Here is a 57,671-nt window from a genome sequence, read left to right on the forward strand (position 1 = left end):
ATAATTAAGAAGAATGGAGTGAAGGCAATGCAATCTCAGCCTATTAATGAAGTAAAAGGATTACTGCTGGAGGAATTGGAGCATATCGCGAAAACCTCTTCCAATTTGATTCGCAAAATCTCAACCGATCATTGGTCATATAGACCGCATGATAATATGAGGACGCTGCTGGAGCTTGTCCAACATATCGTATCTATTCCTTCGGTTGATCTGCTCATTCTTCAGGAGAACGATGAAACCGTCATCCGCAAGCTTGAAGCGGATATAGCTGCCGATCAAGACCACGAGAAACTAATTGCTTGGCTCACGACTGGTTTGCATGAAGTCAGAGCTTATATGGAAAGTCTTCCGGATGAGGATTTCCTGCACAAGAAAACAAAACCATTTTATCTAGAACACGGTTCGGTACAGGCAAAATGGCTGATTGAGATTACGACCCATATTCAGCATCATCGGGCGCAGATGTTTACATATTTGAAGATACAAGGCTATGAAGTCAACATGTTCGATCTATACTAAAATAATTCAAATGCATTTTACCGCACCTATAAAAAAAGCTCTCAACTGTCTACTGACAGCGAGAGCTTTTTTGCATCTTCACTCCATTGAGCGTAATTCAACCGATACTTCTGCTAAAAGATTTTTTTCTCCCGAACGATACCTTCGTATCCTTCTGGTATTTTAACATTCACTTTTACCGATGCCGGGGATTGAATGGAAACCTCAATAATTTTCTCATCGATCACTTTCCACGATACATCGATTTGCCCTGCATCGGAGAGAGGAACGCTTCCCTTCGCCCATGTAAGACCACAAGGATTAGGACTAATTTCTACCTCAGTCCAGCCCATTGCTGTACTCCGAATGCCAAGCACCTCGCGTCCAAGGAAATAAGCTGGCGCTGCCGACCAAGCATGACAATGACTTCTAGTCAGCATATTCGGATTCGCTCTATTTTCCGAGAAGTTCGGATACATCTCCCAGCAAGTTGTCGCGTCATGCTCGATCATTTGCCCGTAATTGCGACGGATATCTTCAACAATCGTAGAATACTGTCCCGATGCCGACAATGCTTCATAATAGAAGAAAGACATGAATGGACTGCCGATTTGAACAAAATGGGAAGGCGATTCCAGCAAATACTTCTCCATAATGCTTCTACGTTCTCCTTGCGCAACACCTGTCAAATAAGCGACCACCTGTGTTTGCACGGAGAAGATGTCTGATCTGCGTCCATCCACATGGATACAATCCAAGTAGGCAGACTGTTCCTCGGACCACAAATGCTGATTAATCGCCGCTTGAAGATCATCGGCTGCTGCCGCAAAACGTAAGCGCCCTTCCTCATCACCGGAAAAACCAGCCATCTCAGAGGCAACTCGCAGCGTCTTCACTAAGAAGCAGTTCTGATGTGTGACAATGCCATCGTTAGGCTGATCAATCGGCGACCAGTCGAGCAGGTTCCAGCCCTTAATAGCGAGCAATCCATCCTCATTGATTTCCTTCAAATAATGCTCTAGCGTAAAACGGATATGCGGATACATCTCTTGGGCAAAATGAAGATCTGCTGTTTGCTCAACATATTCACGGCATGCAATAGCCCAGAAAAAGGTCCAGTTCGGAATAACGCTGCTCCAACCGCTCGGAACCTGATTTACGTATAAAGGCGTTTGATCCTTCGATCCCGGTACAAGACGCAAGCATCGTTTTACCATATCATTTACGCCGAATAAGTAATTGCTGACCAGCGCTTCATTGCGGCTATCCCCCACCCAGAAAACTTGCTCATAGGCTGGGCAATCCACAAATGTATCTTCCATGCATAGCTTCGTCGTATGTCGGCTAATCTCCCATATGTCGTTCAATAAAGGATCTGAGCTTTGGAATCTACCAATCTCTGCTACTGGGTAATGGCTCGCTATATAATGAACATTTTGTATTTTGACCGGCGTATTCGCATTTCGAACAGTCAACATCAAGTACCGCAGGCCTCTGCGAATTGGAGAGACATGAATCTGTCTTCCTTCTTTACATACATAGCGCACAGTATTGTCCAGTCCAAACGTATCTTGGCGATAATCCTCAGTCATATACTCAAATCCGTAAAAATCTAAAATAGCACCCGCTTCTGCCTCAACCTCAAATGATAGATAACCCGTAAGCTCCTTGCCGAAATCAATTATAATTTCTGTATCTAGACCTGGATACATCGGAATAACTCCTGGCGATGCATTCGGAATAACAAGATTTTGCAAAGCCACCGGAATAACATGCGGAGTTCTTTCCTTCTTCCACACAGAGAGACCGAATACATCCACTTCACTTACGAGACTCTCATCGATAGAACGAATATATGAAGAATACGCATCCAAATCTTGAACGGAAGATACCTTATCTATCACTTGCTTATAATATGCATCCTCAAAATCAATCTGTCTCGATTCCTGATGATCCAAATATACAGTACTGTCAAAAGGTCCAATACTAATAAAAGCAGATGCTCCCTCTGGCTGTTGCTCAGAAGCTAGCGGTGATCGAACCTCAATCGGAACTTCACTGTAGATGCCCAGGTGCAGTTGAGCTGTATGCATGCTTCCACTCACATCAATTAAGAGTAAATGTTCGCCTTTTTGAATTGTCACTTCCGCATAGCGTTCAGGAAGCACTCCCGTGAACTGATCCGAATCCAGCTTCACCCCATTAATTGAGACTGCTCTTACGCACTCACTCGCAAATGGGAACCCAAGTATGATATCCGTGTCTTCTTGGACAGACAGTATGGTAGCCGCATAACCCGTGAAGCCGACAACATTTGCATGGTCCTCACTGCCCTCAACCATTTGATTGCGTATATCAATTGACGTAGAGAAGCTGAAGGACTTAACGCTGCTCAGAGATAAAATGCGTGAAGGATAAACAGGGTACTCTGCTAACAGCGGAATGTCCCGCTCTATTAGCGTCTTCCACGGTCCAGTGCCAACAACGCCTAGTAACGCCGCTTTCTCCCATGCATCACCACTACCCGCGGATGTAGTCCAATCGCTGTCCCACGAACCAGCATCAACATACTCAGAATAACCTTGCTGACAAGACATTCGAGGCGTACGTGTATGATAGCCTTCATGAATAGCTGTGCTCCAAGTACCATCTGACTCAAGCAGCGTTTGCGTTCCTTCTTCACTGCTTCTATCCAACTGCACAAGCAGCCCGCCGCGGCCTCTTAAATAGTAAAAGGTCGATACTCCAAAATGATGTACGAGCACCGCAATCGTATTCGACTGCCCAGGTACCAGCAAATGGCCAATATCGTACACATCATAAAATTGCTCAACCGTCCAAGAGCGTACAGGGCCGCGCCCTACCTGCTTGCCATTAATATAAAGAACATAGCGAGAATCCGCACTAATTCGCAGTGTTGTTTGAGTATTTTGGTCAAAATCATCCGATGATGGTGCAACATCAAAGCTCTTTTTGAAGCAACGCCATTCATTGCGAGGGCTTTCAACTTCTCCGCCCCAAATCCAATTCGCCTTCCAATTCCAATCCATCATGTTATTCCGTCCCTTCTAAGCGAGTAATCGTATGTTTTCACGTGCATTCTACCTCTAATTATAGTAAAATCATGCTACTCAATTACCCCTGTTTCGGACATTTATTCCCTGAAAAACGACATCGGATGAAAGGAATGAGAGCTGATGACAAGCAAGCATACGCTGCTTTATGAGAGCGAGCAATATTTTCAAAAGAGTAAATTCATCTTCGTAAACCGCGCCGAGGAAGACTTTGATCTGCCGCTACACAATCATGTTTTCATTGAGCTTGCTTATGTAGCTGAAGGCAAGGGTTTTCATCATATAGGGGATGAGGTCGTCCCCGTTTATAAAGGGATGTTATTTATTTTGCCGCCTGGCATTCCGCATGTCTTTCGTCCTTCAACACCTTCACGCAACAACTCGCCATTAATTGTATATAATTGCGTCTTCATGCCCTCGCTCCTTCAATCTCAGAAAGACTGGATTGGCGATCAGGAGATCGTTGATTTTCTGGTAACCTGTTTTAATGATGCATCCACTTTCCACTCCTTGTTCGACTCGGATAGTGTTATCGAAGATTTATTTCGCAGCCTGCTGCGTGAATATGAGCTCCCGCGGAGTGGATCATCGGCTTATTTGCTAACGCTTCTAGTGCAGCTGTTTCTATCCGTCTATCGATTAATGAAGGATGCTAAGGAGCTGTTATTAGAAGAGAATTCTTCCGCCCGCTTCCATCATGTGCTGAACTACCTTGAACAGCATGCGCATGAGAATATCACCATTAGCCAGCTTGCAAATCGCTGCGAGTGGAGCGAACGGCATTTCAGCCGCGTGTTCAAGCAGCATACCGGACAAACCTTCCTGCATTACCTGCAGCATCTGCGCATAAAAAAAAGCTGCGAGCTCCTTAGGAACTCCCAGCTAAAAATTAGCAGCATTGCGGAAGAGGTCGGCTGCAAAAATATCGATGCATTCCTCACCCATTTTAAACGAATTGTCGGCATGACGCCGCGCGAATATCGAAAAATCATACGTGACAATAAATAATCTGTATAGTCGGTTCATCCTTTTCGTTTGTCCGCCATACGATGCCCTTCTTCTAATTCTATTTCGAGGAAACCAGCCATTTCCCGTGATTGAAAGCTGAGCGTTTTGTTACTGCCGACGATGATCATATTACGAGTATCGGCTAGATCTTCTGCAGGCAGAGAGAAGGCTTTCGTATACGGATAGATCTCTTTCAATGTTGAATAAATTGAATTAATTAATTTATCGTTTTTGACTTTTCCGAAGAGATTCATAATAATCGAACCGCTTGCGTTCAGCTTCGCTTTCGTTAACTCAAAAAATTCCAATGTCGTTAAATGATACGGTGTCCCCTCTTTCGTGAAGGCGTCCAAAATAATATAATCAAAGCCGCCGGACGCCTGATTTTCAAGGATCAGCCGCCCATCTCCAATTACAACATTGTCCTCGCTATAGCTAAAATAAGTTCTGCTCAGCTCTACTACCTTCTCATTGATTTCCGCTATCACAAATCGTTTATCGGAATAGTGTCCGGCGATAGTTCCAATTCCATGACCAATCATAAAAACATCTTCGAACGATGGAACGTTATTTTCCATCAGATGCATGATCGCACGCGGATATTCCATGACGACTCGATTCGGCTCCTTCAAATCGATCGCTCCTTGAATCGCATGATTAGAGAACTGCAAGAAGCGATATTTTCCGATCTCCCCAAATAATTGATTGGCTTCATAGACGGTAATCTCTTGAGAGCCGCTAAGCTCCTTGGCTAACTGATACAAATCATCAAACTCCTTCAGTACATGTGAGAGCGAAATTAATTTAATGTTTTTTGGAAGGAGGTTAGCGATAGCCGTTCTTCCACTTTAATAACTCCCGTTTCAACATATCCGCTTTGCTTGTAAAGATTAACCGCAGGTGCGTTTTTAGATCCCGTTGATACGACGATCACGCTTCCACTGACTCCAACGCTTTCGATGTGTTGAAGAAGCTGCTTTGCGATTCCTTTTCTAAAATGGTTAGGGTGGATAATGAGCCGATGAATGTCTATGATGTTATTTTCAATCATGATGGCAATGGCTCCGCACAGCTCATTATTAATATAATAACCATAGAAGGTCTCGCCGCAATTACACAGCGTATCAATGGTGTCTTTTAATGGCGGTATCTCATAAAAATCAATGAGTTCTGCTTCTACCCTATAGGATGGAAGCTGTATACGCAATACTTCCTCTGCTATGGCAGCATCTGTGATGTCTATTTTTATAATCAATGTTAATCCCTCTCTAATTCCTTATAGAATCCTTTAATTATTTAATATCTGTTCGTACTTCTCCCTCAATTGGTAAAATGACGACATTAGCAAATTCTTTATTCGTATAACGATCGATAGAGCCTAGTTCCGTCTTCTTTCCATTGCTGTCAATTGTCCCATAATTCAGCCAATCCGCCATAAAGTTATCTAAGAAATAGACGGAATCACCAAATGGCTTTGGTTCTTTGCCCGCTTCTCCGTTTTTCCCCAATAAATCCTTTTGCCATTTTCTTTCTGAAATACCGCTATCGTTGATTTCATAATAGGTGATTAACCCTCTATATTCCATGGTATATCGCAGTGCCTCTCCTTGAGGGAAAGTATATACGAATGTGAAGCCTTCACCATATGGCGCAATATCCATGCCATTGTCAACTCCAGGAGTACGAATCGCAAGCTTTCGCGCTTCTGTAAGATCGCCATTTCTCAGCGTTTTAAACCGCTCTTCACCCGACGGTGTTCTTACAATAATCCGTTTCCCTGTACTGTCGGTTCCTACTGTTCCACCAAGTGTTTCCGTAACAAACCGAACTGGAACGTAAGTACGCCCTTTCTTTACGGTAACTGGGGCATCCAGAGGAACTTTTTCCCCATTTACATCAGCTGATTTTAGTCCGTCCTTTAATCGAACAGTCAATTTCCGAGCTGGATTTTGGATCACAATTGTCTTCGTAGCCGTTTCGTAGGAATATTTAAGTTTTTCAGGATCATTAAAGGCTGTGAGCTGCACCATCGTTCTGCCGTTCACGTTGAGCACATCATCCTGGAGCCTGCCGTCGATGAACATTTTAATGGTTGCCTTGGGTGCAGATGCCGCCATCGTTGCAGAACCCGCACTAAGCACACCCGCTATTGTTAGTGCAGCTGTCGTTGCTTTTAACCATTTTTTCATCATTAAAACCTCCTGCGAATTTTATTAACTTTGCGATTCCACTTCACCAACTTTAAAAGCGTCATCCTCCCATTTGTAAACAAAAGTGAGCAGCGGTAAACCGTGTTTCGAGACCACTTCTTCGATGGCATCTCCGTCTACATCCACTTCTTCCGCATGACCCGTGTCTACGAGCAGGAATGGAATGGGGCTTCCATCTTTCATTTCAAAATAATTGTGTATCGGTGCATTTGCCCCAAAGACACCGTCGATTCGAATAAGCGACTTACCATAAAGCTCTAGCTCTTTGATCGATAGAAGCTCATCATTGTTTTGTGAGTGCATGCCTCCGACTGCCCCAAGCTCATAAAGACCAGCTTCAGATTCGAAAGCACCATACACTTGCTCAACGTCGCCCGACTTCGAATAAATACTAATTTTTCCGCCACTAATGTTCTGTTCTTTAATAAGCTGCTCCATTTGAAAGTGATCTACCTTCGCAACCTTCTGATCGTTTTGAACCTTCTCATAGGCAAGCGGCATAACGAACTCACTCTGCTCAGTGAGCTGTGAGTCCTCTTGAATGATTTGGAGTAATTCATTCGTCGCTTCCTTTGTTAATGTAAAGCTTTTATGTGTATCTTTCACATCCATAATAACGCCCTGTTTAGAACTCTCGTTTATCCAAAGGTTGAAGGTGTTTTTCACGATTGGCTGTTTCACCGTAATCGTAAATATCGGTTTCGACATATTTAAAATACCTTGCATTTGTACTGCCGTATTTATAGCGCTGACAAAAGCCTCCAGCCTCCATTGATCCGTGTACACTGACTCAACGGACTTGGCACCCGCTGCTCTGGAAATAGATATTTCTTTCGCATCTGTGATGTTAAATGAAGGACTAGTCTTCTTATCCAATAACCCTGTTAGTTTAGCTTGAACCCGTTGCTGCTCCTGTACATTAGTTGCCTTTGGGCCAACACTTTCGGCTGCACAACCAGCAAGAAGCAGCATTGTAATGACAGCTGAAACAAATGTTCCTTTCACTTTTTCGTCAGTCCTTTCATAAGCAAAAAGCTGTTCCATCGCAACCTCATGTATAGTGACGCCAGATACTGTAAAAAAGTTACTTTTTTAAATCGAATTTAATAAGTAGATGTATGGAAGGATTAGACAGGAGAAAACTAGAATAAAGGAGTAAACGTTATAAGGAGTGTATATATGAGCATTACTACTTATCCAGAGTTCGTAAAGCTAGTCAGTCAATATAAGATATTTCCATTCTCTGACCTTATCCCTGAGCATCCGTCCCTCACTGCCGTGGTTCCTAGTGACAGCTGGCATACAGAAACTGAGTTTGATCCGTGGATATGGCGGGTTAAAATCGTAAAGGATGAGCATGCGGCATATGGCAAGTTTTTTGGAAGCAAACTAACCTTTATTCACGTTGACTTGTTTCCTCATATCCCGTTTTTGTTATCCCAAGGAAAAAGCGTTGAGGAACGCTACAGCAGTGGGCTTATGTCCCAAGAAGCTAGAAATATTTATCATATTATCAAGGAAGCAGGCAATATCGACTCACGCAATTTACGTAAGGAAAGCCGGCTGACCGCTAAAGAACAGAAGAAGGACTACGATAGAGCGCTTGTTGATCTTCAAAACTTTGCTGACATTGTGATTACCGGGGCACAGGAAGCTGACTTCGATGGCGGTTGGAGCAGCATGTGCTTTGAAAGCTCAGATCACTGGCTTCAAACCACACTTGGTAAAGAGGCTGTTGCTCACGATAATCTAGCAGAGACAAGAGCTATCGTCAAAGTAGAGCTGAGCGATGTATGTACGGAGAAAGCTCTTAAATATTTGGATAAAAAACTTCATCTCAATAAATAAAAAAGATGTGACTCGTTGATTACCTCGACTGTGCTTAAGTTCCGTCCTTACGGACATAAAAGCCTTTATTTCTCAAAATAAAGGCTTATTTGCTTTCTAACGGACATAGGATCCTCTATTTGCCCAAAATGACCCCCAAAGCCTTCGAAAATCATGAAATAAGAGATCCTATGTCCGTTAGATCGAGAAAAAGGATGATTTACGGCAAATAAGGTCTCTCATGTCCGTTACTGGGGTCATGTTTAGGTTCTGTGGTTAGGTTTTTTGTTTTGGTTCTGTGGTTGGGTTCTGTGTTGGGTTCTGTGTTGGGTTCTGTGTTGGGTTCTGTGGTTGGGTTCCGTGGTTGGGTTCCGTCTGTAGGTTGTGTGTTTAGGCAGTGTGTTTAGGCTATGTAGTTAGATTTTAGTCTCGACTTCGGTTTAAGTTTAGGTTTCACGTTTAGAGTTAGGCTTAGCTTCGGTCCTTACGGACATAGAAGCCGTTATTTCTCAAAATAAAGGCTAATTTTCTTTTTTACGGACATAGGATCCTCTATTTGCTCAAAATGACCCCCAAAACCTTCGAAAATCATGAAATAAGAGATCCTATGTCCGTTAGAGCGAGAAAAAGGACGATTTACCGCAAATAAGGTCTCTCATGTCCTTAAGTTGAAAGAAGAGATCAAAAATCGTCTTTTAAATGATAACTAGCACTCGTCATCATAAAAACTGTACATCGGTCATCATAGATACATAGCACTAGTTATCAAAAACCATTGCTCTCGTCATCATAAAGCATAGACAATTAAGTTATTAATTTGTCATACCCTTTGGGATCAAGGCCTTCTGGCTTAATCTCGCTCATTGCACTTGCTTCTTTTGTTGTTTTGGAATGACAAGACTGACAAATATAATATTTCGTTTGTTTTTCAATGAGCTTTCGATATTGAGGATCACTGTGATTAATATCAAATGGTTTTCTGCACAACATACAGTTTACATGCATTCCATAATCACCCTCTCATAGACCAGCATTCATTAATAGTATAAATGAACCCGTTGTAAATGAGAATTTAGAAATATCTTTTTTCTGGAAATATTGACCTATATTTGCCTATTGCCTATACTTATAATAACTTTATAAGAAAGCGAGTGGTTATCATGCAAAAACTACATTCCGGTACGTTCATTATTAAGGTGCGTAAGGGATAATCATTACGATCCCTTCCGTAAACATCTAATTATCGGAGGGAATTACGTATGTCGTTTAGTTATTATGGAGAACTTTGTACAGTGGTCTATGATTTATCCAAGAAAACAGGTCAATCTATCGGTGGCGATTTAGAATATTACGAAGATCGACTAAAAGATTGCAAGGGTCGTATTCTCGAAGCAATGGCCGGTTCTGGTCGTGTTCTCGTTCCGCTTCTAGAAGCAGGGCTGCAAGTCGATGGTGTTGATTATTCAGCGGAAATGCTCGCATCCTGCCGTCAACGCTGTGAGGAACGCGGGCTCGTTACTGAGCTGTATGAGTCAAATTTGCAACAGCTTGATTTGCCTCATCGCTATGAAGCCATCATTATCCCAGGCGGTTCATTCCTATTAATAGAGAACCGAGACGAATCACTTCTGGCTCTTAAAAATTTGTATAATCATCTTGAGCCAGGCGGACGTATCATACTTGACCTGTTCCTGCCTGACAACAATTTCAGTTGTGGGCAATACAGCGGTACGTCGACATTCAACCTGCCGGATGGAGACATCATCACCATGGAAGACAAGCTTGTTGAAGCCGACTTATACAATCAATATAAGATTTCATATATTAAATATGAAAAATGGCACAACGGCGCTCTTATCCAAACTGAGCTGCAGCGCTTTGCTATACGTTGGTATGGTGTCGAAGAGTTTAAGCTTATTTTAGAAAACATAGGTTTTTCCGATGTGGTTGTGTCAGCTGATTACAACTATGGCCAAGCTCCATCAAACGGCAAACAAAATTACGTTTATGAAGCGATTAAGCCCTTAGAAGCTTAAGTAATAAGTAAATATGCAAATAAAAAATAGGCTGCCAGCATTGGCAGCCTATTACTTGTTTAAATCAAACATTTACCTGAGCAATAGCTTGTCTCATATCCATGGTATTAGAGCTTAACACCACAGACACTTCATGTACTTGCTTCATCATGTCCAGCTGCTGTGCAGTCAGCATTTGAATTTGCTCCGTTTGATCCGATACATCTCTTGCGATATGCGCAATACTGCTTACGGTAGCGGCTACCTCCTCAGAACCAGCTGTTAACTGCTCCGTCGTCACCGATACCTCCATAATTTGCTCACTCACAAGTCGGAACGATTCAACAGCATGCAAGAATGATTCTGCTGCTTCACCTGATAATGAAACTCCGTCCTCAATATCTTTCGAAGCTTTCTCCATCTCTTCGCTAATTTTCCCTGATTCTATTTCAATATTGCCAAGCAGCAATGAAATTTGCTGTACGGAGGAAGCAGAAGCTTCCGCTAGTTTGCTTACTTCTTTTGCTACAACCATAAAGCCTGTTCCATGTTCCCCAGCCCTCGCTGCTTCAATCGAAGCATTTAACGCTAGAAGCTTGGTTTGGGAAGCAAAATCGCGAACGGAGCCAATGACATGACCGATTTCACCTGTATAGCTCTGCAATTGCCTTGCAATATGCAGTGTCTGACCGGCAGAAGCCGAAATATTTTTGATTTGTGTGTTCAGTTGTATCATCGCTTGTTCGCCCGATTGTGCGATTTCTAGTGACTGTACCGCTGCGCTCGAAACGGTGGATGAAGATTCCGCAATCTTAACGATTCCCTGCGCAATTTCCTCCATCGCAAGTGCGCTGTCATCTGCACTTTTTTTCTGGGCATGTGCACCCTCAAAAATATGCTGAACTGAACCATTCATCGCCTCGCCCATTTGCAGCATATGATCAGCACTGCTTGCAAAGGATTGTGTAGATGAAACGAGCTGCTCAGACGTCTTTTCAACATTGACAACTACTCCGCGAACTCGCTCATTCAAATGCTCGGACATCGTAAGCATCGCCTTGTATACCGTACCTATTTCATCAACGGATTTGACTGGCTTTGCTCGCAAAATCGCATTCGCTTCCACCAGATCACCTAAAGCCATCTTCTCAGCGCTGGCAGTTACCGTCTCCAAAGGCTGAAGCGAACGACGGACAAACCAGATGATCGCCCCGATTAAAACAAGCGTGATGACTAGCATCATGATATAGAGTGGGATGCTTTCCTTTATGACACTCTTAGCCAGCTGTTGAAATACAGCTGCATCCGTATCAATGCCAATCGCTCCAATCACTGCGCCACTGTCATCTTTCAAAGGTACATAGGCAGACAAGTAAGAACCATATACCGGGTTTTCAATTAGTGGAGAGCTTGCATTTCTTCCAGCAAAAATATGTTCAACCGCCGAAGCCGGCATATCTGTTACTTCATTAATAGGGGAAGCTGAGCTATCATCTTTAGGCAAACCGTCGATCATAATTCTCGGTTCACGATTTTCATCAAAACGAACAAAATAGACGTACCTTGCTCCAATTTGCGATCGGAAATAACTAAGTTCCTCACGAATAGACCAGTATAGCTCTGTTTCCTCAGGCTGCTTGAGAAATTCCGTAAATTCCCCCGACTCAAGCGTGGCCGCATAGCTCTCTGCAATTCGAATATTGTAGCTGTTAATCGCCTCTTCAACTGCAGAATTGGTTTGCACTACTTGTGTTCCTATGTAGCCTCCCGCGATCAATATCATAACTACGGTCATAGCGCATAAAACACGGACAATCAGATGCTTTTTCAATAGCGTTATCATTCGTTCGCTTCCCCTCTGTTCGCTCACTAGCAAGTTATTGCTCTTGAAAGCTTTGCCTGATGAATATGGTTATATTTCTCATCATACCACCGTATTTCGACATTGGGGAAAAATATTACAAAAGGGAAACTAGCGGCCTCTATTAGCTTCCATCCATTTTGCTCCGTAATCAACTAAAGCTTTAACTGGCATGAGCAGCGCGTCCGCATTGCCGACCTTTCCTCTGCGAACATGATCCGTTTCTTTCTCAAAACACTCGCCTAAATGATTAAAATCATCCGTATCAAAATCAACGTCGCGCAGCGCAACCCATTTTTTCTCTCCGTCTACAAGCATCGGTGCTTTATTAATCGTTTCTGCTTTATTTGCATACTCAGCTCGATACTCCGCTAGATGAAGAGTAGTGTTTTTATTATGACCCACGCCCAGCAGCAGCACCCAGCCTTCCAAGTCATAAAGCCTCGCTAACGGAGATTGTTCACTCAGACTGTATTCCAAGCTATGATTTGCAGTTATCCTATCCTTCTGAGAGCCCCACGCTGCAAAAGACACCTGTGGATGATTGCTTCGAACGACGCCATTTTGTTTTCTAAAACATTCATTTATAACTCCCATGTCTAAGCAAGGAGTCAGGTCTATTTCAAAAGCAGGCATTGTATCTCTTATCGGCTGCCACCATGATTCCTTCACTGGCGGGTATCGCCAAATTTCAGGATCAGACAAATCAGGCGTATGCGTTGGCATGACAAGTGTACCTTCGCTTGTCAGACATGACTCTATCGCCAAAATCACCGCAGTCGGCCCGCCGGATACAAATCCGCCAAGCGCCTTCATCGAGGTATGCATCATGATCGTCATTCCAGGTTGTATGCCGAGTTTAATCAAATCCGATTTCAACGTTTCCGATGTTAATAAATCCCCTTGTATTTCTTCCATTTTGAGCCCCACCTTAATATGCTTTATCTTTTATCTCATTAAATAAAATCTCTGGCTGCTGCGCAACTCTATTTAGCTTTCAAAAAAGATACTGCATCCTCCAAACGGTCTGTTTTTAGCGCTAGTTTTTCAGTATTGAATACTAAGATGACTGGAAATTGCTCGATATTAAACATCTTCTTTATATCTAGCACGTTGTTTGGATTGTACGCCATCATGCTGTAGCCGCCCTTAAGCATGATGCTTGCTTCTTTCTCGATCTCATTAATATCAAAAGGCTCTCCCTTACCATCCTCGTATATAACGGTCGTTCGGTAGCTGCCTTTTTTGCTTGCCAACAAGCCTGCTCTCTTAAAAAGCTGCTCATTAGACATCGATAAAACAATGAGCTCATCCGGCGTATCCGTAATCTTCTCCGTACGCGAGGGATTGATCTGAACCATCTGTCCTTGCTTCAAGTCCTCCCACTTCAGCTTATCGCCTGCTTCATTGTTTATTCTGGTACTTGGAAGCACGAGGGCCTCATATTCTACGCCCCAATCTTCTATAGCTGGACCCGGCTCATCGCGCTTCGTCCACTCGGAAATATCGAATACGATTTTTTTCTCCTGCTCGTTCAAACCATTAATAAAACCAATCATTTGGTCATCACGGTAATGACCATACGGCTTACTGCTGCAGCCAGCCAGGAGCATCCCTACTGTCAAAAATAAGATGAGGCCTGCACTCGTCCATCGTTTCATCATACCCCCCCTTTCAACTAATAACGAGCATCACGATTTAAATGTTCCGGTATTTTACAATTCACTAACAGTGCATGCCTATCCTTTAATGCTAGCGATCTACAATTTATTATTAATTTCAAAACATTCCTCGAACATTCTAAATCTACACTAAATGGAGAACATGGATGTGAAAGGATGATAGGGAATGAACATGCAAGAAGGCAAGCTTACTCTAGCCGCTAAGCGTACACATAGCTCTCGCGCTGCTAGTCGACTACTCGCTAAAACGAATCGATTGAGGGAGAACGCACTTGGTTATATGTTTTTGGCTCCTTCACTTTTGCTATTTACAGTATTTTTATTTTATCCATTGCTGAAATCAGTCTATTTAAGCTTCCAATTAACAGATCCCAGAGGAAGAGTCGCTGAGTATGTCGGGTTCGATAACTACACGCAGCTGTTTTCATCGGAAATGTTCTGGAATAGCCTGACGGTTACAGGCCTATTCACACTATACACCGTTCCTGTCGGCATTGTACTTGGCATCGTTACAGCCGCGCTCACGCATATCAAGCTGCCAGCCATGCGTATTTTTCAATTCATGTTCGCAATGCCGCTCGCGCTGTCCGTAAGTACTGCAGCCGTCATTTGGATGATCCTCTTCCACCCCAGCCTCGGAATGCTGAATTATATCCTATCAACGCTAGGCATTGCCCCCATCCAATGGCTTACCAATCCATCTACAGCTTTATTATCGATATCCATGATGACCATCTGGATGCAATCGGGCTTCAATTACATTATCGTGCTCAGCGGTCTCCAGAGTATTCCGGATGACATGATCGAAAGCGCAAAGATTGATGGCGCAGGCCCATTCCGTGCATTTTTGCAAATCGTACTCCCACTGCTGTCGCCTACTCTATTTTTTCTAGCAGTTATCTCGATCATCGGTTCCTTTCAATCCTTTGGACAAATCCATCTTCTAACCAAAGGCGGACCTGCCGGATCAACAGAGGTATTCGTATATTCCATCTATAAAGAAGCGTTCATTAACTACCAATTCGGAACAGGAAGCGCCCTGTCGTTAGTCCTATTCGCTATCATTCTTATTTTGACGATTATCCAGTTTGTCTTTGTAGAAAAGAAGGTGTATTACCAATGATCGGATTAAAGCCATTTTTACGCCGCTCTAGTGTGTACTTGCTGCTCTCATTGCTTTCCATTGCCATGCTGTTTCCTTTGATTTACACATTTCTACAGGCATTGATGACACCTGAGCAGTCTCTTCAATTTCCGCCTGACTTGTTTCCCGATAGCGTGTATTTGGGCAGCATCTCTGCCGTATTTGAGCTTATTCCCGTTGGTGCGTTCATAGCGAACAGCTTTCTTATCGCGACCATTATTATGGTTGGACAAGTTTTTATCGCGAGCATGGCTGCTTACGCCTTTGTATATATCCGTTTTCCAGGCAAAAAATATTGGTTTTCCTTATTCCTCTCCACCATGATGATTCCGTGGGAAGTCACCATTATCCCCAATTATTTGACTGTAAAATCATGGGGATGGCTGGATTCCTATCAAGGATTGACGATTCCTTTTCTCGCGTCTGCGTTTGGCGTGTTTCTTCTGCGGCAATATTTCTTACAGCTGCCTCGCGAGCTTTTTGAAGCAGCAAAAATAGATGGCAGCGGGCATATCCGCCACTTCTTAGTTATCGTACTGCCACTTTCACGTCCAGCCATAGCTTCATTATCTGTCTATGTGTTTCTGAATTCGTGGAATATGTACCTTTGGCCCCTGCTCATAACGAACAGCGATAAGATGCGAACGGTACAGATCGGCATTAGCATGCTGCAGTTCGAAGAAATGACAAGCTGGAACATCGTTTTAGCCGGCGTAGCTATTGTGCTGTTGCCTTCCTTATTACTGCTCATTGTTGGATTAAAGCAGCTCGTACGAGGGATTACTGCTGGTGCTGTAAAAGGATAATGAATGAGGTGGCTCCGTCTTTATAGACGTTTCCATAAATGTACTGTAAACAAAAAAAGTAGTAGAGAGGGAGAGAAAAAGAATGAAAGCAAGGTTTAGGTCTGGTTTGACGATTATGATGGCGGTAATGTTGTTTGTAGTCACAGCCTGCGGAGGCAACAACTCTGGGAACAAAGGCAATGCAGAGGCGCCTTCTGCTACGAACTCAACTGAAGCTTCAGCAGCTCCTACCGAAATGGCAAAAGAACCTGTTAAAGTTGTTTGGTGGCACTCCATGGGCGGAGAACTTGGCAAAGCAGTAACCCAGCTCGTTACAGACTACAATGCATCACAAAAAGATGTAGTCGTTGAAGAAGTATTCCAAGGAACCTATGACGAGAGTTTAAATAAAATGAAAGCATCGATGGATTCCAAATCTGGGCCATCACTCATTCAAGTATACGAAATCGGTTCAAGATTCATGATTGACTCCAAAGCAACTACACCTGTTCAAACTTTTGTAGATGCGGAAAATTATGATCTTTCTCAGCTAGAAGAAAATATTACAAATTACTATACATTTGACGGCAAGCTTCACTCCATGCCTTTTAACACATCAAACCCAATTTTGTATTATAACAAAGATTTGTTCAAAGCTGCTGGACTTGATCCAGAAAAAGCACCAGCAACTTTTGAAGCGGTGAAGGAAGCTGCTGCTAAGCTTACGCAAAATGGTCAAACAGGTGCTTCATTCGCAATTTATGGCTGGTTCATGGAGCAATTTTTTGCAAACCAAGGCGTAGAATATTTAAATAATGGCAACGGACGTACGGCTTCCGCTACAGAATCTCAATTAAATAATGAGACTGGTGTTAAAACATTGTCATGGTGGAAGGATCTTGTTGACAGCAAATCAGCACTTAACTTGGGACGTAAAACAGACGATACGAAAAAAGCATTCGCAGCTGGCCAAATCGCTATGACCTTAGATTCTACCGCTTCGCTTCGCGGAATTGTAGATTCAGTGGCTGGCAAATTTGAAGTAGGTACTGGCTTCCTGCCTAAACCTGCCGATGCGAAAGATGGCGGTGTTGTCGTTGGCGGTGCAAGCTTGTGGATTCTGAATAACAAGCCCGAAGCTGAACAAAAAGCAGCATGGGATTTCATCAAATTTTTAGCTAAGCCAGAAACACAAGCTTATTGGCACATCAACACTGGTTACTTCCCGATTACAAAAAAAGCTTATGACGAAAAAATCGTTGCCGATAATCTAGCAAAATATCCACAGTTCCAAACAGCAGTTGATCAGCTGCACGCTTCTATCCCTTCCCCTGCTTCGCAAGGCGCAGTGATGGGCGTATTCCCTGAAGCGCGTCAGCTTGTTGAAACAGCGATTGAAGAAGCATTAACTGGCGTAAAAGAACCACAAAAAGCGCTTGATGATGCCGCTAAAGCGATCACTGAAAAAATTGCAAACTATAATAAAACAGTTAAATAATTTGTGAGTCTAAGCCAAGCCTCGTTCACGGGGTTTGGCTTTTTTTGTCCATTCTCCCCCTCCATATCGGTACTCTCTGCCAAGCTAGTGTCGCTATTTCGTGCCATCTGCTATAATTAATCAGAACACCTGTTTGTCCAAATTGATGAGTCTTCTCTCGAAGAACCAGCATCATTTCATTGAAAATGTCATCTTGCAACCATTCCTAACAAAAGATCCGATATAATAGAGGAAGCCACTATCATAATCGGATGCTCAATACTTTTACATAACAGACGAACGAAGAACAAATGACGCCATGCGTTCTAGTAAACAAAAAATTAAGGAGAGACCTATGGATATCATTGAAATTGTTACTGATTTAATTGATGAGGATACCGATCAACCGAGGTACCAGTTTGACGAAGAAGCGCTGCAAGAATTAATGAGAAGCATCGAAGAAATAGGCCTGCTCTCACCGATTAAAGTAAGAACGACAAGCAACGGACGTTATAAAATTATTTATGGGAACCGCCGCTATAAGGCGAGTAAAATGCTCGGACGGCCAACGATTCCTTGTATCGTCTCAACCGTAACAGACGAGATGGAAATATACTTGGAACAAATAGCAGAAAATTTGACGCGCGAAGGCTTCTCTCCGATTGAAGAGGCCGAGGCGTTCAATAAGCTGTTGAACGATTCAAAGTTTAAGAGCTCCACCAAATTTTTGTCCGGCAAGCTGGGCAAGCCTGAATCGTATATCAAAAACAAATGTGAACTGCTGAAGTTTGGCAATGCCGTAAAGAAGCTGATCGTTGGCGGCACTGAGATTAGGAAGGATAAGCTAACCGAGGATCAACTGCTCCCCCTAAAGGATCTGCCGATCGAGCATCGCGATCCACTTGCGCTGATTGCAGCGAGAGATGAACTGCCAGTAAGCGACGTAAAAAAAATTGCCAAGCTGTTCAAAGATAAAACGATCTCTGACAGCACGAAGGACAAGCTGCTATTTAAATCAGGCGCTGGACTCATCGAAACCTGGTCAACTCATGAGCAGAACAAAGCGGAGCGCGCCAAGCCTGCACCTGTTACCGAGCCCAAAGCAGCTGCTTCGAAAGTAGAGAAGCAAATCAAACAAGAACAAGCTGATTCTGAACCAGCTCCAAAGACTAACCAACCATCAGCTTCAGCTGCGTCCATTGAGCTTGCTCTTCATGAGCTGACTGCAGCCCTTCCTTCTCACTTGACTTTGTCTTCGGATATTCTTCAATCCATTGAAGCGATTCGAGCGAGCGGGCAAGTTGATTTCATTCAAGGAGTCAGCGCGCTGATCGACCAATTAGAAAAACATTTGGCAGAATGGAAAGCAGTCCAAGAGCTTGCAAGCGCCAAGCTGCAGGCTGTTGCCACAGCGGATTAAACAACCTACGCGTCCTATGTAAATCAAAGAACCAGACAAACGCTACAAGCGTGTTCGTCTGGTTCTTTCATTGTCTTTTTTATTTATTTCATGCGCTACAAAGATGATCTCTTCACATTATCCTTCATCAGCTTTGCAATCTGCTTCGATTGAACATCCTTCTGTAATTCCAGCGCATCGATGACTCGTTCTTGTCTTTCTTTGGAATGATTTTGGCTCAGCTTCCATTTGCCTTCTATTTTTGAAATATGAATTTTAAATCCAACAATGCCTTTGGATAAATTGTTAATGTACGTTGGGTCAGCTTGGCTCATGCTCCACGGGTTTGGCATGCTTGATTCATAATGGCTAACCGATTGATCTACGATTTTGAGCAGCTCCGCATGATCTTCAATGAGCTCGACATGACCATACACATGAACAGCGGTATAATTCCAAGTCGGCACGGAATTTGGCGTTTCGTACCAAGAGGATGAAATGTACGAATGAGCTCCAGTGAAAACAACGAGTACTTCCCCTTTTAAGCTTGCCCAATGCGGATTTGCTTTTGCCATATGTCCATACAAATAACCTTCGCTTTCATCTAACAGCAAGGGGAGATGCGTTGCACAGGGCTTACCTTCATGTTGTGAAAATAATATAGCAAAGCTATTCTGCTCCATCAGAGCGTATAATGTCTCTTTATCCGTCACTTCAAACGATTGAGGTATGTACATGAAATATCTCCTCTGCATTATGATTATTCAAACTATAGCACAAATCAATTTCCGCTATAAGAAATAAAAATAAGGAGCAATTATGCTTTTCCTCAAATAGGCAAATGAAAAACGACTGCCGAAGCAGCCGCAATATACATACGATTTCTATTGCTTCAACCAGCTCGGAGCCCACCAGTTCCATTTTCCAAGCATGAGCATTAAGGAAGGCGCCAGCACCATTCTAACGATTGTTGCATCAATAAATATGGCCGTCGCGATGCCGATGCCGAGCTGCTTTACGCCAACTACTTCGCCAAATGCAAAGGGTGCGGTGACGGAGATCATGATAGCTGCAGCCGCGGTTATCACATGACTGACGGAGGAAAGCCCCTTTCGTACAGCCTGCTTATTACTGCGCGTATGATGAAATTCCTCGCTTATGCGCGAGATGAGAAAAACGCCGTAATCCATACTAATTCCAAATACCAATCCAAAAATAAATACCGGAATCATAATGGCAATGCTGCTCGGCTCAATCCCCAATCGGCCATCCATGAAGATCCATGACAGAATACCAAAGGATGCTCCTATGCTCAGAAGATTGAGGAGTATCGTTTTGAGAGCAATGAGGACGGAACGAAAGGCAACAAGAAGCACGATGAAATTCGTAACAAATAGAAAGAGCATCACATAAGCCAAGCTTCCAAAAACATGATCGAATACTTCCTGCTCATACTTTGCCTCTCCACCAAGCGAGAAGAATATTTTTGATGCTTCCCCTCTACGCTCCCACTCCCTCAGCCAATTCATCGTCTCGCGAGAGGATGGTTCGCCCGCTATCGTCACTTGCAGCAGCATTTGATTATTTTTCAGAAATGGCTGGAGCGCCGGCTGGAATTTCTTATTTTGCAGTGGCCGCTGCATGATTGTCGTCAAATACTCGGGTGACAAATTAAGCCTAGAGAATACCGAATCCACCCTCAAGACGCTCGGATCTTGCTCCAAGCGCTTCGTCAGCTCATAGGCGTTCATCCAATCCGCTTGCTCCAGAAACAGACTATCTCCGCGAGCAATAACCCAAACTTTTGATGTGGAGGGCAGCTCAAAAACAGCCTCTGAGGTCTCAGCGGCCAAACGAGATTCATAGTTTTGAGGCAATGAAGCCTCATCTGGAACAGCAGTCTCCATTCTACTAAGGGGCAACAAACTTAGGATAAGCACGCCCCCTGCCAGCATCCCCATCATCATTGGCCGTTTCATTACCAAACGAGCAAGCCCATCCCATACAGATGAACGACTGGTACCAATCGGGCGCGTTTTTTTCGTTTGCATTGAAGGCACGCAAATCGCAAGCAGTGCAGGCAGCAGCGTAAACGCGAGCAGCAGCGATACGGCCACTACTGTCATCGCTCCAAGCGCAATGGACGAGAACATGGGCAGCGGAATCCAGATAAAGCTCAGCAAACCTAAGAAGACACAAGCTGCCGATACAAAAACAGCTCTGCCAGCTGTCTTCATCGTTGCAGCAAGCGCCTGGATAGGCTGCTTGTGCCCTCCGAGTTCCTCGCGAAATCGGCTAACGAGCATAAGTGCAAAGTCGATGCTTAGGGCAAGTCCCACCATCGGAATCACATTCAGAACAAAATTGGACAGCGGCAATTTGGTGCCTATTCCATATACAATTCCCATAGCAATCGTCACTCCCGTTATACCAATAACGATGGGGAGCAGCGCAATAATGATTTTACGGAAAACGAGCCACAAGATCAGAAAAGCAAGCGGTATGCCGATCAGCTCTGCTTTTGCTAAATCTGCATGACTAGCCTCATTTACATCACCTTGAATAACTGATTTGCCTGTCACTTTTATCGAAATACCGCTGTGGACGGGCAAAAGTTGATTTAACTGCTTCAGCGTATCCTCCATCCGATAAGGTGGAGCGTCGAATGAAAGCAGCGCGTACGCGTAGTTCCCATTCTGCAGCTCCTGCCGCTCAAGCGGAGAAATGATATTAGTCAGACCCTGAGTCCCGCTCACCTGCTGAAGCGTCTGTTCAATAAAAGCACGAAATCGCGACTTCGATAAGTTGTCCGTTTTCTCGAATAGCAGCATGATCGGTGCTTCTGACAGATTAAAATCGGATGCGAGCACCTGCTGCACCTTTGCATAACTTCCCTTTTGCGGATACAAGCCATGGTCTTGTACGACGGAATCAAGCCTAAGCGCATGACTGCCAACTAAGATAAGTGCAATTGACCATAAGAAAATACACACTCGCGGAAAGCGAAAGGATAGGAGTGCTAGGCTATTCATCCCCATGAATATGCACCTCCAAAGTCAGTCACATCCGCACGCTGCTCATTGGCTTCGCCTTTACATCCGGAATGGCTTTAATCTCGTCGCCCGGACGAGCCCCTGTGCAAGTGGAGGCGCTATTCGCGCTGCGTTTGGCAACCAGCTAGAAACGGTCGGCATATGAAATAACCATTGCAGGAAGCTTCCCCATCGCAGCGGCCCCTCAAATTCACGTTTAATTGCCCTCGTATACGCATGCTGCCAATCAGCCATAGTAAGACTTCCCTTTAAATAGCTGTCAGCAAGCGGAGCACAAAGAGCAGCGGAGCGAAGTGCCATGGACATTCCATCTCCACAAAGCGGAGGAATCATCGCACCTGCATCGCCAAGAAGAGGAAGCTGATTCCATGCGAGCGGCTTATGGTTCAAATGAACAGGCGCAACTGCTGCCTGCGTTCCTTGAACAGGCACCCCAAGCACTAGCTTCTCATGCAGCCTCGGATTTCGCCTTGCAGCGGCGTTCATGATCCCCAGTATCGTCTTTCCTGCATCTGCAAAGCTATCGCGAGCGAGCAGCGCCGAAGCATTCACAAGCCCGTCTTCTACCGGGCATAATCCTAAGTAACCGCCGCGGAAGAAATACAGCTCAACAACCGGCTCTATAGCTATGCCGCGAAAATGGGATTTCACGCCCATGTACGAGGGCTTTGCCGTCTGATGTTGCTTATAACCCGGTAATCCTGCATGCTTATTTGCTCCCCAAGCGGCGATGACAGTACGAGCCTCAACCGAACTGAATTTACCGTTTTGTTTTGTTTCAATGGAATAGCCAAAATCAGTAGCCTTCACTCCCGTCACTGTCGTTCCCGTTTGCAATTTTGCGCCCGCTTGCTGCGCCGCTTGATGGAGCGCGGCATCAAGCGAATATCGACTGAGACCCCATGCCGCACTTGAAAGCGGAATATTGATCTCAGCGCCATTTTCGAAAATTAAACGTATCCGCTCTATCAGGCTTGGTCCCAGCGCTTTAATAGACTCGCTTAAACCAAGCACCTGTAGTGTTCCTTGTGCTTCGGGAGATAGAAACTCTCCACACACCTTATGGCGCGGAAATGATTGACGATCGAGCAGCAGCGTCTCCCAGCCCTTGTCGGCAAGCGCTTTGGCTAAGCTGCTCCCAGCTATGCCCGCTCCGAGCACAGCTGCATCCAGTATACGCGTCATTTTATTCAGCTCCGTCAAATGGACTGTGATGTGGCTTGCTAATAATGACCGCATATCGGAACAAAGGTCTCCAGCTGTAGCTGATAGAACCGTTGTTCAGTTTTTGGCCAAGAAGCTTCCAATCTTTTGCGCGAAAGCCCTTTGCCACCGACAATGGACCGTCATGCAAAATGTATCGATTAGTGGAAATGATCCGAGTTGTCAGCCATACCGCTGCCCATGCGATCCAGTGACGGTGGATGTCATTAATAACCACGCCAAGCCGTGCTGCCTTGAGCATACTTGCAGCTGCATGCGGCAGCTCCTCCTCGGAGAAATGATGCAAAAACTGCGTCCCCGTTACGATATCCGCACAGCCATCCGCCAAATCAAACAAATCGCCTTGCTTAACCTGAACTCTTGGCTCCTTCTTAAAAAACCGCCTAGCTTCCTCGCAAGCCTCTTCCGTTATATCCACTAGCTGAATAAAAAGGTCAATCCCCCGTCTATCAGCCCACTTTAGCAGCCCAAGGTTCACATCGCCTGAGCCCGCTCCAACATCAAGAATGGTCAGGCTTCTCGGCTTATTCGCTTGCTCCCATAGTCGTTCAACGCCGTAAATCGTCGGTGCGGCTGCAACAAAAATACGGTTCAGTTGACGAAGCTGGCGCAAAGCCTCGTGCAGCTCAGCCCCGCCAATTGAAAAATCATCCATAAGCTCAGCAGCTGCAGCTCGATGACGCAAGCTTCTAGACATATGCCTCGTCCGCCATTTGCTCTTGATCCCCCGTTAGTACAGCGGGAACATAAGCAATTTTAATCATCTCAGCGGTTAAGCCCGGGCCAAATGCGAGTGCAATGCCGCCTGCTCGCTCCGAGGCTGTTTCTTGAAGATGCGATCTCATGGCGTTCAGCACAAACAAAATCGTAGCGGAGGAGACATTGCCATAATCGCGCAGCACGCCTAAGCTATGTGAGGTTTGCTCATCCGTAAGCTCGAACTTATTTTGCAAAATATCGATAATTCCTTTGCCGCCTGGGTGGATTGCCCATAAATCCAGCATTTCATCCCCGCATAATTGCTTTACTTCCGCAGGTATAAATTCGCCGATCAGCTTCGGAATATGTGGGGATAGGTATAGGTCAAAGCCGTGGTTGCCAACCTCCCACACCATTTCCTCTGCGCATTCAGGCAGCAGAACCGAACGTTCTTCGCCTAGCTCAAAAATAGGCCTGTGATGCGGCTTGCCCGCACCAATGACGCAGGCTGATGCTCCGTCCCCGAAAAATGAAGCGGCAAATAACGATTCCTTATCGCCAGATGGCTGAATATGCAGCGTGCATAACTCGACGCATACAACAAGAACAATTGCGTTACTGTCATTCGATACAATTTGGCGTGACAGGCCAATGGCTTTAAGCCCAGCAGCACAGCCGAGAAAATTAAGCGGGATACGGGTTATCGTGGGGGTTAGTCCTAATTGATGAATGATCGCTGCATCCATTCCGGGCAAAAACTGGCCGGTACAGCTGACCGTAATGAGATGTGTAATCTCAGCCGCATCAACCTTTCCATCTGCCAAAGCTTGTCTCGCTGCATGAAGCCCAAGCGGAACGGATTCCCGCTTATATATCCCCATACGTTCCGCTGTCGAGGGAGCAGTCTCCGGTGAAGCGCTCGGCAGGTAGCGGCATTCAGCTGCTTCCGCGAGCAGATTCGGTTCACAAGTATACCTGCTTTGCACGCCGCATTGCTTAAAAATCCTTCTTCCCCAACGGGCGGAATCCGGCTTATCGCTTAATGCATCGACTAACCTTCGCGCTGTATCCGCTTGATCAACAAGATGAGGCGGAACCGCCGTACCTATCCCTAATATCGCAATACTCGATTGTGAATGCTTCATATCGTAATTTCCCACCCTCTCCAGACAAGCATAATCGGACAAGTTTTCTGCTTTTAACAAGTCTATTCATTGCTTCTCCTCGATATGCAAGCGAGTATTACATCGTTTTCCAACCATTTGTAATAAACTTGAAATATAATTTTCATCTCGTTTTAATGAAAGCCTACTATAATGAAAACAACCCCCTTTTGTAATATATATAATGAAGACCCACAGCACCGAATGCTGTGGGTCTCTTTTTGTCTATTTTGGAAAATAGTATTTACCCAAAAAGTGCCCAGTCTACAAAGACTGGGCACTCAGCAAAATAAAATATTAGATCATATCTACATATTTACCATACACATATGCTATTTTCCCTTTATACGATACCTTCACCCAGCCGTGCTCCGTTCCTAACACTTCAAGAACAGTACCTTTTGGTACAGCCGTATAAATCTTTGCCTTCGAAGAAGCTTCAGCACGAACATTCAAGAAGTATGCTGTAACCTTTGCTTGCTTCTTAACAACCGGTTTTACTGTTGGTTTAGGATCAGGTTTAGGATTAGGCTTAACTGGTTCCTTTGGAATGATTACTTCCGGAGCAGTTACCTCTGGGGTAGTCACTGCTGCCTTAATCGCCGCATTCAGTTTATGGTAGAACTCACCTTTTGTCTTCACGCCGGCAAATAGACTTTGCTCCACCTTTGCCCTGTTAGACAACTCGGCTATTTCATTTTCAGTGACCGCATCCAAAATGTTAATTGAGGCTACATTGGTATATTTGCCATCCTCCGTCTTCGGAATCTCCAATATACCGGTATTAATAAGCTCAACTACATCTGCACGTTCAGGAGATTTCGTATCTACACCTGTAATTTTCCAATTGCTTTGAATTTTAGGCTCGTATACACCTTTTTTCACGTCTTTTAGGTACGCAATGGCACGATTACGAATGGTTCCGTCCATTTCGCCAAATGTGCTTGCATCCTTCGAAGACCAAAGCTGCTCAAAGTTGCGTCCTTCAAGTGCTCCACCTTTGGCTTTAAGTGCATCCATCCGATATGCGTTCATACCGAGTTTGATCACATCGTCCGATTTGATGCTGCTGCCATCCATTTTACGTAAGTTCGTGATTCTACTGCCAGCAGGCTTCGTTAGATCAATTTCATATTTGACGCCGCCAAAAAAATCGTTTGTGCTATATTTGGAAGCGCGGCGTGTCTTATCAAAGCTAACCGTTACATCGCCAGGTCTTGTTGAGTTAAAATAACCTGCTGCCCATTCCATGTAATCTATCAAATCTTTACCCGTTACTTGGTAAACGGTAATTTCTCCTAGAGCAAACTGATAGTTATAGGCAATATCTTTTTTCTTAATAGGACCTTCATCCAGCCGCGCCTTATCGTTATCAATCTGATGAGCAACGACATCTGCCTTGCTGTAATACAACATGACCTCGTTAAAGAAGTCTGATAACGGTGTTTCCTGAATTTGAACAGTAGGAATATCATTAATCTCATTTTTAGCTACAAGATTCATGCCTTTAAGCTGTGCCACTTCGATATTCGCATCTGCCCTAGCAAAATCATGATACGGCTGCAGCGTAGATTCCAATGCAGGATCCGATACTTCAGTCGTTCCATCAGCCGCTTTAACAGGCAATGCAGCAGCTTTCTTATCTTTAAGAACTACCTTATCACCTTGCTTCGTGAACGTAAGGTCGATACGAGAAACATGCGTTCCGTATTTATCCGGTTCAACAATTAAAACGCCATTCACCGTATCCTCTTTAATAAGCTTGTGCATATGACCTGCAAAAATAGCAGCCAGCTCCGGGTTCGCATTGGCAATATCAGCTACGCCAGTACCTGGTACACCATTTTCGTTCTCCAGCCCCATATGCATAAGACCAACCATTACATCAACTTTACCTTCTAATTCCTTGATTGCTTTTTTCGTTTCATCAACAGGATTTTTGAATACAATTCCGTCTAGATGATCCGTTCCTTTTTCAAACTCAGTCGTCATTGGCGTATCCATTCCAATAACTCCAATTTTTATGCCATCTTTTTCGATAATGGTATACGCAGGCAAGAATCGATCACCATTGTCCTTATAGATGTTCCCGCCCAGCCTTTGACCTTTATACTGAGTGGTAATCTTATTGAACACATCGAGCCCGAAGTTGAACTCATGATTGCCCATTACCCATGCATCAAAGTTCATTTCATTCATGGCTACCATCATCGGAGACTTCGGTTGATCATTAAATAATTCAGCCGAATTGCCCTGAATCATATCCCCTGCATCCAGTAAAACCGTATTCGGGTTCTCTTCACGAACTTTTTTGATAATTGTAAATAACTGCGTTAAACTTCCCGTTGGGTTGGGACCGTCAAGAGCATAATCCCATGGCATAAACCGTCCGTGAATATCCGAAGTACCTAGGATGGAAATCTGAGTATCCGTGCTTGCCGATTCAGCTGCTTTTACCGAACTCGGAACAAAATTGATAACGCTTCCAAACAACATGAGAGCAGCAATCACTAAACTTATTTTTTTCTTCATCTTCATTATGACTCTCCTTTGGTGGTTGGATGAATAGTAGGAACGTTTTCATTCTATAGTATAGCTTGTATTTTGGACATAGCCGAAACGAACTTATTTATTGCAAAAGCGGCAACAGCGAAACAAGTTCGACGAGAAATCGAACTCATTTCGCTGCTGCTTTGCTGTGCTGCCATTGGATTCTTTTGCAATTAGAAAGAGAGCTTTTCCACATAGTTTCGTGGATGCTAAGCATTACGGACGCGTAAGCTCAACCAGTACAACCTCTGGACGATTAAATATTCTTTGCGGAAAAATGCTATTGCCGAGTCCGCGGCTGACGATCATCGTTGTGCCGCCTTCCACATATTTGCCTCCGTCATACTTTGGCAAGAAGCCTTGCCCCGGGGCCACGAGCCCACCCAAAAAAGGCAAGCGCACCTGTCCGCCATGGGCATGGCCGGAGAAGGTCAAATCAATTTTGTGCTGCGTGTAGACCGAAAAAAGCTCCGGGCGATGCGATAAAAGGATAGTGAGCGTGTCGGCGTTGTTTTCCGATTCGGTTGCTTGCATAGCAGTCGCCATATTTTCATTCAACTTCGCAACGTCTCCATCTGCCTTTAAATTAAAAACCGGATCATCCACGCCAGCTATTCGAATCTCGCCATCGCCGAGCTTTATCATTTCGCTTTTGTTGCGCATCACATGGACGCCCAGCTCTTTCAACGCCTTCTGTAATGCGATTAACCTCGGGCCATATTCATGGTTTCCGGTCACATAGTAGACAGGAGCCAGTTCCGTCATTTTGCGCATCAAGGTAAGGCTAGTTTCTGCATTGTATCTTCTGCTGTCAACCAAGTCGCCTGTCATTACAATGAGGTCCGGCTTCAGCCGTTTTACCTTGCTCGTAATTGTGCTTTGCTCCTTGCCGAAGGACTTGCTGTGAAGATCTGTTAAGTGAACGATACGATAAGAGCTGACTCCTTCAGGTAGCTTCGCTGAGCTGATTTCATATTTTGTTATTCCGATCGCATTATTTTCGTAATAAAGAAAAGCGGCTACTGCAAGAATAGCTAAAGGTAATATCCACAACAAACGTTTTTTGGTCATGCGCATTACTGCAAAACTCCTTACATTTTAGCGATAACTAGACAAATCTATTTCATCTAATAAACGATTAATAGCGTGAATTACAGCATCTGGTCTATGAATATGAATAGAGTGCCAACTATCCTCGACTATAATCTGATTCGTGCGCTTGGTCAAATTTGTTAGCTTCCGCTGCCCCTGCTGCCATTCCTCATTCTGCTTCCCTGCGCTTAATACGATGACAGGCAAATCCTGCTTAAGCGGCTCGGCAGCTGCTACTTGCAGGCTGCTTTCCGTCGTGCTGAGCAGCTCAGCATAGACAGCCCTATACGCGCTTGCCTTGTAGCCTAATGCGCGAACTGGCGCCAGCCATTCTTCCGGCAAACGCTTAGAGCCGATATGCTGCTTCAGCCATCTCGGTATGCCAAGCGGCGATAGCATATAGCCTAGTCTATATTGGGAACGGTGGCTAAACAGCTGTTTTTGCCGGCCAGCGGTTGTTTGCTCCGGCAGATATCGGCTCTCGTGCGTCGCATCTACAAGCACAAGGCCGCATACTTCCTCAGGATAGCGCGAGGCAAACAACCTCATAATCATCCCGCCATAGGAATGGCCAACTAGCAAATAAGGCGGGGCCGCGCCAAGCGTTCTCAGCAGCGACCGCAAATCATCAACATAAGCGCTACAAGTAGGGTGATCGAGCACTTCTGAGCTCCAGCCAAATCCTGCGCGATCATAAGTAATCACGTTCGCCTTCGTCGAAAGCGCCGGAGCAACGAGTGCCCAATCCAGCGAGCAACCGCCCATCCCCGCTTCTAAAATAATCGTTGGCGAACCATGACCCGTGACGGTAACATGCAGCTTGCGTGAGCCGATGTCGGCATGCCACCCCGTAGGTTTATGTTTTTTTTGCTCATAGACCGTTATCAAATACTGTACGATTAACAGTGGAAATCCGACAAGTGAGAGGATAAGTCGAATACTACGATCAAAAAGGGATATTTTCATCATACAAACGACCTTGCCTTTCTCCAATTATTTAGCCCGTTGCTTCGATAGATTCCAAGATTGCCACTTGTTATGCTTATGGGCCTTATCCTGAAGCTTATTTATTACTCCGTTCAACCCCTTCAACTCCGGATGCTTCACTTGCAGCTTTAGCAGCGCCGGCGCCGCATCTGTGGACAGCGTACCGAGATAAGCCATATCAATCTTACCTGTTCGTTCGTAGCGATCACCATTGTTCTCAGCAATTCGCGCATCTATGTTGATATAGTTCATCACAACAAATGCAATAATAGATATGCATATATAAACCTTGCCCATTGAGAAATGCTCTTTCCATATACGCAGTAATGCAATGACGAGCAAAATGCCCAGATAAATCATAAAGCCATGAACGAGTAGTCTTGTCTGCGTGAAGCCGTAGGCCTCCTCGTACAAAGAGAGCCTGCTGTAAGCGGAGATAAGCATAATGATTGTACAGCCTATCAACAAGGTAAGAGACAGCTTGCGAATCCACTCCGCTGCTGCGCTAGTGCGCCGAATGAGATGCAAACCGCACATAAGCAAGCAAACGTTAATGAGTGCAACCATAATTAATTCCGCAAAACCTCTGCGTGCATATTCGGCATACGCAGCTCCCTCAGGCAGCAGACCGTTTGCCGCTCCGAACAAATAGGAGAACTGAATGATAACAAACAGCACGTAAACGATATTAATACTGACAAGCAACGTCCCAGCAGTGATGGGATCAAATTCGATACGTCCGTTTGGCTGTATTGCAGCACCCGGCGTGTCTGTCGGTAAGTCTTTTGCTTTATCTGTTGCCTTATTAAAGAGCAATCCCCATATGTAGCAAAAAGCATAAAAGGCGAATACTGCTGCTACGACTATGCGCCAGATGCTCTCCCCTAAAGAGAAACGATCCATGACGCCCGGAATCTCAAGCAGCCAAGATAGGAAAATTTCATCCGCTGAAGCAAGCAGCGCAATAACGACAATAAGGATAGGTGCGGACAGGAGCAGCCCTAGCGATATTTTGCCAAACTTGCTTCTCGCCGAGTTCTCACCTTTCTCTTTTCCTCTCAAACGATCATTAACCAGGTTAAACGGTACGCCTATAAAAGCAAACGGCTTAATTAAAGCCAGAAATAATAGCTCTGTATAAAATACGCCTCGGTACCACGGCTTCACACTGCTGCTCGTCATAAGCACCGTCTGAGAAATGATCAATGCAAACAATGCAAACATATTCAGCTGACGGAACAGACCGTTATCATATAGCGCATAAGTCAGCGTTAATAAAAAGATTGGAATGAGCAGCAGCCAGCCAGATCGTGCTTGACCTTGCCATTTCTCAAAGCCCCCCATCCTCCCCTTTATGGAATAGAAAAACAACCCATAAAAGCTGGCAATGAACACGATAACCGAAATGCCTGCGGCAGCTCCTACGAACAAATATTGACTGACTAGACCAAACAGAAGGGCAAGAATAAGCATTTTCTCATACCTTTTTTGCCATGGTGCTGGATCTCTCATTTTTCACTCACTCCATCTTTAAACTGGATTTGTTAATTTACTCCTTTTATTGTAACCTAGAAAACAAGAACAAAAAGTGTAAGTTATAATTGGAAAATTTCATATTTTCGAGTTAGGAGTAATTTGCATGAAAATCCGCAGGCATTATCTCGCGCTTAGGCGCTCATATCCGAGTATTCAAGAGAATATCCCCTTCGAGGTTACAACACAGGAGCTCGCAAATTTGCTCGATTGCACACATCGGAATATGGTACTTTTATTGAAGCGTATGCAGCAGGAAGAGTGGTTGGTGTGGGAGCCAAAGCGGGGACGCGGCAATCGCTCTGCCCTCTCCTTCCTCGTCAGCAAGGAACAAGTCGCGCTGGAGGAAGCGCAAGAAATGATGCAAAAGCAGGATTTGCATTCGGCGCTTGAGCTTCTCCAGCAAATCGAAGAAGCGCCTTTGCTGCGCGACCAGTTTCAAGAATGGCTCTCTGGTCAATTCGGATTTCATTCGGAGGTGCAGGGCAAGCGGCGCACAGATATTTTGCGCTTCCCGCTTCCGCAGACGATCTATTCGCTAGATCCGGCAGCTATCCATTACACGGGCGAGTCCCACCTCGTTAATCAAATATTTGACGGGCTCGTTCGCATCGATCCGAGGGGCGAACAGATTTTGCCGCAGCTTGCCCATGCGTGGGAGGTGGATGAATCGCGTACGCGCTGGACTTTCTATTTGCGCAAGGGCGTTCTGTTCCATCATGGACGTGAGCTGGATTCATCAGACGTCAAATATTCGCTTGAACGACTTAAGCGGCTTGCACCGCAAGGGCTCTACAGCTGGGCTTACACCAACATCATTTCTATGGATACACCGGATGACACAACCATTCGCATTCAATTATCCGAGCGCAACGAAGCTTTTCTCTCTTTTTTGACAACTAATCGCGCCTCTATCGTGCCTCAAGATGCTTGTTCGGCAGCTGGCGAGCAATTTGGCAGCAAACCGATTGGTACAGGCCCGTTTCGATTCACCGGAAATGATCAAGGCGTCTGGATATTGGAAGCTTTTGCAGCCTATTTCCGCGGCAGAGCTTTCCTCGACCGTGTAGAAGTGTGGACCGTTGCCGAGGAGTCAACACGCGAAAACCACGCTGAGCTGCAATCGTTTCAAATTATGCACAACGCAAGACTAACGGATATGGCAGCTGAACGATGGCAGCAGGTTAGACAGTCTGGCATGACCTGTAAATTCATCACAGTTAATGAACAAAAGCACGGCTTGCTGGCAAACCCCGCCATACGAGCGGCAATTAACCTCGCTATCGAGCGAACAGAGCTTTTGCAGCTGCTATCCGGTGATGTCATTGAAGGGGTTAACAGCTTCTGGCTGAACCAGATTGATGAAACGCAGGATGCAGCCCCCATTGATTGGAGCGTAATCAAGCAAGCGCTTGACAGCTCCGGCTATCAAGGCGAGCCGCTGGTACTCGCTACGATTCCGCAGTATGCAGCGGATGCAGAGATCATTCAGAAGGTATATGCGAAATCAGGCATTCCGCTGCAAATTAATCTCATTCCTGCAGAGCAGTTTAAGGGAACAGCGCGCATGTCCGCTGATCTGCTGCTTTTCGCTGTCATGCTGGACGAGCATCGCGAGCTGAGACTAATTGATTTGTACAAAAGCATGCAGCAGCATGCGCTTCCCGAGGTTCATGATATGCTCGAGCACAGCATCCAGATGATATTGGGCGAACCGGATCGAGCACGCCGAGAAGCGATATTCATAGACATCGAGGCTCAGCTCAAAGCCAGGCACAGCTTGTTTTTCCTCTACCGTAAACATTTGAAAACCGCGTTCCACCCTTCCGTGCGCGGCATTTCATTGGAATCGCTGGGCTGGGTACGCTTCCGCGATATTTGGTTTACTTAAAAATATTTGGAATGGAAAAAAGGTACAAATTCAACGTGCAGAATGAATGGTCCGAGTGTTATGGCTGCATACTGAGATTAGGAGGGAAAATATAATGCGCTTGTTCGTGGCTATACCTGTATCACCATCTGTGTCCAAGGAGCTGGAAAGCTGGGCACAAGATCATAAACATACGCTGCCTTTCCGTAAATGGACGCATCCGAGCGATTACCATATTACGCTTCAGTTTCTAGGCGACACTTCGGCTGCTCAGCTTGAAGAGCTGGCAGCCGCTCTAAAAAAAGTAAGAGCAAATGCATTTTCTTTAACTTGGAGTGGAATCGGAACCTTTGGCCCGCCCGCTGCTCCACGCGTTCTATGGGGTGCCGTTAGCGGAGACTTAAAGGGGCTGTCCGCTCTTCACGAAGGGATTATTCGGGCAACAAGTTCAGTGGGCTTCGTTCCAGAAGATCGTCCCTACGCGCCGCATATCACGCTTGCCAAAGGATTCGCTGACGCTAATCGAATGCCGATTGAAGCAGCGACGTCTATTGCCTCATCGTTCAGCTGGGAAATCGATCAGTTTGTTCTCATGCTCACCCATATGAACGAGTCCCCTATGTACGAGATCATCGATCGTTTTCCGTTACATAAGCATGAATGAGGCTTAACCGCTGTCAAAATAAAAATGATCCCGCTGAGCGGCTATCCAGCTATCCGACGTGCGCAGCGTCCAGCCGCTCTTTTCTGCGTGAGCCTATCTCCTAATTCTATTAAGCCCCAGCAACCCGCTTCGTTACCCCCCTGCTTTTTATTAATTAACCTCAGCTTTTGTAGCCTATACCGCATCAGACTAGTCGGAAGAACGTATTAATAGTAAAATTAATGAAAAGAAAAAATTGGATGTGATGGTTTGTGAATGGATTTGGATTCGGCCCTCCAGGCGGAGGAATCATGTTTACGATTGTTCCTCTATTTATAATGATCGTATTCGTGCTCGTTATTGGCGGCATTATTTTTAGCATTGTTAAATATTTCAAAAATTCGACCGCGCCAAAAGAAACGACTTACGCGCGCGTTGTAGCCAAGCGCATGGACGTTCGCCATCATACGAATCACCATAATCACGACGGAGTGGGGCATACCAGCAATTCATCCCGTACGTATTATTACATCACGCTTGAATTCGATAATGGCACTCGCAAGGAATATGTAGACGTCAAAAATTTGTACGGCTTGGTTGTTGAAGGTGACACAGGTTATGCGGCAGTCCAAGGGGATTGGATCGTTGCTTTTGAACGAAATAGCAATATAAATAGCTCTATTTAAGAAGAGAAAAAGCGCTTGTCCCGTAAATGCATACGGGCAGCGCTTTTTTGTGTGTTAGATGGATTGGAGCTTAACCAATTTGAAATCGCCGCCGCGGCTCTCTGGCGCAGTCGAGCACGAATAGCTCAATAGGCTGCTGACATCAAGCAGCGTTAAGCGACAGCCATGCTTGGCCCCAGTATCAATGGCGAGCCGTCGATTTCCTTGCCATATGGCTCCAGGGGAAGAAGCATCCAGCTTGAACGTTGGCGTATGGCCAAAAATAATGGTGTACGACTGCGCCTCGTCCGAATCAGGCAAAGGCGTATAAATAAACTCGTCGCGAATTTCCGTTAGGTCCTTCTTTTTTTGCTCATGCAGAGGGACACCTGGCCGAATGCCTGCATGAACGAATAAATACTGGCCGACTACCACATATAATGAAAGCTTGTGCAGCCATTCTTTCGTTTCCGGGTGAAGCGCACTGCTGGACTCAGCGGATGCAAGAAGCCGCAGCTCCTGATTTCCGAGCAATGCCTGTGCACCTTCGTTGATAAGCTGGTGAATCGTATCTAGCGTGCCCCATGTAGCGGGCCTATCGGCATCGATGTAGTCGCCCAGCAAAATAAGCCGATCATGGTGCGGGTTATAAGCTGCTTCTTGAAGCAAAAGCAGCAGTTCTTCTTCATAACCGTGTATATCTGCAATGGCTAAAAGACGCGAGTCTGTTTTTGTTGGATTATACAAATGAATCGACTACCTTTCTTCCTCATTCGGGTAAATGAAAGCAGAGCGAATGGCTAGCTTTATCGTTACATGCTCGCCAGCCTCTAACGGGACTGCGAGCACTAAATATACCTTCTGTCCGCAGCTCGTTTGTGCAACTGCACGCCAGCGATTGCCTTCAAAGGTGCAATGAAGCACTTGAAGCTGAATCGTATTGTCTGTCCGCTCCTGCGGTGAAGCTAATGAAAGCACGGCTGCGGCGTCTCTTCGCTCGATGACCTCAGCTTCCTCAGGACGGAACATAATAATTGCCTGCGAATGATCACTTAGGTTCTGCTGCTCTGGCGCGAGCAAACCGTGAATGATCGATGAGCCGATGCGAACAGCGCTGCCGCTGTCTCCGTTTATGACCTCGCCGCGCAAGCCGTTGATTGCTCCAAGCAAAGAAGCTGCCCAGCGGCTGGCCGGACGCGTGAAGCATTGCTGCGGCGTGCCCATCTGATCAATTTGCCCGTTGCGCAAAATAAGCAGCCGATCGGCCATAGCGAAGGCTTCCTCCGGGTCATGGGTAACATGGAAAACGCTCATGCCTAATTGGCGGAATAAATACGCCATCTCGGTGCGCATTTCTACGCGCAGCCGCATATCAAGGTTGGAGAGCGGCTCATCGAGCAGCATCAGCTTCGGCCTAGTAGCAATTGCCCTCGCAATAGCGACCCGCTGCTGCTGACCGCCAGAGAGCTGCGGCGGCAGCCTGCGCTCAAGCCCTTCAAGATGTAGCATCGCCAGCAGCTCCTGAACGCGCTGCTGAATATCCGCTCGAGCCATCTTGCTTCTATGCAGCCCATAAGCGATGTTATCGAATACATTCATATGCGGCCACAGCGCATAGTCCTGAAACACCATGTTAACCCCGCGTTTCTCAGGGGGCATCATGACAGACGGGGAGGCGATAATCTCATCGCCCAGCTTAAGCTGGCCGCCGTCCGGCTTCGATAAGCCGGCGACGAGCTGGAGCAGCGTCGACTTGCCGCAGCCTGACGGTCCAAGCACGCTAATAATCTCGCCTTCGCGCATGTGGAAAGAAATTCCTTTAAGCGCTTGAAACGATCCGTAGCTTTTCATTAAACCAGATGCTGCAAGCAGCGGTTTGGGAGCGGCTGGCTTAGGCTCATTTGCCTCGCCATACCTTTGCTGAATCGCTGTCGATGTCATGTATTTGCCTCCTTGCGGCGGAGCATGAGCTCAACCGCCAAAATAATCATAATAACGATAAATGATCCAACGACGGTTGCCGCTGAAGCATAACCAAAATCCAAATCCTCGAATGCCTTGTTGATCGTAACGGGCAGCGTGAGGAAGTTTGGCGGGAACAGGATCGAATTCACCGCTAAGTCAAACACGCTGGAGCCAAATGCAGCAAGGCCCGCAGAGAGCAAAGCGCCGCGTATTAAAGGGACAAGTATGAAACGGACGCGGCTTGCGAGCGTACCGCCTTGCAGCTGCGCGGCAGTAAGTAGGCTAAGCGGCACTTTCGCCATTGCGCCGACCATCAATCTCGTAATGACGGGAATAGCGCCGGCGATTGCGGCAAGCACAAGAATCCAAGGCGTTCCGTACAGGAGCAAGCCGATCGAATCGAGCCATTTTTGATTCCAAACGAAAATATACCCAATGCCCAGCACGACGCCGGGAACAGCAAGCGTGACGACAGAGAACACCTCAATCGTCCGTTTAAATTTGAACTGTGAATAGGTTAAGACATAAGCGACGCACAGTCCGAATAATAGGCCAAGCAGAGCAGCGACTCCAGCGATCATTAAGGAATGGGACAAACCCTTCAGCAGCGTGCTTGAGCTATGGAACAATTCCCTGTAATGCTCCAAGGTGAGATTCGCTAGCTTCATACCGCCTGACTGTGTTTTGAATATGGACATCAGCACGTTTGCGCCTATCGGAATGCCGATGACTACGGCAAGAAATAACAAGTTTAGTGTGGTAAGAAGCACAGCAAACTTTCCAGCCGGCTTCGGTACAGACCGCTGCGCCCGAGCCGATAAGAAATCAAAGCGTGAGCGGCGCATCGCATAAAATTGGACGAACATCGCAATGCCGATTAACAATACGAGATAAAAGGACAGAACGCCTGCCATATCGAATCGTATGGGCGATGTGTAGATTGCCGAGTAAATAGAGTAAGGCAGTGTCGGAAAACGATAAACAGCGGCAATCGATGCAGGAAGCCCGAAATCGCCGATTGTATCCATAAAGACAAGCGCTGCTCCAGCCCAAACAGCTGGCATAAGCAGAGGCGCTTGGATCGTACGCCATACCGTGAAAGCAGATGCTCCGGATAGGCGAGCTGCGTGAGACAGCTGATCAACCTTCCACTCCATCGCCGCATGAACACTCAAATAAGCGAATGGGAATTTGCTTAAAGTCATAATAAAAATAAGTCCAGCAGGCTGAAAAACAGCGCTCGTAACCCAGTGCCAGCCGAGCAGGTTAACAGCGATGCCGCCTCCGGCAGCAAACAGCACCCAGCCCTGCGCTAAAATAAACGAAGGCGTAATAATGAGCAGCCAAACGGAGGCATCCAGCAGCTTAGCTGTTGGAAATGACCAGTTGGCGCGTATCGTTGCCAGCACACCGCCGAGAATCGTAGCGAGCACCGTCGTTCCAAGTCCAAGCACGACGGAATTTTCGAGTGATTTTTGCCATAAGGGACGCTTGAATATTTCGAGCAGCAGCGCAAGGTCCCCGAGTTGCCAATTGCCGAAGAAAACCCCAGGCAGCAGTACTTGAATAATAACTGCCGCCAAGGGATATAAGACGAGGATGAATAGGATGATACTGACAAACCATCCTAACCGATCCTTCATAAAAGTTTGCATCGTTTACTTAACGGACTGGTCGGCGAACCATTGCTTGATTGCCGCTTCATTTTCAGATGCCCAGGAAGCGTCGGCTGCAACGAGCTTCGCATCGGCTGCGCGATCTTGCTTGGCATTTACGCCGTTTACGGAAGGCTGGAAATAACTCTCGTCGCCTTGATCAATTAAAGCTTGCTGCGTTTTTGGATCGAGCAGAAATTCGATAAACGCTTTAGCTGCATTCGGATTTTTGGTATCCTTCTGAATCGCAGCTACCCGAACGGATGCGGGAGCACCTTCTGCCGGCCAAATAATTTCGATAGGCTCGTTATCGTTTTTCATCGCATAGGCATTGCTCTCTTGCAGTGCTGCGATCGAGATTTCACCAGCGGCGAGCGCTTTGACAACGTTTGGATTTTTGGGATATACACGAAGCCCATTGTCCATCAAAGAGCTAAAGAACGTTTGTCCGCCATCGTTTGTCTTTTCTTTAAAAAACCAAGAAACAAAAGGATAAGCCGGAGCTGCGATCGCTGGGTCAGCCATGCCGATCATGTTCTTGTACTTCGCATTCGAGAAGTCCTCCCATGATTTTGGCGCATCCTCCGCCTTCACTTTGTCCTTGTTATACACGATAACTCCCGCAGCATGTGCGCCTGTAGGAACATACCATTGCTTCTCAGGCACAAAAGCTTTGGCAAAGTCAGTTAGATTAGCGACGTTATTCGGCGACCAGCCTTCAAGCAGTTGACCGCTTGCCCCTAGACCATAAATGGAAGGCATCGCATCCAGCCAAATGACATCCCAATGTGGATTGCCTTTCTCTGCTTCAACGCGGGACATAATTTCTGCTCCGTTGCCCGCAACGACCTCCAGCTTGTAGCCGGTAGCTTCCTCAAATAATGGAGCAATAATGCTGTCAAAATCGTTCAAGTATACAGTAAGCGTTCCTTTATCCTCCGTGGCAGCTGTTTCTGTCGCTTGCGCTTCTTCGGTAGGAGCCGTCGTTTGTGTATTTCCGGCATTTGCTGCCCCTTTATTCGTATTTCCGGCATTTCCGTTGCCGCATGCAGCAGTTAGTGCCATCAGTCCAGCTAGCAAAACGGTTCCAAGCCAGCGTTTCCCATTCGTTTTCATCGTTTTGATTTCCCTCCACTATCTGTTTTGCTTACCTCCTAACTTTAGCAACGGTTTGTCAGATGATTGTTAACGTAATGTCGAGATATTATGAAATATAATCGATAGATATTGATATACATATAGATTTAATCTATATTAATAGGCAAAAAGCGAGGGAGTGAGCACGGGATGAATGTACAGCAGCTGCATGTGTTCATGGAGGTATGCAGCGGTCGAACGCTCGCAGAAGCTGCAGATAAGCTGGGGCTTAAGCAGCCGACAATCAGCTTTCATCTCAAAAGGCTTGAGGAGGAGCTTGGCGTGGAGCTGTTCCGCAAGCACTCGCGGAGCCTTCAGCCAAGTGAAGCTGCTGTGGATCTGCTCCCCTATGCGAGGCGAATCGTTTTCCTTATGGAAGAAGCTAGACTTGCCATGCTGGAGCGCCGTGAACAAGGGGAAGGCCGTTTGAGGCTGGGGGCGAGCTACACGCCAGCAACCTATGTGATGCCGCCGCACTTTGCCGCCTACCGCAAGCTGTATCCAAAAGTAAGCCTCATGCTGACCGTGAAGCAAGCAGCTTCTGTGCTTGCGATGCTGCGCAGCTATGAGATCGATATAGGCATCGTCTCTCTTGGCGAATCGCTGGAAGAAGGCCTTATTATACAGCCATTAGTCGCTGATGAGCTGAAGCTGCTGCTTGCGCCGGAGCATCCGTTAGCTAACCAGGCGCAAGTAGAGGTCGAAGAGCTGAGACATGCAACATTTCTGCTGCATGAGGTTGGCTCAACCTCACGCACCTTGTCCGATGAGTGGGCAGCCGGGGCTGGCTTGCAGTGGGAAAGTGTTATGGAGCTGGGTGCGATCGAAACGATCAAGGAAGCTCTAAAATGCAATATGGGTGTTGGCATCCTGCCGCGCCGAAGCGTCATCCGAGAAATCGAAGCCGGCGAGCTCGTTATGCGCGATCTGCCTCAGTATGTAAACCAGCGGCATATTTGTTTGGCTTACCGTAACGAGGATCAGCTGTCTCCACATGTCAGATCGTTTATTGAATTTGTACGGCATACCTTCGCTGCACATGGTAAGCTGTAAATAACGAATATACGGAGGTGGCTTGGATGAGCGATATGACAGGAAAGGTCGTAGCAGTAACTGGCGCCAATTCCGGCATGGGGCTTGCGACAACAGTCGAGCTTGCGAAGCAAGGGGCGCATGTCGTGATGATATGCCGCAGCAAGGAGCGCGGCGAGCGTGCACTTGAACAAGCGCGCAACCAAAGCGGCAGAAGCGATATTGTCCTCATGACCTGCGATTTGGGCTCGTTTGCCAGCATTCGCACCTTCACTGCTGCATTTAAGCAGAAATATAGCCAGCTTGATGTGTTGATCAACAATGCAGGGGTTGTCGCCTTGAAACGAAGCATAACCTCGGATGGATTTGAATCGCAAATCGGCATCAACCATTTGGGACATTTTTTGCTGACTAACGAGCTGCTTGACCTTCTTCAACGTGCTCCGCAAGGGAGAATTATCAATGTATCGTCTGGTGCGCATAAGGCCGGAAGAATACATTTTGACGATCCGAACCTAACAAGGGGCTATAATGTCGCAAAAGGTTATGCGCAATCGAAGCTCGCGAATATTTTATTCACGAATGAGCTGGCAAAACGTCTCGCAGGTACGAGGGTGACGGTTAACAGTCTTCATCCCGGGGCGGTAGCGACCAATATTGGCGTAGATCGCAAGAGCGGCTTCGGTAAGACGGTGCATAAGCTGCTCAAGCCTTTTTTCAGAACGCCGCTTGAAGGGGCAAAGACGGCTATTTATTTAGCATCCAGCGATGAAGCGGCAAATCTGACCGGCCAATATTTTATCGACAGCAAGAGCGTTCAAACGGCAAGCAAAGCGAGCAATCCTGAGCTTGCGGCTAAGCTTTGGGCATGGAGCGAGCAGCAGGTCAAACTTACATAATACTTGCCTAATTAGCAGTACTAATCGAACAGCGCACGGGATAAACTGAAAATCCATCAACTTATGGAGTCTGCAGAATGCTCAGCATGGCACTTCTCGTTTATTGCGTGAGCTGAGCACACTGCTAAAATTTAACAGGATTTTTTCCAGCTAAATATAAAATAGCAGGAAAAGCTCCTGCTATTTGTAATGGAAGCAGCTCAAATTAGCAATTAACAGGATTTACTCCTGTTAATTCAACACATAATTCCTAAAAAGCCGCTTTCCAGCAAAATTACATGGAGCTTTTCCTGCTAATTAACTCAAATGAGTGCGCAGCTGAAAATTAACTGGAGCTTTTCCAGCTAAATTACAAATAGCAGGAAAAGCTCCTGCTATTTGTAGTGGAAGCAGCCCAATTTAGCAATTAACAGGATTTACTCCTGCTAATTCAACAAATAATTCCTAAAAAGTCGCTTTGCAGCAAAATTACGGTGGAAGCATCCCCATGAGAATATGTTCAGCATTCGAAAAAATTTATAAAAGACTCCCTAGCGGACGCCGCCAAAGTGAACCTTTATCTGCCATTAATTCACTCAAATGTTCAAAGCTGTAACAGGAGAAACCATTCTTTCCTATTTAACATAAATTCGAATGAATAATGCTTGTAAGCTGCTAAAGAAATCTCGAGCTTCAGCTCTATGACACCGGCCGTCAATGGCATATGTGGAATCAAATTATATTTCAAAACCCCTTTTATATTAAGAACCAATAAATAAAAAAAGCAACCGCCTTGCCCCAAAAAGGTGACAAGACGATTGCTCAATGTCCTGCTATATATGGCATTCGAAAGGTTTCGGACAAGCTCTGCAATATTCTGCCGAAGACATTTCATAATAGAAGCAGCAGGTTTTGCGAATATCAGGCAGCTCACTCATCGTGTCTATATTCGTTTTGCTCATAAACTTCTTAAACGGATTGCGGCGTTCTCCAAATAAGCTTGCTGGTGCAGTCTGCGTTATAAACGTGAAATCCTCATGAAGTCGTTGCAAGATAACCGGATTCGTTTCTTCCTCTAGTCCGTCCTCATAAAGCGGAGCAATTCGAACCATCGCATTCTCCCATAAGATCACTATAGGTATTCCGCCAACCATAGATAAAGCACGAAATAATGGAGAAATATGCTCTGCAAAAAGTTCTCTTATTACCTGATCCCGCCACTCTTTCCGCTCCCCAGCTACCGGTTCCGTAACGCTTGGTTCTTCAAAGCTTAAATTAGGAAACTTAGATTTCGTCACATTGAACTCGCTGTCGCTAGGTGAAACCAAGCGGCAATTGTCCAACGTCATGGTCAAATTCTTGTTGTATACCGTCATCGCATACAGAACAGGAGCAACGACTAGATAAGCATATCGCTTCGCGAGCATCGACGCAGTTACTCTTCTTGATGGCGAAGCTATTTCGCTCCCTAGCCGATCCAGATAGGTTTCGCATAACTCCTTATTCAATAAATTTCTTGAATAAATGGAGCGATCAGCGGAGTCGGTATTATTTTCATAAGAGAAGTTATATCTGCTTTTTAAATTGCCCCACTCCGACTTTGAAAGCGTTGCTGACATGTTATGCCTTACCAAGGAAAATTTCTGCTACCCGGTCAACAATCATATTAATGGCAATCGGGCCATAATAGGCAATCCATATGTTTGAATCCACATCATAGACTTGATTGTTTTTCACAGCTTCAACATTTTTCCACGTTTCCGTCTTCTGGATTTCGTCCACTGCCGCCTTGAACATATCATCTTTTACGAGGAAATAATGATTAGCGCCAACTTCCGGGAAAGCCTCTAATGCAATTTCATAAGCGGTATCCTTTTCCTTCAAAACCGATTCTGGGGCATTCAAGCCTAAATCATTGTATAAAATAGCTCCTGTACGGTGGATTGGTGTATGTATCCGTATCCCCTCATCACGTGGGCGCGCTAATGCAACAGTTTGATCTCCGAGCTTAGCCTTTAGCTCTACCTTCAGCTTCTCTGTTTTCACGTTGTAGGCCTCCAAGACAGCCTTCGCTTCTTCAGACTTCCCTACAATTTTTCCAAAAGTATCTAAAGTGACGCGCCAATCCTCATTAAATTCGAGCATGATCGTTGGAGCAATTTTGGACAAGCTCTCATACACTTCTTCTTGGAATTCTGTACAAATAATTAAATCGGGTTCCATGGCCATAATAGCCTCAAGGTTGGGCTCATCCCTTGTACCGAGCAATTTAACATCCTTCAGCTTATCCATTAAATAGGCCGGGAAGTCTGTTTTATCTGCCGCGGCTTTTACGCTGCCCGCTGGCTGCTCTTCTAAAGTTACCAATTGATCCACAAATTTTGTATCAAGCACCGCAATTTTAAGTGGGCGCTGCTCCAGCGTTGTTTCGCCCTTCATATGTTTAATAACAACAGGATATGCCTGTTGCGCTGTTTGCGATACGTTTGTGTTTGTAGAAGCTGCGCTAGATTCAGCTCCAGCTGGACTAGCCCCTCCCGTATTGTTTCCCATGCTATTTCCCGTCGAACATGCACTCAACAATAAAATTAAACTGAGCATTAAGCTAACCGCTAAAATCGACCTCTTACTCCTATTCATCCGTATAACTCCTCCGTCTAATTGTTGATAATGATTATCACAATCACCATCATACGAGAGAGAAGTATCCGCGACAATGGAATTTTGCGACATAGAGGATGAACTTATCCGACGGTGCTTTCTGAAGTTAAGAGGAGAAACGCCAATATGCTTCTTAAAGGCTCGGCTAAAATAATAACTATCACCATAACCTACTGATTCTGCAATGGCTTTAAGCGGCATATTCGTATTCAATAACATCGTTTGCGCATGATCCATTCGAACCTGAATGAGATACTCTAGTGGCCCAATCCGAAGCTGCGCTTTAAATAATCGCTGCAGCTTTCTCTCATTGCAATGAAGAGTACTCGCCAATTCTTGAAGACTGATTGTCTCAGCGTAACGTTCCTCCATGAAGCGAATCGTTTGGCTGACGTAATCCGGCTGAGCTTTGGCTGCCCCCTCAGCGGCATGGAGCTGCTTCATAAGATCGTATACCAATTGGTGAAACAACGCTCTCACATGAAATCTTTCCAATTGAATATCAAGCATCCAGTGCGAATACATTTGCTCGATTCTCGTCAGAAGACCTAGCGGATAGGCAGGGGCAAAACCATATTGCATTTGAAAAGGATTATTGTCTCTATATACTTTTAACAGTTCTTTACGAGCTGGTAAAACGAGGACTGCTTTATAAAAAATAAAATAATAATCGAGTTTTTCATTCACTTGCACAATATCAATCGTAGCGCCTTTTCCGGCATGGCACACATAAAAACGATTCACCATATGCTCCATTCCGTCGATGAGAATTTTTGCATCACCAGCAGCAGCGAATAAGAAGGCACTAGCTGGCAATCGGAAGCCTTGCAAACTCTCACCCGATCGCAAAATAGACCGACGAACATCAAGCACCCTTATAGCAGCATGATTCCATAATGGTATATGTTCCTGTAATGTCATCATGTTCACCTTCCATGTCTATTTACAATTTCCACCTCTCTTATTATATTAATAATCATTCTCATTATCAAAACATTCTTGCTCAGCAGCTCGAAATCGCCCTTACAATAATTGTAATTATGTTATAATAGGTTTTCAAAACAGGAAGGGGAGATTCGTAATGGAAACGATCGAAATTGTTGCTGTGAGCGCATTAGTTCTATCCGTCCTGCTTGGGTTAAAAGTGTTTAGCTTGCAGAGACAGGTTGACGAAATAAAATTAGAGCTTCAACGGGCTAACAACCATTCGGATTTTTTGAGATCACCCAAGCCAAACCTAAATTCCCCTCCTTCCTCACCCGGTATGACTCGCAACAACGCCCCTATAAATATCGATGATAGATTACGCATGCTAGTTGCTTCAGGAAAAAGAGTTCAAGCAATTAAAGAGTTTAGAAAAAAAAGTGGCGTCAGCCTCAAAGAGGCCAAGGACTACGTAGACGACTTAGAGCGGCATTAATATTGATCTGAATAAACCATTGTTCTTCATCATTTATCCAATTCAAAAGCAAAGAGGCTGTCTCTTTAAGGCAATTTGCCTTTAGTGACAGCCTCTTATCTGTTTACTGGCTTACCGTTTTATCGCTCATATCCGGGATAGTCGTAATCAGAGTCTTTCAGCTTGTTTAAAATATTCATTTGGCGAATATGATCTCTAGTTTCTGCCGTGCCTAACACATATACGGTTTCGTAAACCTTGATAATATCCTCATTAAACTTATCGGTTGCTTTGTCATTATCAGCTGATTTATAAGGGATTGGTGCGCGAAATTGTGTTTTTTCATCATCCCGCTGAATTTGGTCGAGCAGCTGCTGAAGCTCACTGATCTCCCCCTGCGTTGCGGTTACCGTTAACTGATCATTGATGGAAGGTTCAGGCTCGACCCGCTTTCCAGAAATCGATACATAATAGGTTTGCTTCTCCGTCATGCCTCTCACTCTCCTCCTATTCGATAATAACTTATAAAACAAATCGGATAGAGATGAAACAAGGCTGCATCTACAATTTGCCCACGAATGCAACAATAACAAGGCTTCTATACAAAAAAAGCACCCACAAGCCATGCACCTTCTTCAAAGTGTTTTGCGTGTGGGTACCCGTTGTGTCTATCTCTATGGCAAGCGATACCATGCAAAAGGTTCACCCGTACGGAATGGGCGGCTAATCTTCTGCAATTCCTCTTCTGTATCTGCGGTCAGCTGCATGGATACACTCTTCAAGTTTTCTTTGAGCTGCTCCACCTTTGTCGCTCCCACAATGACGGTAGATACGACAGGCTGATGCATGAGCCACGCGAGTGATAATACGCTTGGCGTACAGTCCAATTGTTCCGCAAGCTTCGCTACATTTTCACCTAATGCAATGGTTTTAGTATCGATAAATCGCTGGAAACTCGGGTCGGTCTGAGCGCGAGAGCCCTCTGGCGCCTGCTGCGCTGCGCTGTATTTTCCTGATAAAATGCCGCCAGCCAGCGGAAAATACGGAATGATGCCCACGCCTTGGTCTAGACACATCGGAACCAACTCGTTTTCCGGCGTTCGATCCGCTAAGGAGTAGCTCACTTGTGTCGATACGAAGCGATTTATTCCAAGCCGATCACTGATTCCGAGCGCCTTCATCAGCTCCCACGCAAAGTAATTGGAAGCTCCGATGTAGCGCACCTTGCCAGAGCGTACCATATCCTCTAGTGCTCGAAGTGTTTCCTCAAGTGGTGTTTCAGGATCAAATGTATGAATTTGATATAGATCGATATAGTCGGTTTTTAGACGTTTTAAGCTGTGTTCCAGTTCCGTCTGCAAATGAAATCTGGACGAGCCGCGCTCATTTACGCCTGCTCCCCGAACTAGCCCTGCTTTTGTAGCTAAAACAACATGTTGACGCTGTCCCTCGAGCACCTGCCCAATGATTTTTTCGGATTCGGTGGCTGCATAAATGTTAGCTGTATCGATAAAGTTGATTCCATTGTCTATCGCGCTATGAATGATTTGTTTTGAAGCCTCATAATCTGCGCGTTTGCCAAATGCGTTGGTACCTAAACCGAGCGCGGATACTTTGAGGCCGCTATTTCCAAGTCGTCGGTAATGCATGGTTGACCAGCTCCTTTTCCCATAATCAAGCTTAACTTCACTTCCTACATTATACCGTTGATTGCATTCAATTTCAGTAAGAGCTGCCTGGACCACATCAAAAGTAGAGCTAGCATTTGCTAGGCTTTTATTTCAGAAGCACAATGCCCACATTTTGAATTGTGACCTGCTGTACATATTCTGCTATGATAAGAATTAACTTACACATCGGAACAAGCGTTCCGCTAGCGGAAAGGAACCATACCATGAGCGTACAGTTGTCCGAGCGAGTTATTAAGCTGCTATGCGGCGATACCTTCTATGAACGCGGCGAAGCCTATTATAAAGATGGAAAAGTTACGCTTGCGGACCAAGGTCCTGAGGCAAGCAGCTTTAAAGCTATCGTAATGGGCAACCATCGCTATGAGGTTACGATCGATATTGACCTGGATGGAGACGTCGAAGCGGAGTGCTCCTGTCTCGCTTTCAGCACCTACGATAAGTATTGCCAGCATGTAGCTGCGGCGCTGCTGCAAATTCATCATTTTCAAAATGAGTTTGATAAGCCTGCCCGTATCTACCCCTCACTCCTTCATCCAGAGGATAGGCCTTACTATGATGATGACGAAGCAGATACAACCCATCTCCGTAATCGATATGCCGCGCAAGCGGGGTTAGAAGCAGCCGATACTCGGCTGGCTAACGGCATGTTAGGCTTGTTCAGCCACCGTCCGATCCGCACAAGCGGAAGCCGGTCGCTTTTGGACATGCGCACCACTCTTGAAGTAGAGATTTCTGTTAAGCTTTTCCCCTACGGCTTCCGAAAGCATATGTTCGGCATTGAGCTTAAGGTTGGCCCAAAACGGTTATATATCGTACAGCAAATACGCGAATTTCTGGAAAAGGTCGACCGGCGGGAGCCTTACGTCTTCTCGAAACATTTCACCTATGATCCAGCCGTTCACAGCTTTCAGCAGGAGAATGATGTGGTGCTTGCGAGGCTTATTCAAATCTACCGAAATGAAAAGATATTCAGGGAATCGCTGTCCCGCTCATTTCTAAGAGAGGCTCCGGCAGGCGGAGACCGTATGCTGCTTGTACCTCCCTCCTCATGGGATAAGACGCTTCCTTTGCTAACTGCTGCACCGACCGTACAGCTGCTCTATAACAATCAAACGTTTCATGGCATTGAACGGAGTGACGAAGCGCTCCCGCTCCATTTTGCGTTTGATCAAGCGACAAGCGACGGCTATCAATTGGATATTCAGGGACTTGATCAGATCATCATTATGGAAGACTATGAGCTGGTTATCACAAACGGCAAGCTGATTGAGCTGAAACCGGAATCTTGCACACGGCTTATGGAGATGAAGCAGCTGCTTGACACTTCACGCAAGCCAAAGATTCATATTGCCCCTGCGCAAATGGAGCCGTTTATGGAAAGGGTCATCCCGGGACTAATGAAGCTGGGCAGTGTCGGAATTGCGGAATCAATATCTGACCGCGTGCTGCAAACGCAGCTTAAAGCGAAGCTTTACTTGGACCGGGTAAGAGATCGGCTGGTCGCAGGGCTTGAGTTCCAATATGGCGACATTATTATTAATCCTTTAGAAGGAAGCGAGAAATCACGCGGTACTGATCGCATTCTCATGCGGGACGGAGAACAAGAGCGGCTCATTCTCGAGCTGATGGAGCTGGTTCCCTTCGCCAAAACAGAGGGCGGCTATTTCATGGAGGACGAGGATTCGGAATTCGAATTTCTGCACCATATCATCCCGCGGCTTGAGAAGCTGCTGACCGTGTACGCTACCTCTGCTGTTAAAGTGCGAATTGTGACCAAGCATGCAGCGCCAAAAGTAACGATTAATGTAGATGAGCGTACAGACTGGCTGGAATTCAAGTTCGATATGGACGGCATTCCTGAATCGGAAATTCGGAACCTGCTGAAGTCGCTTGAAGTGCAGCGCAAATACCACCGTTTGCCAAACGGCTCATTATTGCCGCTTGATGGCGCCGAGTTTCAAGAAATCATCCATTTCTTAAATGAGGTCGGCCTGCGCCAAAGCGATATTCAAGGAACCGAATTTCGGATACCTACAGCCCGCGGCCTGCATCTCATTGGTTCACATGAGAACGGAAATGCGGTAAGACTTGGCAAATCGTTCCGCCGGCTGCTGGAAAACATGCGTAACCCCGACAATTTGGATTTCCCTGTACCGGATAATCTCGCGAACGTGCTGCGGGATTATCAGCAATACGGCTATCAATGGATGAAGACACTTGCCCATTACCATTTCGGCGGCATTCTTGCCGATGATATGGGGCTCGGAAAAACAGTCCAGGCCATCGCATTTGTCGTTTCCGTACTTCCTGAGATTCGGAAGCGAGAGCAGCCAGCATTAATCGTTGCTCCCGCTTCGCTCGCCTACAACTGGCTGAATGAGCTGAAGAAATTCGCCCCAGAGGTTCGCGCCGTTATTGCCGATGGCACCAAGTCAGAGCGCAGCGGCCTGCTGACAGGTGATTCTTCGGCGGATGTGATCATAACTTCATATCCCTTGCTGCGCAAAGATATTAAAGATTATATGAAGCAAAGCTTCCACACGCTGATTTTGGACGAGGCGCAATATTTCAAAAACCATACGACTCAAACCGCGCAAGCCGTTAAGGCTATTGATGCCGGGTATCGCTTCGCATTGACCGGCACGCCCGTGGAAAATACGCTGGAGGAGCTATGGTCTATTTTCGGAGCCGTTTTCCCAGCGTTATTTCCTAGCAAGCAAGCTTTCAATGAGCTATCGCGAGAAGCTGTCGCCAAGCGGGTTCGTCCGTTCTTGCTGCGCAGGCTGAAAAGTGATGTACTGAAGGAGCTGCCTGACAAAATCGAGTCAATACAAGCATCGGAGCTGCTGCCTGAGCAGAAACAGCTGTATGTTGGCTTCCTAGCTAAGCTGCAGCAGGAGACGGTGAAGCATTTGAACGATGAAAGTTTCCAGCAAAATCGAATTCGAATTTTAGCTGGAATAACAAGGCTTCGCCAGCTCTGCTGCCATCCTGCCTTATTCGTAGAAGATTACCGAGGAAGCTCCGCCAAATTTGAGCAGCTCCTTGAAATTATCGAGGAATGCCAGAGTGCTGGCAAGCGGCTGCTCATCTTCTCACAATTTACAGAGATGCTCGGCCTAATCGCACGGGAGCTGGGTTACCGAGGCATTACTCATTTTTATTTGGACGGGCAAACAAAAGCCTCCGAGCGCGTCGAGCTTTGTAATCGATTCAACGACGGTGAGCGCGACCTCTTCCTGCTCTCGTTAAAAGCAGGGGGCACTGGACTAAACCTAACGGGTGCCGACACTGTTATTCTCTACGACCTTTGGTGGAACCCAGCCGTCGAGCAGCAAGCAGCCGATCGTGCACATCGCATTGGACAGAAAAACGTCGTGCAGGTCATCCGCCTCGTAACGCAAGGCACGGTCGAGGACAAAATGTATGAGCTTCAGCAAAAGAAAATGAACCTGATTGACGAGGTTATCCAGCCTGGTCAGGAGGCTCTATCCTCTCTATCGGAAAAGGATATTCGTGAAATTCTGATGATTGAGTGATGTGAATTCAATTCATATTAAAGGTGCATGGCTCAGCTCCGTTAAGGAGCAGACTGCCGCTTCGAAATAAAAAAAGTAGGAATCACAAATAGATTCCTACTTTTTTTTGCATACAACATGTCTCGTCTAGAGGATCAATCTATTTTACTGCTTTAACAAACGATCAATCTCAGCGGCTGCTTCCGTTAATCCCTGTTTAACCGAAAGTTCCTCTTGAAAAATTTTGGTCATATATTTTATATAAGTAGCGTCAATTCGACTATACCTTTTCACTGGCGGACGAAGAAATGTATGATCAAGCGCCTCCGTGTACGGATGAATAAAGGATTCACCCTGCGCCTTTATCTCTTTGGCCTCCAAGTTTGTCGGAATTATGCCTGTTTGCGACATTGCAATTTGCGATTGCGTATTGACCATCCATTTCATAAATGTCCAGGCCTGCAATGGATTTTTCGAGCCCTTCATAATGACTAAATCTTCTCCTCCCAATATGGAGGCAGGACCAAAATCCGGCGGAAACGGAACTGCTATTGTTGTGTTAATCGCCCTCTCCAGCTCTTCGCCTTGAAAAACGCTGTAAAACCAAGGTCCATCATCTGTGACCAATATTTTCCCTGACTTTACCCCCTCCCAATTATCTCCGCCGCCGTTAATAACCGTACGATCAATCAACTGCTCTTTATATAGCAATAAAAGCTGCTCAACCGCCTTGATTGTCGCTTCTCCATTCAAATAGCCGGATGCCTTCGAATATGAATCATCTGTCATACGTCCGCCCAGCGCATAAATATAAGGCAAGCTCTTCCACGACTCAAGCCCCCCTATACCAATCATGAATCGATGTTTTTTAGCAAGATCAATCACTTCCTGGAAAGTTCCAGGCGGCATCGACAATCCAGCCTGTTCCAGCAATGCCCGATTAAATATAGCAATTTTCGTGTTCATATTAACGGGGAGAGAATAATAGGAACCCTTATAATAACCTGCTGAGCCTGTATTGCTCTGCAGCGATTGCGTTATTTTGCCAAAATCATCGTATTCGCTCAGGGGGAGCAGCAATCCGCTTTGGGAAAACTCAGGCACCCATACAATATCCATACGCACTACATCAGGCGCTCTATTGGAAGATGCCTTGGAGATGAGCGTATATTTCATTTCCATATTGTTGCTTTGCCGAACAGGAACGACGTGAATAGCGGGGTACGCCTCCTCAAACGCAGGAATAAGTATATCCTCCAAAATTCGAGTCTCTTGATCACTGTACGTATGCCAGAACTCGATTTCCGTATTCTCGGTATTTGTTAACTTCTTGACCTTGCTGTCATTTGTAAGAATAGACTGCTGGCTGCAGCCTGAGCTGATTGCAAGTAAACACACTATTATTATCAGCCTATTTATAAGCATGGCAATCTCCTCCATCAACTACTGTTGATGCTTATCTCGATACTCTACAGGTGTCATCTGAGTCATTTTTTTAAACAGCTTGCTAAAATATTTCACATCGTTAAAACCGGATTTTTCAGCTACCTCATAAATCTTGTACTCGTTTTTAACCAGCATCCGTTTTGCTTCATGCAGCCTCAAATCGATTAAATAATCGATGAAATTTTGACCTGCCTGTTTTTTGAACAAATTCGAAAAATAGCTTTTGCTTACATGTATGTTATCCGCTACTTGTTGCAGTGTTAAATCTTCTCGGTAATGGAGCTTAATGTAGGCGATGGCTTTAGTGATTAACTGTCCGCTATGGCCTTTATCAGCCAACCTCAGCTGATTGGGATGCTCCATTTCCTCAAACAATTGACGGATAGTCGATTCGAGCTGAACAACCGTCTCACAGCGCCAAATGTGTTCTCGGAAATCTGATAGCGTTTTTGAGCCTCCGTTCACAAAAGCATAGGCGGAGAGCAGCTCATATGCTTCTTTTCTTACGTGCTCCGGTGTTTGAGCACCCTTCGTCCAGCTTGAAACGAAGCGATCGATGATTGTTTTTGTATGGTCCTCGGTGCGAAATTGCTCAACCATAACCTGCATGTTCATTCCCTCATAATTAGACCCCGCTACGCTCTCATCCGGTATTTGTTTATAGGCAAAAAGTTTGCCCGTACCTTCAAAAAATCTTCGTTCCCCTGCAGCTCGGCTTTTTCTGAGTCCTGTTTCCACCCGCTCTGTTTCCTGCTCCACACAGTAACCAATAGAAATTGAGGTCGATAGTTCAGCAGCAACCCGGTTCTTGAAGCGCTCAAGCTCACCTTCTGCATTCCCCACAAGAGGTAAGATCATAAAGAGACCTTCTCCCGTCAAAATCGGCGCACTGCCATACTGGAATTGCTCATAAAATAAAGCCTGCATATCCTCATACATGATGCTAATATGCAAATCCCCGTATCGTTCCCGCCACTCGTTTAGACCATCCGATACAACAAAAGCACAAACGTAGCGATCATTTGGCTGATCAAAAAGATCAACTAATTTAGATTCAGACTCGCTGGTTGCGAGCAAGCGTATGATTTCCTGCTCAGAACGTCTTCTCGCAAGGAAAACCAATTGCTCATCGAACTGTTGATTTTGCACGACTTGCCTGCGGTTTTGCTGCAGCATTTCTTTACATCGCACGAGTACAGCAATGAGTTCCCCCGCTTCCAGTGACGGCTTAAGCAAGTAATCGACAGCACCCTGCTTCATCCCCTCACGCACATATTCGAATTCATTGTAGCTACTAATTAGGATAACCTTGGTTAGCGGATTAACCTCCAGCGCCTTTCGCGTTAGCTCCAGGCCATCCATAACTGGCATCTTAATATCCGTTATCAAAATATCAATAGGCTGAGATCGAAGCCGTTCAAATGCTTCAAGGCCATTTGCACAATCTCCCACTAAGGTCAGCCCTTGCTCATCCCAATTTATGAAGTTTTTAAGCCCGTTTCGAATAATCGGCTCGTCGTCCACAATCAAAACATAATCGTTCACGTCATTTCCTCCTCGAAGTTGTAGGCAGCAATATCTGAACTCGGAAGCTTTAGCTTTATAAACGGATGACGATATGAATATGAGTACCGAGTCCAATATCACTCGTAACAGATATGCCCGAGCCTGCGCCATAATAAAGCCTTAAGGAATCATAAACATGCTTCATTCCTATGCCTGCTTTCGTCATACCTTCCTTTGCATTCAATTGTTTCAACTTCTCTTCTGATATTCCTGAGCCATCATCATGGATCACAATCCGCAGCTCTCCCTGCTGCTCTGTCACCTTAATCGTAATATCTCCTCCGCGATTAAGCGGCACGAAGCCGTGGAAGATCGCATTCTCAACGAGCGGCTGAAGCAGCATCCTTGGAATTTTCACTTGATCCGCCCCAGGCTGTACCTCTATAGCCAAAGCATATTTTTGCTCATACCGCATTTCTAAAATAACGATATATTTCTGAATGATCTCCAGCTCTTCCGCAAGTGTAATCATTTGCCCGTTCTTGCCCATATTCGCTTGAAGCAGTCTAGTTAGAGCCGCTAGCCCTTGATCGGCTCGCTCCATCTCTCCTGCTCGAATCAGCCATCTGAGCGTACTAAGCGTATTGTAGAGAAAATGCGGATGAATCCGGTAAGTGACCGCACGCACCTCGGCCTCAAGCTTCTCGTTTTGCTCCTGCTCCACTCGTAGCATCAGCTGTTCAATTTCATCCAGCATTTTATTAAAATGCCTACTCATGAGCCCAATCTCGTCTGTAGACGTTAACGCTGTTCGAACAGATAGATCTCCCTGCTGAACTCTCCTCATCTCTAACGTTAATTGCTTGATAGGTTTCGTAACCTTCTTCGCGATGAGAAGACCAACGAGCACCGCAAGCAAAGCGAAGCATGCTGAGGTTATTAAAATACGTGTATGCAGCTTATCCAGCGCCCCCGTTATTTCAAGCGTAGGAACTGTGCCAACCAGCAGCCAACCATTGCTTAGCAGCTGCTTTACGCCATAATAATGGACGCCCTTATTAGCGTACTCGAATTCAACTGCATCATTATGTACAATCAACTCATGCAGTTTGGCATCCTCCACCATCTGACCAATTCGTGAAAGATCCGTATCGATCATAATTTCACCTTGTGCGTTAACGACCATATAACGTCCGGTTTCCCCCAGCTTCACTTGCTTAATCGTATTAATGATGGCCTTGCCATTTAAATTAACGACCAGCAGACCGATTTGCTGAAGCGATTCAAAGTCTTTTAACGCACGGCTGATCGGGAGAACAAGATCAGTATTTTCCCCACCACCGCTAAAAGGATCCTTTCGCATCGGCTGCCATACGAACCCGCCATCCTGCTTTTTCGACTCCGCTACCCACTCTTGATGATTCAAGTCAACCTTTCGCAATTTGGGTGTAGAAAATGTGCCGCTCCCCCAGCCGATGCCCCCACTTTTAATGATGTAAACAATTCTTACGAATGAGCTTGAATACACGACGTTATTAAGCAGCGTATTTAATGATTGCGTCATCTCGATCTGCTCGCTAAGCGGACTCGAGGTATATTGCATCGCTGATTTTTGCACCTTCAAATCACTGTATATTAAATCGGATGTATCGCTTCCCGCGTTGAAAATAGAAGACAAGGCATCTGCGGTTTGCTTGGTAACCTGAACGGTAGATGCTCTAACATTTCGTTTTACAAGCGCGGAAGATTCCAAATAGAAAGAGAAACCCGATAAAGTGGTCGGAATCAAAATAATGAGTAAAAACGCTAAAATCATTTTTGAAGCAAATCGGTTCGTTATTTTCTCGAAGCGCGCCATAAGCTGCCCACCTTGTTAAAGAAGATACTCCTAGTTTACCTAAATCAACACGATTAAAATAGAAGGTTTTATAGAAGAGGAGCGCAGCCATGCTGGCTTCGCTCCATTCATTCTCATGCATTACGTTCATATCAGCAAACGCTTTCATTGCAGTGTACAAAACAAAGCGCACGAAAACTATCTTTCGTATCGCTTGGTTCTGCATGCTATCGCAACCTTACTTGTAATTAATGGTTAGTAGATCCCAGTATTTCAGGACTGGAAGCTTAAGTGTAACCTTGCCTTCTTGCTGCTTGAAGCTCAGCTTAATAGGTGATCCTTGATAATAGTCTGGTGAGGCGAATAGGATACTTGCAACTTCACGCTCTGTCTCAATGGAAATGTCTATTTCTTTACGCTCAATAGGCACAGCTTGCTCGCCCTTGCTGTCATTCCACTCCATGGTTTTAGCATCAGTGAAGTTAATGAAGTGAACGATGTTGCTTCCGCTTTTCTGCTTCGCAAAGGACCATATTTTGCCTTGCTCTGGAGCAGCGGAAACACTTGTGTCCCCTGTACTTGATACGATTAGTTCAGATTCCTCTACTCCATCTCGCAAAATGTTCTGATAAGCGACAAGGAAATCGTAATAGCGAATAAGCTGCTCTTCCAGTTCAGCTGGAATGGAGAGATTTCGATTAGGGAAATACTCTTTGGCCAGCATATTTTCCCCAAGCTCCAGATGGGATCCGCCGGATGCGAAGATGACTGCATCTGTAAGCAGAACGCCTGGCGTATTAAATTCCCCGCTCGCGTTTGCCAAATCATAGTTCATATAAGCAGCAAGCACCGTGTTTAGCTTATTTTTGCTGAACTGGTTGTTTTGATCGATAATCCCCTTAAGGTTGCCATACTTCGGATGCCCGTCCCATACTTCGGTATATAGGAATGAGAGAGGAGCCTGAGGAGCCATAAAGGCTTGCCCATACTGTCCGACAGCGTTCATTACATAGTCGACATCCAGCTTCTCCTTGGCTGCTTTCAGGAATGATACATAGCCAGGCGCCAGCTTTACACTTTCTCCTTTGGCATTCCAAAGCGCTCCGCGATCGCCTAATTGATCAACATGCCAGCCATCGAATTTCAATTGGTTAAATACTTCAATTTCTTTATCGATCAGATAGTTTTGCCACTCCACGTTGTTTGGGTCATAGAGCATAATGTCGCTGGCCCAGCTGTCTGGCAATGGATGCTTATCCTGATTCGCTTGCGAAGGATCTTTGTACAGCGCCCACGCTTTTTTGACACCGTCCTCCTCTGCCCCCTCATATGCCCCGAACAATAAATTGTAGTTCATCGCCTTCATGTTTTTGCTGTGCGCAAGGTCAATATAGCCTTTAATTGTATCCAAGGCGACAGGTCTGTTTGCAATATCCGGCCATTCCGACGCTGGTTGATTGCCTTCCAGCTTCAGAGGCTGATGATGTTTATACTGCCAATCATAAAACTGAACGCCGTTAATATGGAACCGATTCAGACGTTCGATTACTGTTGCCATCTCTTCCCCATTCATGCTGTGGAAGTCCGCCAAATAACCATAACGAGGAAATTTGCTCCAGTCTGTGGACACGTCAACTGCGATGTTCTGATGATCCTTCACTTCTTCCTTCGTTACAAAGAAAACCTCAGCCATATAACCTCGGCCATCTTCCTTTGGAGGCGTCCAATCCCATTCCAATGAATTGCCGTCCACCTTGACTTCTTGCTCAGCAATCTTCTCCCCTAGATGGCGATACTGGACAATCACCTTCGCTTTTGACTCCGTTTTAGCCAAATCCAACGTAAAATGAACGTTGTCGTCGGGACGATAAGCCGATTTGTCGGTCGACAAGCGACTTATTATACCTTGGCTATTCACAAGCTCCGCCTTTATTTCCTTCTGCTCGCTGCAGCCGGAAGCAAGGATCATAAAAGAGGTAATGACAACAATGACTGATGAGCTTATTCTATTTCGATTTCTTTTCCGTTTCATTTGATAGCTCCTGTTTTTAGATTTAACCCTTCACTCCGCCTTCGTTAAATCCACCCTGTACGAATCTTTTTTGGAAAATAATATAAAGGATTATCGTCGGAATGAGCGCTATAATGGAAGCAGAAAATACCCATGAATAGTTTGTCGCATATTTATCGTTGAACATCAGCAGTGCAATTGGCAGCGTCCGAAGCGCCTCATCCTTAATAATGACTAGAGCCGTGAAATACTCCTCCCATGTGCCTTGAAAGGAAAGAACTGCAAGCGTCGCAATCGCCGGCATCGACTGAGGCAGGTAAATATTCCAGAAAATGCGCCAGCTGCCACCGCCATCGATCAACACGGACTCCTCGTACTCCTTCGGAATGCTTTGAAAGAATCCACGCAAGAAGAACGTGCTGCCAACAACACCGCCGCCGATATAAATTAACCATAGCCCCCAGTAGGTGTTAACC

The 57,671-nt window shown here is 45.6% G+C and carries 45 protein-coding genes (1 of these 45 running past the window's edge); 15 read left to right on the forward strand and 30 right to left on the reverse strand.

All coding sequences use genetic code 11. The annotated features are described in order from the left end of the window. Positions 1 to 27 precede the first annotated feature (27 nt). A complete protein-coding gene (locus MHH56_RS29300; protein WP_339205133.1) occupies positions 28 to 519 on the forward strand; it encodes a DinB family protein in 492 nt (163 codons plus the stop codon). A 113-nt stretch (positions 520 to 632) separates the two neighbouring features. On the opposite strand, the gene MHH56_RS29305 is transcribed toward MHH56_RS29300, so the two are convergent. Then, positions 633 to 3,551, reverse strand: a complete 2,919-nt coding sequence (locus MHH56_RS29305) for a family 78 glycoside hydrolase catalytic domain (protein WP_339205135.1) — start codon at positions 3,549 to 3,551, stop codon at positions 633 to 635. 144 nt (positions 3,552 to 3,695) lie between these two features. On the opposite strand from MHH56_RS29305, the gene MHH56_RS29310 reads away from it, so the two are divergent. Continuing rightward, on the forward strand, positions 3,696 to 4,580 hold the full coding sequence (locus MHH56_RS29310; RefSeq protein ID WP_339205136.1) for a helix-turn-helix domain-containing protein: 885 nt from the start codon (positions 3,696 to 3,698) through the stop codon (positions 4,578 to 4,580). A 14-nt stretch (positions 4,581 to 4,594) separates the two neighbouring features. Here the strand turns inward: MHH56_RS29310 and MHH56_RS29315 are convergent, their stop codons facing one another. Genes MHH56_RS29315 through MHH56_RS29330 form a run of 4 tightly spaced genes read right to left on the reverse strand, consistent with a single transcriptional unit; the run spans position 4,595 to position 7,834 of the window. Beyond that, the gene (locus tag MHH56_RS29315) at positions 4,595 to 5,344 is read right to left on the reverse strand and encodes a fused MFS/spermidine synthase (protein ID WP_339205137.1); all 750 of its coding nucleotides are present in this window, start codon (positions 5,342 to 5,344) and stop codon (positions 4,595 to 4,597) included. A 35-nt stretch (positions 5,345 to 5,379) separates the two neighbouring features. Next, positions 5,380 to 5,835: a GNAT family N-acetyltransferase gene (locus tag MHH56_RS29320; RefSeq protein WP_339205138.1), complete on the reverse strand. Its 456-nt coding sequence runs from the start codon at positions 5,833 to 5,835 to the stop codon at positions 5,380 to 5,382. A gap of 37 nt (positions 5,836 to 5,872) precedes the next feature. Continuing rightward, positions 5,873 to 6,772: a copper amine oxidase N-terminal domain-containing protein gene (locus MHH56_RS29325; RefSeq protein WP_339205139.1), complete on the reverse strand. Its 900-nt coding sequence runs from the start codon at positions 6,770 to 6,772 to the stop codon at positions 5,873 to 5,875. Between the two features lie 21 nt (positions 6,773 to 6,793). Continuing rightward, on the reverse strand, positions 6,794 to 7,834 hold the full coding sequence (locus MHH56_RS29330; RefSeq protein ID WP_339205140.1) for a hypothetical protein: 1,041 nt from the start codon (positions 7,832 to 7,834) through the stop codon (positions 6,794 to 6,796). Positions 7,835 to 7,969: 135 nt separating this feature from the next. Between MHH56_RS29330 and MHH56_RS29335 the strand changes: the two genes are divergently transcribed. Beyond that, on the forward strand, positions 7,970 to 8,638 hold the full coding sequence (locus MHH56_RS29335) for a hypothetical protein (protein WP_339205141.1): 669 nt from the start codon (positions 7,970 to 7,972) through the stop codon (positions 8,636 to 8,638). A gap of 1,238 nt (positions 8,639 to 9,876) precedes the next feature. Continuing rightward, positions 9,877 to 10,653 (forward strand): class I SAM-dependent methyltransferase, encoded by a 777-nt coding sequence (locus tag MHH56_RS29340; RefSeq protein ID WP_339205142.1) that lies wholly within the window; start codon positions 9,877 to 9,879, stop codon positions 10,651 to 10,653. A 64-nt stretch (positions 10,654 to 10,717) separates the two neighbouring features. On the opposite strand, the gene MHH56_RS29345 is transcribed toward MHH56_RS29340, so the two are convergent. From MHH56_RS29345 to MHH56_RS29355, 3 genes are all read right to left on the reverse strand, one after another. Continuing rightward, positions 10,718 to 12,475, reverse strand: a complete 1,758-nt coding sequence (locus tag MHH56_RS29345; RefSeq protein WP_339205144.1) for a methyl-accepting chemotaxis protein — start codon at positions 12,473 to 12,475, stop codon at positions 10,718 to 10,720. A 129-nt stretch (positions 12,476 to 12,604) separates the two neighbouring features. Further along, positions 12,605 to 13,411: an AAC(3) family N-acetyltransferase gene (locus tag MHH56_RS29350; RefSeq protein ID WP_339205146.1), complete on the reverse strand. Its 807-nt coding sequence runs from the start codon at positions 13,409 to 13,411 to the stop codon at positions 12,605 to 12,607. Between the two features lie 68 nt (positions 13,412 to 13,479). Then, on the reverse strand, positions 13,480 to 14,157 hold the full coding sequence (locus tag MHH56_RS29355; protein WP_339205148.1) for a hypothetical protein: 678 nt from the start codon (positions 14,155 to 14,157) through the stop codon (positions 13,480 to 13,482). A gap of 184 nt (positions 14,158 to 14,341) precedes the next feature. On the opposite strand from MHH56_RS29355, the gene MHH56_RS29360 reads away from it, so the two are divergent. From MHH56_RS29360 to MHH56_RS29375, 4 genes are all read left to right on the forward strand, one after another. Further along, on the forward strand, positions 14,342 to 15,298 hold the full coding sequence (locus MHH56_RS29360) for a sugar ABC transporter permease (protein WP_339205150.1): 957 nt from the start codon (positions 14,342 to 14,344) through the stop codon (positions 15,296 to 15,298). Further along, positions 15,295 to 16,125: a carbohydrate ABC transporter permease gene (locus MHH56_RS29365; protein ID WP_076270407.1), complete on the forward strand. Its 831-nt coding sequence runs from the start codon at positions 15,295 to 15,297 to the stop codon at positions 16,123 to 16,125. The genes MHH56_RS29360 and MHH56_RS29365 overlap by 4 nt, the downstream gene beginning before the upstream one ends. A gap of 82 nt (positions 16,126 to 16,207) precedes the next feature. Beyond that, the gene (locus MHH56_RS29370; protein ID WP_339205152.1) at positions 16,208 to 17,602 is read left to right on the forward strand and encodes an ABC transporter substrate-binding protein; all 1,395 of its coding nucleotides are present in this window, start codon (positions 16,208 to 16,210) and stop codon (positions 17,600 to 17,602) included. 334 nt (positions 17,603 to 17,936) lie between these two features. Then, positions 17,937 to 19,001: a ParB/RepB/Spo0J family partition protein gene (locus MHH56_RS29375; protein WP_339205153.1), complete on the forward strand. Its 1,065-nt coding sequence runs from the start codon at positions 17,937 to 17,939 to the stop codon at positions 18,999 to 19,001. A gap of 95 nt (positions 19,002 to 19,096) precedes the next feature. Here MHH56_RS29375 and MHH56_RS29380 read toward each other — a convergent pair whose 3' ends face one another. The 9 genes from MHH56_RS29380 to MHH56_RS29420 all read right to left on the reverse strand — a co-directional run bounded on the left by MHH56_RS29380 (position 19,097) and on the right by MHH56_RS29420 (position 31,260). Beyond that, on the reverse strand, positions 19,097 to 19,717 hold the full coding sequence (locus MHH56_RS29380; RefSeq protein ID WP_339205154.1) for an FMN-binding negative transcriptional regulator: 621 nt from the start codon (positions 19,715 to 19,717) through the stop codon (positions 19,097 to 19,099). Positions 19,718 to 19,864: 147 nt separating this feature from the next. Then, a complete protein-coding gene (locus MHH56_RS29385) occupies positions 19,865 to 22,018 on the reverse strand; it encodes an efflux RND transporter permease subunit (RefSeq protein WP_339205155.1) in 2,154 nt (717 codons plus the stop codon). Between the two features lie 54 nt (positions 22,019 to 22,072). Then, entirely contained in the window at positions 22,073 to 23,218 is a 1,146-nt protein-coding gene (locus MHH56_RS29390; RefSeq protein WP_339205156.1) for an NAD(P)/FAD-dependent oxidoreductase, read from the reverse strand. 1 nt (position 23,219) lies between these two features. Then, complete coding sequence (locus tag MHH56_RS29395; RefSeq protein ID WP_339205157.1) at positions 23,220 to 23,954, reverse strand: methyltransferase domain-containing protein; 735 nt, start codon at positions 23,952 to 23,954, stop codon at positions 23,220 to 23,222. Beyond that, positions 23,947 to 25,101: a type III polyketide synthase gene (locus tag MHH56_RS29400; RefSeq protein ID WP_339205158.1), complete on the reverse strand. Its 1,155-nt coding sequence runs from the start codon at positions 25,099 to 25,101 to the stop codon at positions 23,947 to 23,949. The genes MHH56_RS29395 and MHH56_RS29400 overlap by 8 nt, the downstream gene beginning before the upstream one ends. Before the next feature lie 315 nt (positions 25,102 to 25,416). Then, positions 25,417 to 27,657, reverse strand: a complete 2,241-nt coding sequence (locus MHH56_RS29405) for a 5'-nucleotidase C-terminal domain-containing protein (RefSeq protein WP_339205160.1) — start codon at positions 27,655 to 27,657, stop codon at positions 25,417 to 25,419. 228 nt (positions 27,658 to 27,885) lie between these two features. Then, a complete protein-coding gene (locus MHH56_RS29410) occupies positions 27,886 to 28,746 on the reverse strand; it encodes a metallophosphoesterase (protein WP_339205161.1) in 861 nt (286 codons plus the stop codon). Between the two features lie 21 nt (positions 28,747 to 28,767). Beyond that, entirely contained in the window at positions 28,768 to 29,730 is a 963-nt protein-coding gene (locus MHH56_RS29415; protein ID WP_339205162.1) for an alpha/beta hydrolase, read from the reverse strand. Positions 29,731 to 29,754: 24 nt separating this feature from the next. Beyond that, the gene (locus tag MHH56_RS29420; protein WP_339205163.1) at positions 29,755 to 31,260 is read right to left on the reverse strand and encodes a DUF4173 domain-containing protein; all 1,506 of its coding nucleotides are present in this window, start codon (positions 31,258 to 31,260) and stop codon (positions 29,755 to 29,757) included. 127 nt (positions 31,261 to 31,387) lie between these two features. Here MHH56_RS29420 and MHH56_RS29425 point away from each other — a divergent pair, with 127 nt between their 5' ends. The 3 genes from MHH56_RS29425 (at position 31,388) to MHH56_RS29435 (ending at position 34,480) form a co-directional block, all read left to right on the forward strand. Further along, the gene (locus MHH56_RS29425) at positions 31,388 to 33,172 is read left to right on the forward strand and encodes an ABC transporter substrate-binding protein (protein WP_339205165.1); all 1,785 of its coding nucleotides are present in this window, start codon (positions 31,388 to 31,390) and stop codon (positions 33,170 to 33,172) included. A 94-nt stretch (positions 33,173 to 33,266) separates the two neighbouring features. After that, a complete protein-coding gene (thpR, locus tag MHH56_RS29430; RefSeq protein ID WP_339205166.1) occupies positions 33,267 to 33,815 on the forward strand; it encodes an RNA 2',3'-cyclic phosphodiesterase in 549 nt (182 codons plus the stop codon). Positions 33,816 to 34,105: 290 nt separating this feature from the next. Beyond that, on the forward strand, positions 34,106 to 34,480 hold the full coding sequence (locus tag MHH56_RS29435) for a DUF2500 domain-containing protein (RefSeq protein WP_339205169.1): 375 nt from the start codon (positions 34,106 to 34,108) through the stop codon (positions 34,478 to 34,480). A gap of 54 nt (positions 34,481 to 34,534) precedes the next feature. On the opposite strand, the gene MHH56_RS29440 is transcribed toward MHH56_RS29435, so the two are convergent. From MHH56_RS29440 to MHH56_RS29455, 4 genes are read right to left on the reverse strand one after another with little or no spacing between them, the layout of a single operon-like run. Next, complete coding sequence (locus MHH56_RS29440; RefSeq protein WP_339205170.1) at positions 34,535 to 35,206, reverse strand: metallophosphoesterase; 672 nt, start codon at positions 35,204 to 35,206, stop codon at positions 34,535 to 34,537. Between the two features lie 9 nt (positions 35,207 to 35,215). Further along, entirely contained in the window at positions 35,216 to 36,400 is a 1,185-nt protein-coding gene (locus MHH56_RS29445) for an ABC transporter ATP-binding protein (RefSeq protein WP_339205171.1), read from the reverse strand. After that, positions 36,397 to 38,079, reverse strand: a complete 1,683-nt coding sequence (locus tag MHH56_RS29450) for an iron ABC transporter permease (protein ID WP_076270395.1) — start codon at positions 38,077 to 38,079, stop codon at positions 36,397 to 36,399. Before MHH56_RS29450 ends, MHH56_RS29445 begins: the two co-directional genes overlap by 4 nt. Positions 38,080 to 38,082: 3 nt before the next feature. After that, positions 38,083 to 39,195 (reverse strand): extracellular solute-binding protein, encoded by a 1,113-nt coding sequence (locus tag MHH56_RS29455; protein WP_339205172.1) that lies wholly within the window; start codon positions 39,193 to 39,195, stop codon positions 38,083 to 38,085. Positions 39,196 to 39,366: 171 nt separating this feature from the next. Here MHH56_RS29455 and MHH56_RS29460 point away from each other — a divergent pair, with 171 nt between their 5' ends. Together MHH56_RS29460 and MHH56_RS29465 are read left to right on the forward strand one after the other, a co-directional pair. Continuing rightward, entirely contained in the window at positions 39,367 to 40,269 is a 903-nt protein-coding gene (locus tag MHH56_RS29460; RefSeq protein WP_339205173.1) for a LysR family transcriptional regulator, read from the forward strand. A 35-nt stretch (positions 40,270 to 40,304) separates the two neighbouring features. Beyond that, positions 40,305 to 41,147, forward strand: coding sequence for an SDR family oxidoreductase (locus MHH56_RS29465; protein WP_339209765.1), 843 nt, complete (start codon positions 40,305 to 40,307; stop codon positions 41,145 to 41,147). An 812-nt stretch (positions 41,148 to 41,959) separates the two neighbouring features. Here the strand turns inward: MHH56_RS29465 and MHH56_RS29470 are convergent. Together MHH56_RS29470 and MHH56_RS29475 are read right to left on the reverse strand one after the other, a co-directional pair. Beyond that, entirely contained in the window at positions 41,960 to 42,745 is a 786-nt protein-coding gene (locus tag MHH56_RS29470; protein WP_339205174.1) for an IucA/IucC family C-terminal-domain containing protein, read from the reverse strand. Between the two features lies 1 nt (position 42,746). Next, the gene (locus tag MHH56_RS29475) at positions 42,747 to 44,711 is read right to left on the reverse strand and encodes an AraC family transcriptional regulator (RefSeq protein WP_339205175.1); all 1,965 of its coding nucleotides are present in this window, start codon (positions 44,709 to 44,711) and stop codon (positions 42,747 to 42,749) included. A 157-nt stretch (positions 44,712 to 44,868) separates the two neighbouring features. Between MHH56_RS29475 and MHH56_RS29480 the strand changes: the two genes are divergently transcribed. Continuing rightward, entirely contained in the window at positions 44,869 to 45,207 is a 339-nt protein-coding gene (locus MHH56_RS29480; RefSeq protein ID WP_339205176.1) for a hypothetical protein, read from the forward strand. Positions 45,208 to 45,326: 119 nt separating this feature from the next. On the opposite strand, the gene MHH56_RS29485 is transcribed toward MHH56_RS29480, so the two are convergent. Beyond that, entirely contained in the window at positions 45,327 to 45,677 is a 351-nt protein-coding gene (locus MHH56_RS29485; protein WP_339205177.1) for a hypothetical protein, read from the reverse strand. Positions 45,678 to 45,860: 183 nt separating this feature from the next. Further along, positions 45,861 to 46,835: an aldo/keto reductase gene (locus MHH56_RS29490; RefSeq protein ID WP_339205178.1), complete on the reverse strand. Its 975-nt coding sequence runs from the start codon at positions 46,833 to 46,835 to the stop codon at positions 45,861 to 45,863. A gap of 245 nt (positions 46,836 to 47,080) precedes the next feature. Here MHH56_RS29490 and MHH56_RS29495 point away from each other — a divergent pair, with 245 nt between their 5' ends. Next, positions 47,081 to 50,416: an SNF2 helicase associated domain-containing protein gene (locus MHH56_RS29495; RefSeq protein WP_339205179.1), complete on the forward strand. Its 3,336-nt coding sequence runs from the start codon at positions 47,081 to 47,083 to the stop codon at positions 50,414 to 50,416. 144 nt (positions 50,417 to 50,560) lie between these two features. Here MHH56_RS29495 and MHH56_RS29500 read toward each other — a convergent pair whose 3' ends face one another. From MHH56_RS29500 to MHH56_RS29520, 5 genes are all read right to left on the reverse strand, one after another. Next, positions 50,561 to 51,793, reverse strand: coding sequence for an extracellular solute-binding protein (locus tag MHH56_RS29500; RefSeq protein ID WP_339205180.1), 1,233 nt, complete (start codon positions 51,791 to 51,793; stop codon positions 50,561 to 50,563). A 45-nt stretch (positions 51,794 to 51,838) separates the two neighbouring features. Continuing rightward, complete coding sequence (locus MHH56_RS29505; RefSeq protein WP_339205181.1) at positions 51,839 to 53,386, reverse strand: response regulator; 1,548 nt, start codon at positions 53,384 to 53,386, stop codon at positions 51,839 to 51,841. Between the two features lie 55 nt (positions 53,387 to 53,441). After that, positions 53,442 to 55,205 (reverse strand): sensor histidine kinase, encoded by a 1,764-nt coding sequence (locus tag MHH56_RS29510; protein ID WP_339205183.1) that lies wholly within the window; start codon positions 55,203 to 55,205, stop codon positions 53,442 to 53,444. Positions 55,206 to 55,422: 217 nt separating this feature from the next. Further along, complete coding sequence (locus MHH56_RS29515; protein ID WP_339205185.1) at positions 55,423 to 57,216, reverse strand: glycoside hydrolase family 66 protein; 1,794 nt, start codon at positions 57,214 to 57,216, stop codon at positions 55,423 to 55,425. Positions 57,217 to 57,238: 22 nt separating this feature from the next. Next, positions 57,239 to 57,671, reverse strand: partial view of a carbohydrate ABC transporter permease gene (locus MHH56_RS29520; RefSeq protein ID WP_339205186.1) — the 3' portion only. The gene runs 401 nt beyond the window's last position; the window shows 433 of its 834 coding nt (coding positions 402-834); its start codon lies beyond the right edge, outside the window; its stop codon occupies positions 57,239 to 57,241.

The sequence above is a fragment of the Paenibacillus sp. FSL K6-3182 genome, assembly GCF_037976325.1.
Taxonomy (GTDB): Bacteria; Bacillota; Bacilli; order Paenibacillales; family Paenibacillaceae; genus Pristimantibacillus.

What these genes read in the sequence shown, in the direction of transcription:
- MHH56_RS29300 (WP_339205133.1), top strand. Translation starts at nt 28, where the DNA reads ATGCAATCTCAGCCTATTAATGAAGTAAAAGGATTACTGCTGGAGGAA.
- MHH56_RS29305 (WP_339205135.1), bottom strand. Translation starts at nt 3,551, where the DNA reads ATGATGGATTGGAATTGGAAGGCGAATTGGATTTGGGGCGGAGAAGTT.
- MHH56_RS29310 (WP_339205136.1), top strand. Translation starts at nt 3,696, where the DNA reads ATGACAAGCAAGCATACGCTGCTTTATGAGAGCGAGCAATATTTTCAA.
- MHH56_RS29325 (WP_339205139.1), bottom strand. Translation starts at nt 6,772, where the DNA reads ATGATGAAAAAATGGTTAAAAGCAACGACAGCTGCACTAACAATAGCG.
- MHH56_RS29330 (WP_339205140.1), bottom strand. Translation starts at nt 7,834, where the DNA reads ATGGAACAGCTTTTTGCTTATGAAAGGACTGACGAAAAAGTGAAAGGA.
- MHH56_RS29335 (WP_339205141.1), top strand. Translation starts at nt 7,970, where the DNA reads ATGAGCATTACTACTTATCCAGAGTTCGTAAAGCTAGTCAGTCAATAT.
- MHH56_RS29340 (WP_339205142.1), top strand. Translation starts at nt 9,877, where the DNA reads ATGTCGTTTAGTTATTATGGAGAACTTTGTACAGTGGTCTATGATTTA.
- MHH56_RS29345 (WP_339205144.1), bottom strand. Translation starts at nt 12,475, where the DNA reads ATGATAACGCTATTGAAAAAGCATCTGATTGTCCGTGTTTTATGCGCT.
- MHH56_RS29350 (WP_339205146.1), bottom strand. Translation starts at nt 13,411, where the DNA reads ATGGAAGAAATACAAGGGGATTTATTAACATCGGAAACGTTGAAATCG.
- MHH56_RS29355 (WP_339205148.1), bottom strand. Translation starts at nt 14,157, where the DNA reads ATGATGAAACGATGGACGAGTGCAGGCCTCATCTTATTTTTGACAGTA.
- MHH56_RS29360 (WP_339205150.1), top strand. Translation starts at nt 14,342, where the DNA reads ATGAACATGCAAGAAGGCAAGCTTACTCTAGCCGCTAAGCGTACACAT.
- MHH56_RS29365 (WP_076270407.1), top strand. Translation starts at nt 15,295, where the DNA reads ATGATCGGATTAAAGCCATTTTTACGCCGCTCTAGTGTGTACTTGCTG.
- MHH56_RS29370 (WP_339205152.1), top strand. Translation starts at nt 16,208, where the DNA reads ATGAAAGCAAGGTTTAGGTCTGGTTTGACGATTATGATGGCGGTAATG.
- MHH56_RS29375 (WP_339205153.1), top strand. Translation starts at nt 17,937, where the DNA reads ATGGATATCATTGAAATTGTTACTGATTTAATTGATGAGGATACCGAT.
- MHH56_RS29380 (WP_339205154.1), bottom strand. Translation starts at nt 19,717, where the DNA reads ATGTACATACCTCAATCGTTTGAAGTGACGGATAAAGAGACATTATAC.
- MHH56_RS29385 (WP_339205155.1), bottom strand. Translation starts at nt 22,018, where the DNA reads ATGGGGATGAATAGCCTAGCACTCCTATCCTTTCGCTTTCCGCGAGTG.
- MHH56_RS29390 (WP_339205156.1), bottom strand. Translation starts at nt 23,218, where the DNA reads ATGACGCGTATACTGGATGCAGCTGTGCTCGGAGCGGGCATAGCTGGG.
- MHH56_RS29395 (WP_339205157.1), bottom strand. Translation starts at nt 23,954, where the DNA reads ATGTCTAGAAGCTTGCGTCATCGAGCTGCAGCTGCTGAGCTTATGGAT.
- MHH56_RS29400 (WP_339205158.1), bottom strand. Translation starts at nt 25,101, where the DNA reads ATGAAGCATTCACAATCGAGTATTGCGATATTAGGGATAGGTACGGCG.
- MHH56_RS29405 (WP_339205160.1), bottom strand. Translation starts at nt 27,657, where the DNA reads ATGAAGATGAAGAAAAAAATAAGTTTAGTGATTGCTGCTCTCATGTTG.
- MHH56_RS29410 (WP_339205161.1), bottom strand. Translation starts at nt 28,746, where the DNA reads ATGCGCATGACCAAAAAACGTTTGTTGTGGATATTACCTTTAGCTATT.
- MHH56_RS29415 (WP_339205162.1), bottom strand. Translation starts at nt 29,730, where the DNA reads ATGATGAAAATATCCCTTTTTGATCGTAGTATTCGACTTATCCTCTCA.
- MHH56_RS29420 (WP_339205163.1), bottom strand. Translation starts at nt 31,260, where the DNA reads ATGAGAGATCCAGCACCATGGCAAAAAAGGTATGAGAAAATGCTTATT.
- MHH56_RS29425 (WP_339205165.1), top strand. Translation starts at nt 31,388, where the DNA reads ATGAAAATCCGCAGGCATTATCTCGCGCTTAGGCGCTCATATCCGAGT.
- thpR (WP_339205166.1), top strand. Translation starts at nt 33,267, where the DNA reads ATGCGCTTGTTCGTGGCTATACCTGTATCACCATCTGTGTCCAAGGAG.
- MHH56_RS29435 (WP_339205169.1), top strand. Translation starts at nt 34,106, where the DNA reads ATGTTTACGATTGTTCCTCTATTTATAATGATCGTATTCGTGCTCGTT.
- MHH56_RS29445 (WP_339205171.1), bottom strand. Translation starts at nt 36,400, where the DNA reads ATGACATCGACAGCGATTCAGCAAAGGTATGGCGAGGCAAATGAGCCT.
- MHH56_RS29450 (WP_076270395.1), bottom strand. Translation starts at nt 38,079, where the DNA reads ATGCAAACTTTTATGAAGGATCGGTTAGGATGGTTTGTCAGTATCATC.
- MHH56_RS29455 (WP_339205172.1), bottom strand. Translation starts at nt 39,195, where the DNA reads ATGAAAACGAATGGGAAACGCTGGCTTGGAACCGTTTTGCTAGCTGGA.
- MHH56_RS29460 (WP_339205173.1), top strand. Translation starts at nt 39,367, where the DNA reads ATGAATGTACAGCAGCTGCATGTGTTCATGGAGGTATGCAGCGGTCGA.
- MHH56_RS29465 (WP_339209765.1), top strand. Translation starts at nt 40,305, where the DNA reads ATGACAGGAAAGGTCGTAGCAGTAACTGGCGCCAATTCCGGCATGGGG.
- MHH56_RS29470 (WP_339205174.1), bottom strand. Translation starts at nt 42,745, where the DNA reads ATGTCAGCAACGCTTTCAAAGTCGGAGTGGGGCAATTTAAAAAGCAGA.
- MHH56_RS29475 (WP_339205175.1), bottom strand. Translation starts at nt 44,711, where the DNA reads ATGATGACATTACAGGAACATATACCATTATGGAATCATGCTGCTATA.
- MHH56_RS29480 (WP_339205176.1), top strand. Translation starts at nt 44,869, where the DNA reads ATGGAAACGATCGAAATTGTTGCTGTGAGCGCATTAGTTCTATCCGTC.
- MHH56_RS29485 (WP_339205177.1), bottom strand. Translation starts at nt 45,677, where the DNA reads ATGACGGAGAAGCAAACCTATTATGTATCGATTTCTGGAAAGCGGGTC.
- MHH56_RS29490 (WP_339205178.1), bottom strand. Translation starts at nt 46,835, where the DNA reads ATGCATTACCGACGACTTGGAAATAGCGGCCTCAAAGTATCCGCGCTC.
- MHH56_RS29495 (WP_339205179.1), top strand. Translation starts at nt 47,081, where the DNA reads ATGAGCGTACAGTTGTCCGAGCGAGTTATTAAGCTGCTATGCGGCGAT.
- MHH56_RS29510 (WP_339205183.1), bottom strand. Translation starts at nt 55,205, where the DNA reads ATGGCGCGCTTCGAGAAAATAACGAACCGATTTGCTTCAAAAATGATT.
- MHH56_RS29515 (WP_339205185.1), bottom strand. Translation starts at nt 57,216, where the DNA reads ATGAAACGGAAAAGAAATCGAAATAGAATAAGCTCATCAGTCATTGTT.